This window comes from Kitasatospora sp. CB01950 (assembly GCF_001905465.1).
Taxonomy (GTDB): Bacteria; Actinomycetota; Actinomycetes; order Streptomycetales; family Streptomycetaceae; genus Kitasatospora.
Genome location: NZ_LISX01000014.1, coordinates 54,095 through 111,765, shown reverse-complemented (window position 1 = coordinate 111,765; position 57,671 = coordinate 54,095). Strand labels below are relative to the sequence as shown.

Here is a 57,671-nt window from a genome sequence, read left to right as displayed (position 1 = left end):
TCTCCACCAGGTGCGCGGCCGCCTGCTCGCGGCGGTGCACCAGGTAGATGCCCAGCGCGGCGATGACGACGATCACCGCGGTCGTGCCGATCGCGGCGCCGACCCGGCCCGGTTCGTCCGGCACGAAGGCCCAGCGGGTGCCGATCGCGAGAGCCGCCGAGGCCACGATCATCGGCGGCGGGAAGGCCATCGACACCAGGGCCGGCACCGCGACCACCACCGACGGCGTCTGCCAGCCGTCCGGCGCGAACTGGAGGCCGACCATCACGCAGTACATCAGGGCGGCGGCGCCCAAGGACACCGCCCGCCCCGCCCTGCCGACCCCGTAGCCCGCGCCGTCCTCACTGCGGTCGGTCCGCACCCCGCTCTCCTCCCGCCCGCCCGCACACCGCTGCGCGCACGACCCCCAAGCTTCCCGTGCGGGAAGGCCACCCGGCGGGTCGCCACACCGTGCGGCGGCCGCCGGTCGGGCGTGACACGCAACAGCGCCGCGTGTCACGTCGTACCGCTGTCCGCCGGTGCTGTGGTCACCGTCACACCGCCGGTTGTCATGTTTCTGCTCGCCCGGCGGTACATCGTCGAGGACATCGCCTCCAGCCGCCTCAGGGACTGACTCGGTGTCACCACCCGCACCACGTACCGCGCAAGGACAGACGCACCTCTCCCCCCTCGTCAGGAGCGTTCCGTGAAACCTCGCACCACCGTGCTCCGGTGTGCGTCCGCCGCCCTCGTGGCGGCGTGCGCCCTGCTGCTCGGCACCCTCGCCCCCACCGCGGCCGCCGCGACCGTTCCCACTGCGGCCGGCCCGACCGCGGCGCCCGTCCTCACCGGCCCGCAGCTCGCCGCCTCCTGGGCCGGACCGCTGTCCACCCGGGGTCGGTACGTCGTCGATGCGAACGGCGACCGGTTCAAGCTCAAGTCCGGCAACTGGGCCGGGGCCCAAGGCACTTGGCAGGGCAGCGGCGACGTCCGCGACCCGGCGAACCACCAGGCCCGGCAGCTGTCGAACAACATTCCGCTGGGCCTGGACCGGACCCCGATCGCCCGGATCCTGGCCGACTTCCACACCATGGGCCTGAACAGCGTCCGCCTGCCGTTCGCCAACGCGCTCGTCCACGACACCACCGCCGTCCCGGACGCGGCCGTCGCGGCCAACCCGCAGCTCAGGGGGAAGACCCCGCTGCAGGTGATGGACGCCGTCGTCGCGGCGCTGACCGCGGACGGCTTCGCGGTGATCCTCAACAACCACACCACCAGCTACCGGTTCTGCTGCGGCCTGGACGGCAACGAACGCTGGAACAGCGGACAGTCCACCCAGCAGTGGATCGACGACTGGGTGTCCCTGGCCAAGCGGTACCAGGACAACAAGCGGGTGGTCGGCGCCGACCTGCGCAACGAGGTCCGCCGCGACACCTGGAACGACGCCAACTGGGGCTGGGGCGACGACCACGACCTCAACCAGGCGCTGGAGGACGCCGGCAACCGGATCCTGCAGGCCGACCCCGACCTGCTGATCGTCATGGAAGGCATCAACTGGCAGGGCATCCCGACCGACCTGACCTCGCACTGGCGCCCGATGCTCACCCCCGTCGCCACCCTGTCCAACACCCTGATCCGCTCCGACAAACTCGTCTACTCCGCACACTTCTACGGCTACACCGGCCCCAGGCACACCGGCGCCACCGGCACCGGCGAGACCCACGACCCGCGCTACGAGGAACTCACCCCCGACCAGCTCGCCCAGGCCGTCGACGAGGAAGCGCTGTTCGTCACCCGCACCGGCCAGCACTTCACCGCACCGGTGTGGATCAGCGAGTTCGGCGCCGCCGGCCGCGGCCCCGTCGACGCCCGCGAACGCGCCTGGTTCGACGCCTTCACCGACATCCTGGTGCGCAACGACACCGACTTCGCGATCTGGCCGCTGGTCGGCTGGAGCGACTCCACCGGCACGCCGCAGGACAACTGGGCGATGGTCAGCTACACGGCGGACGGCGCCCGGCTCGGCGTCATGGACACCGGCGACTGGCGCGCCGCCGACTGGAACAAGCTGATCGCCGGGCCCGCCCGCAGCGGACCGGTCGCCGACGGCCCGCGCTGGAACATGCTCAACCTCGACCACTACGACGCCAACCTGTCCGCTTCCATGCCGGCCGGGCCCGACTGGTCCTACGGCAACCGCAAGGGCAACTGCCCCGACACCCAGCGCCTGGCCGGCCTCGGCCGCGGCGACAGCCGCGGCCTGTGCACCGACGCCGGCCGGCCCGCCAAGGGCGCCGGCGCCTGGACCACCGTCACCGACGAGCGCTACGTCACCCACGGGGACTGGGCGAGCGGCTACAACAAGCTCCAGTGCCCGGACAACACCTTCGCCGTCGGCTACAGCGTCAACCGCAACGCGATGTCCGCCCTGCTGTGCGCGCCCGCCGCCACCGCGCTGCCCCTGACCGGACGCAACGTGTGGTTCGACAGCGGCGACAACCGGCCCGCCGGCGGAGGTTCGACCGGCAGCGACTGGGCGCCCGGCTTCTACAAGGGCCAGTGCGCCGACAACGAGTACCTGGCGGGCGTCGCCTACACCTGGAAGTGGAACCACGGCGGCGTGCCGGACGCGCTGCTGTGCCGCCCGCTGAACTGAACCGCCCGACCTGACCCGCCCGCCGAATTGATCCGTCCCCTGAACCGACCCGCCCGACCTGACCCGTCCGTACCCGCGCCCCGCCACCGACGGAGCCGCCCGCACTGCCCGGCGGCCGGTCAGGCGGGGCGCGGCGCGGGCAGGCGCATGCGGAGCAGGGAACCGCCGTGCGGGGCGGGGGAGATGGTGAGCTCGCCGGCGTGGGCGTCGAGGACGGCGCGGACGATGGCCAGGCCCAGGCCGGTGCCGGCCAGGCCGGTGGCGGGGGAGTGGGCGAAGCCGACGCCGGTGTCCTCGACGTCGAGTTCGGCACCGTGCCGGGCGGTGCGGCAGCGCAGCGTGATGGCGTCGCCGGGGGCGGTGTACTTGACGGCGTTCTCCACCAGGGCGTCGAGGGCGGCCTCCAGGCGGGATTCGTCGCCCTCGATGCGGACGGCGGGCGCGTCCAGGTGCCAGTGGCGGTCGGTCGCGGGCCGCCAGCGCTGGACGGTGCGGTGCACCAGCGCGTCGAGGTCGACGGGGCCGTGCTCGGGTTCGGCGGGGTGGTAGGCGTCGGCGAGGACCAGCAGCCGGCCGGACAGCCGGGCGAGCCGGTCGAGTTCGTCGAGGACCACGTCGAGGTCCTCCCGCCCGGCCCCGGCGGGCAGTTCGCCCTGGACGAGTTCGGCGTAGCAGCGGGCGACGGTGAGGGGGGTGCGCATCTCGTGCGAGCAGGTGCGGACGAACAGTTCCTTGTCCTGCTGGGCGCGGCGTTCGCGTTCGGCGGCGGTGCGGACTTCGGCGAGGGCGGCGGCGCGGCGGCGCACGTGCCAGGCCATGGCGAGGAACACCAGGGCCATCAGCGGGACTTCGGCGAGTTCGTCCCAGCCGAGGTGGCCGTGCCAGGCGTAGGCGGCCATGGTGCCGCCGGTGACCAGGGTGACGGTGGTGAGCACCGCGGCCGTCCGGCGGGCGGACCAGGACTGGAAGCCGTAGACGATGGACATGCTGATCCACACCAGGTGGAACGCCACCGTCTCCAGGTGGGGTTCGACGAGCAGCACCAGCTGGGTGCAGGCCACGAACAGCACCCAGCCCGCGAAGAGCGCGCGGTCGCGTCCACGGCGGTCAGCAGGCACTGAAGGCGTACCCGACGTTGCGGACCGTCTCGATGATCGGCCGCGGCGTCTTGCCGCGGATCCGGCGGACCGTCACGTCGACGACGTTGCTGGCCAGGTCGTCGCTGTAGCCCCAGACGCCGGCCAGCAGTTCGTGCCGGCTGCAGACCTGTCCGGCCTGTCGCATCAGGTGGCCGAGCAGCATGAACTCCCGGTGGGAGAGCGGGATCTGCTGCCCGTCGATGCCGAGCGCCTGCCGTTCGAGGTCGAGGGCGACGTTCCCGACCCGCAGCCAGCGCTGGGGCGCGCCGACGGGGGCGGTGCGCAGCCGGGAGCGGACCCGTTCGATCAACTCGGCGGTGGCGAACGGCTTGCCGAGGAAGTCCACGGCGCCGGTGCGCAGGCAGCGCACCCGGGTGGCGACGTCCACCACGGCGGAGAGGACCAGGATGCGCTGTTCGGGGCGGAGTTCGAAGGCCTGGCGCATCACTTCGAAGCCGTCGAAGCCGGGCAGCATCAGGTCGAGCACGATCAGGTCGTAGGCGTCCTCGCGCAGGCGCCGGACGGCTTCGGGGCCGGTGCCGGCGCCGTCGACGAGGTGGCCGTCGGTGCTCAGCGTGCGGGTCAGGTAGGCCCGCAGGCGTGCCTCGTCCTCGACGACCAGCAGTCGCGCCATGCTCGGTGCTGCCTTTCCGCGTCCCGGACTCCGCCCGGAGCCGCCGCCTCAAGGCCCGGAGCCGCCGCCTCAAGTTGCGCACGATTATCGCACTTTGTGTGCGGTCTGCGGAGCTGATGGGCCGTCATGACGGCCTCATGACAAGACTGTCATCTTCCCCGGCCCGCCCGGCGGCCGTCCGCACACTGGGCCCGCAACCGCCGCAGCTCGTGACCGGCCGGCGGCACGGCCGTCCACACCCCCGTGAAGACCGCCGCTCCCGCCGCACCGGAAGGGACCGACCCGCGCGACGCGGTCGGGTGCCGAGAGGGAGGAGGGACGGCGTGTTCACGCGCCACACCAGGAGGGGGCGACGGCACCTCGTCGCGATGGCCGGCGTCTGGGCCATGGTGGCGGCGGCCCTGCTCGGACTGCCGCCGACGCAGCCCCAGCAGGCGGCCGCCGCCCCGGCCGGGCCGACCGACCAGGCCAAGGTCCCGCACTACTTCGGCCCCTGGCCGAACTGGGCGAACAGCCCGCTGACGGTGTCCCGGGCCAAGGTCGCCATCCACAGCAGCACCACCACCGTGGCCGTGGGCAACCCGCTGACCGCCCGGGCCTACGCCACCGACTACGCCACCCCGAAGGGCCAACTCGGGCCGGTGCTCGTCATCCTGACGAGCACTCCGCTGCCCGCCGGCACCCTCAAGGGCTTCCGCACCTGGAACCAGACCACCCCGGGCGGCAGCCCCAGCACCTCCGAGGGCGGCCTGTTCCACGGCTACGTGCTGCACCCGACCGGCACCGCCGACCAGTACACGGTCATCGCCGACAGCGGGCTGCGCACGGTGCCCGCGCCGGGCAGCACCGGCGGCGAGGTCACCTCCTACGACATGCCGGACACGCCCGTCCGGGCCGGCGACCTGATCGCCTTCTACGGCGAGGGCGTCCCCGTCGACACCGGCGTGGAGCACCCGACCGACACCCTGGTGTACCCGGCCGGCGCGGACAACAGCACCAGCCCGCCGACCGGAGCCGCCCCCGCCAAGGACGCCACCCTCACCGTCGGCGCCCCCGGCTGGGAGCGCCACGCCACGCAGGACCGGACGTACTCCTTCGGCGCGCAGGTCGCGCCGGCCGCCGGCGGCAGCGGCGCGGAGGCCACCGCCACCGTCGACCCGCGCACCGGCGGCATCGCGAGCATCGAGGTGACCGCGCCCGGCCACGGCTACGCCGAGGGCGCGACCACCGTCACCGTCGAGGGCGGCACCACGGCCGCCACCGCCACCGCCGCCATCCAGCAGACCCGCAGCGTGGTCGACTACCAGGTCCGCGCGGGCGGCAGCGGCTACGGCGGCTTCGCGGTCTCCGTCACCGGCGGCGGCGGGAACGGCGCCGCGGCCACCGCCTCCGGCGGGGTGGCGAACGTGACCGTCACCGACGCCGGAGCCGGCTACACCATGCCGACCGTCGACTTCGACCTGCCCGCCCAGCCGGACGGCACCGTCGCCAAGGGCCACGTCGACCCCGCCGACCTCACTCCCGGCGGCGGCATCGCCAAGGTGACCGTCGACGACCCCGGCAGCGGCTACACCGCCGCGCCCGGCGTCACCGTCCGCAACGGCACCCTGGCCGACCCGATCCCCGGCGCCACCCCGGCCGCCGCCGCCAGCGGCCTGAAGCTGCTGGCGCTCACCGTCGACACCCCCGGCTCCGGCTACGCCTCCACCCCGGACGTCGCCGTCAACGACCCCACCGGCAACGGAGGTTCGGGCGCCGAGGCGACCGCCGTGACCAACCTCGGCGCGATCAGCTCGATCACCGTCACCAGCCCCGGCGCCGGATACCTGACGCCCGGCCTGAAGAAGTTCCAGGACAAGCTGCCGACCACCTGCAACCCGGGCGCGAACGGCGCCGGCTGCCCGGACGTCCAGCAAGTCGCCGACCCGAGCACCGATCCGGCCGCGAAGTTCATCCCCGAGGCGGTGCCCGAGACCGTCACCACCGACGGCAAGCAGGCCGACCAGTACGTCATCGGCCTGGTGCAGTACCGCACCCGGTTCTCCTCCGACCTGCCGCCCACCCTGGTGCGCGGCTACGTCCAGCTCTCCACCGACGCGGTGCCCGGCCGCCGAGTCCCGCTGTACAACGAGCTGATGGACGGCACCCGGCAGCAACTGCCGTACACCGGCGTCGCCGCCCCGCAGTGGATGGGCCCGCTGATCGCCGCCACCAAGGACCGGCCGGTGCGGATCGTGTTCCGCAACCTGCTGCCCACCGGCGCCGCCGGCGACCTGTTCCTGCCGGTCGACAGCACCGGCATGGGCGCCGGCATGGGCCCGATGACGATGCCCGCGCCCGGCAACAGCTCCACCGTCACCGACGAGGTCCGCAACCCGTCCTGCACCGACGCCAAGTCCGGCTGCTACACGGACAACCGCGCCAACCTGCACCTGCACGGCGGCATCACCCCGTGGATCAGCGACGGCACCCCGCACCAGTGGATCACCCCCGCCGGCGAGCACACCGACTGGCCGCAGGGCGTCGGCGTGCAGAACGTGCCCGACATGGTCGACCCCGCCGGGGCGACGCTGTGCGCCGCCGCCGACGACGGCTGCTCGACGTTCTACTACACCAACCAGCAGAGCGCGCGGCTGATGTTCTACCACGACCACTCCTACGGCATCACCCGCCTGAACGTGTACGCCGGCGAGGCCGCCGGCTACACCATCACCGACGACACCGAGAAGGCCCTGATCAGCAGCGGCACCATCCCCGACGCCTCGTCGACCCTCCCGCTGCTCGTCCAGGACCGCACCTTCGTGCCCGACGACACCCAGCTCAAGGACCAGTTCGACGCGGGCGGCGACCGGGTCTCCTACGGCCAGGACCCGACCTGGGACGCCCAACGCTGGGGCGGAAAGGGCAGCTTCTGGTACCACCACGTCTACATGCCGGCGCAGAACCCCGGTGACCCCACCGGCATGAGCTCGTACGGGCGTTGGATGTACGGGCCGTGGTTCTGGCCGCCGGCCGGCGACACCACCTACGGGCCGATTCCCAACCCCTACCACGACCCGCACTGCAAACTGGACGACCCGACCACCTGGCAGTACCGGGCCGCGCCCTACTGCGAGCCCGAACAGATCCCCGGCACCCCCAACATCTCCATGGGCATGGAGCAGTTCAACGACACCCCGATCGTCAACGGCGTCGCCTACCCGAAGACCACCGTCCAGCCCAAGACCTACCGGCTGCGGCTGCTCAACGCCGCCAACGACCGCTTCTTCAACTTCCAGTGGTACACCGCCGATTCGAAGCAGGGTGACGGCACCACCGAAGTCGCCCTGAAACCGGACGAGTTGAAGGCCGCACAGACCGACCCCAACGTTTCACCCACCCCCGTGGACGCCAACAACCCGTCCGCCGGGCCGAGTTGGATCCAGATCGCCAACGAGGGCGGCTTCCTGCCCGCCCCCGCCGTCATCGACGGACAGCAGCCGACCACCTGGATCACCGACCCGACCCGCTTCGACGTCGGCAACGTCGACAAGCACTCGCTGACCCTCGCCCCCGCCGAACGGGCCGACGTGCTGGTCGACTTCTCGAAGTTCGCCGGCAAGACACTGATCCTCTACAACGACGCGCCCGCCGCCTACCCCGCCCGGATCGCCTCCTACGACTACTACACCGGCGCCCCCGACCTCGCCCCCGCCGGAGCGCCCAAGATCCTGCCCGGCTACGGCCCCAACACCCGCACCGTCATGCAGGTCACCGTCGCCGACACCAAGCCGGCCCCCGCGTTCAACCTGGCCAGACTCCAGGCCGCGTTCCGCCACCACGCGGACGGCTCCGGCGTCTTCGAATCCGGCCAGAACCCGATCATCGTCGGACAGGCCGCGTACAACTCGGCCTACGGCACCAGCTTCGCGAACGGCAGCAACTGCAACACCGCCAACACCGCCGTCAACACCTGCGACGGACTGGTCCGGGTCAACGACACCACCGCGTTCAACTTCAACACCCTCAAGGCCCCGACCGCGAAGAGCACGCTGACGCTGCAACCCAAGGCCATCCACGACGAGATGAACGCCACCAGCTTCGACGCCTACGGCCGCATGCAGGCCACCCTCGGCGTCGAAGCCCAACCACCCACACCCGGAGCCCAGAACGTCACCCTCTACCCGTACATCAACCCGCAGACCGAACTGATCGACGGCACCGCCCTGCCGAGAGCGGACACCAAGGTCACGCCGATCGGCTCGACCGCCGACGGCACCCAGATCTGGCGGTTCACCCACAACGGCGTGGACACCCACCCGATGCACTTCCACCTCTACGACGTCCAAGTGCTCAACCGGGTCACCTGGGACAACATCATCCTGCGGCCGGACGCCAACGAACTCGGCTGGAAGGACACCGTACGGATGAGCCCACTGGAGGACACCATCGTCGCGCTGCGCCCGGTGGTGCCGACCGCGCCCTTCGAAGTGCCCAACTCGGTACGGCTGTTGGACCCGGCGATGCCGGCCGGTGACACCTCGATGTTCAACAACGTCGACCCGCAGGGCAACGGGACCGCGCCGATCACCAACCAACTGGTCAACTTCGGCTGGGAGTACGTCATCCACTGCCACATCCTGAGCCACGAGGAGATGGACATGATGCGGCCCGAGTCGCTGGTCCTGCCCCCGGCCAAGGCCGACGGGCTGAGCGCCTCCGTGGTCGGCCAGGGCGGCAACGCGCGCGTCCAACTCCGGTGGCGGGACAACTCGATCACCGAGACCTCGTTCACCGTGCAACGCTCCACGGACGGCACGACCTGGACCGACGTCGGAACGATCGCCTCGCCGCTGGACCGGCCCAACGTCCACCAGGACCGCACCTTCGTCGACATGACCTCCTCGCCGACGAACGCGTACACCTACCGGGTGGTCGCCCTCAACACCGCCGGCTACGGCGGGCAGTTCCCGAGCATGACCGCGAAGTCCGTCTCCGACCCGCTCCAGGTTCCGGCGGCGGGCGGCGCGCTCCGGCGGATCCCCGCCTGATCCACGTCCGACCGAGCGGCCCGGGAGGGTGGGAAGTCGACGCCCTCCCGGGCCGGCGGAGCTCGCTCTCCGGGTGCTCCAGGTCGTAGGCGTGCCGGGCCTGCGCGATCACCGCGCGATGGGCCGACGACCAGTCGGCGAGCGCCTTCACCAGATGGGTCAGACCCGCGCCGGTCTCCGTCAGCCGATGACCGCGCCGGCCGACATCGCGATCATCCTGCTGATCGGACTGCTCCTGTCGCCGCTGCGCACCCGGCTGCGCCAGCCGGTCGTGGTCGGTGAGATCGCGGTCGGGGTGGTCCTCGGTCCGAGCGTCCTCGGGCTGCTTCCGGGCGACCTTCCGCACCTGCTGTTCCCGCCGGAGGCCCGGACGCACCTCGCCGGCTGCACCGCGGCGATGGCGCTCCTGGTCCGCCCGCTGCTGCGCCGACTGCTCGACCGCCCGGCCGCCGGCGGACACCCGCTGCTCGCCCTGCTCGCCCTCGGCAGCGGAGTCCTGCTGTCCGCCTGGACCGCGTCCCGCCTCGGCGTGCACCCCGCGGTCGGGGCGTTCGTCTTCGGGCTGGTGATGCCGCGCGACGTGGCGCAGGAGCTGCGGCACGCCGTCGAGGCGCCGCTGCGCAACGCCGGGGCGCTGTTCGTGCCGGTGTTCTTCGCGCTCACCGGCCTGTCCGTGGACCTCGGCGGACCCGGCTTCGCGGGTCTGGCCGCAGCGTCGGCGTTCCTCGCCGTCGCCTGGGGCAGCAGGATCGCCGGCGTGCGGGTCGCCGCCCGGCTGGTCGGCGTGCCGCGCCACGAGGCGGTGGCCGTGGCCGTGCTGCTTGACACCAAGGGCCTCGGAGAGGTCGTCATCCTGACGATCGGCCGGGACGTCGGCATCATCGGCGACCGGCTCTTCACGATCCTCCTGGTGGCCGCCGTGGCCGCGACCCTGCCCGTCAATCCGCTGGTGCGGCGACTCGCCCGCTCGCACCGCGCACCCGCGGGGGACGCCGCCGCCCTGGCCCACCAGCAGCCGAACCCGGCGGGGACAACCGTCGAGGGCCCGGGAGGGAAGCTCCCGCACTGATCGCCGCCGGGGACCGCGGCCCGGTCGTGGCACGACCCGGAACACGGCGCCGCCTGCCGCGACAGCGCGATCCGCCGCGGCAGTCCCGCTCCCGGCGGGACTGCCGGCACCGGACGTGCGGCGTCGGAATTCCGGCCGTTCCCGACCCGCTCCGGCGGTCCGGCGGGAATCCCGGGGCCGCGGAATGCGCGCGGTGGGCGGGCGCTCGCCCGGGCGTGGATATCGGGGGTCGGCCCGCCCGTTCCGGGCTTTCCGGAATATGGAAACAATGGGGGCGTTCGCATGGGGCGGGCGTGGCGGGCGGGGTTGGTGTGACGGGTGTGGCGTGGGGTGGCGGGAGAGGGGCGGTTTGTTTTCGGGGCCGGGTGTTTGTGGTGTTCCGGGCCAATTCTCAATTAACCGGGCGGGGGGAGTAATCGGTCTACTCTATCGGCGGGTGGGGTGCCGATCCATGCTGGCGGGGTGGAACGCGTGGGGGCGGTGGTTCGCCGGCGGCCGTGGTTCCCGGGGGTCCGTGCGCGGCCGGTCTTTGCTGGTCGCGGGGCTGTCGGGGGATCGGGGCGGTGTCGGGCGGGCTGCTGTTTTCATGTGGTGCCCGCGTCGTGCTCGTCGCCCGTCCGTCGTGCCGGTGGCCGGTGTCTGTCGGTCCGTTCCGCCGGTTCGGCATGCGGGTGGGTGTTGGCGTTGTTGCGTTGTTCGCATACCCGGAGGAACCCGTGGACGATTCCCCCCAGTCCTACACCGTCGTGTTCAACGACGAGGAGCAGTACTCGATCTGGCCCGCCGGCCGGGATCTGCCCACCGGCTGGCACGCCGCCGGTGTCACCGGCACGAAAGACGACTGCCTGACCCATATCGGCACCGTGTGGACGGACATGCGCCCTCTGAGCCTGCGGCGAATCTCGGAGTAATCCCCGTTCCAGCCACCCACTTTCCCGGCAGTGAAGGATGACGCGCGACATGGTCCTCAACGAATTCCACGCCCGAGTGATCGAAGCACCCGACACCATCGCCGTACAGGACGGTGAGCTGGAACTGACCTACCGCGCGCTGGCCGCGAACGCCTACGCCCTGGCGGCCGAACTCACCGACCGGGGCGTGGGCCCCGACAGCGTGGTGGCCGTGTACGCCGACCGGTCGGCGCACCTGGTGGTCGCGGAGGTGGCGGTGCTGCTCGCGGGCGGCGCCTACCTGCCGCTGGACCCGGCCCACCCGGGCGCGCGGGTGCGTCAACTCCTGGACGCCTCGGGCGCGGTGGCGGTGCTGACCACCGCCGCTCCGGCCGCCACCGACGTGCAGCTGGGCGAGGACGTCCTCCTGGTGGACCTGGACCGCGAGGTCCCGGCCGACTTCACGCCCCCGCCGCTGCCCGCGATCGAAGGCGACTCGCTGGCCTACGTGATCTACACCTCCGGTTCCACCGGCCGGCCCAAGGGCGTGGCCGTCAGCCACGCGAGCCTGGCGAACCTGATGCACTGGCACCACGCGACGTACGGCACGCGCTCCGACGACCGCAGCACGCTGCTGGCCAGCCCCGGCTTCGACGTGTCCGTCCAGGACATCTGGTTCACCCTGACCGCCGGCGCGACGCTGGTCGTGCCGCCCGCGCGGGTGCGGACCTCCCCGCCGGAGCTGACCGAGTGGCTGGCCCAGGAGCGCATCACCGTCACGTTCCTGCCCACCCCGCTGGCCGAGGCGGTGCTGGAGGAGTCCTGGCCCGCGCACACCGTGCTGCGGACCCTGCACACCGGCGGCTCGGCGATGCAGCGCGGCGTTCCCGAGGGCCTGCCCTTCCAGGTGGTGAACCTGTACGGCCCCACCGAGGCGACCGTGAAGGTGACGGCCTGCGAGGTGCTGCCCGGCGGACCGGTTCCCCCGCCGATCGGCGTGCCGGTGGACGGGGTGCGCGCCTACGTCCTGGACGGCCTGGACCCGGTGCCCGACGGCGAGGCCGGCGAGCTGTGCCTGGCGGGCGCGTGCGTGGCCCGCGGCTACCTGCACGAGCCGGCGGCCACCGCCGCGGCGTTCGTCCCGGACATCCTGGTACCCGGCGAGCGCATGTACCGCACCGGTGACAAGGTGCGCCGCCGCGCGGACGGCGTCTTCGAGTACATCGGCCGCTACGACGACCAGGCCAAGATCCGCGGGTTCCGCATCGAGCCGGGCGAGGTGGCCACCGTCCTCAAGCAGCACCCCGGGGTCCGCGACGCCTTCGTGGCGGTCGAGAACTCGGGCCGGCCCAACGCCCGCCTGGTGGGCTACGTCGTCGGCGCCATTCCCACCGCCGAGCTGGTCGAGTTCCTCGGCTCCCGGCTGCCGGCCTACATGGTGCCGGGCGCCGTGGTCACGCTGCCCGCGCTGCCGCTGACGCCCAACGGGAAGGTCGACCGGGCCGCGCTGCCCGCGCCCGACCGCTCGGCCTCCGGGCTGGCCGCCGACGTGGTCGCGCCGAGCACCCCGACCGAGGTGGCGCTGGCGCGCATCGTCTCCGGGCTGCTGGGCGGCGCCGAGGTCGGCGTGCACGACGACTTCTTCGCCCTGGGCGGCAACTCGTTGCTGGTGGCCGGCCTGGTGGCCAAGGTCGCCTCCGAGCTGCACGCGGTGGTGACCGTGCCGGAGCTGTTCGGCGCCCCGACCATCGCCACCCTCGGCCGGATCATCGACAGCCGCGCCGACGGCGCCGACGCGGACACCGCCCTGGCCCCCACGCCCCCGCCGCTGCGCCGCGCCGCGCGCAACCGTCCCATCCCGCTGTCGCTGCCGCAGGAGCGGGTCTGGTTCTTCGAGCAGCTGTCCCCGGGCAACCTCGCCTACAACTTCCAGGCCACCGTGTCCCTGCAGGGCGAGGTCGACGTGGAGGCGCTGCAAGCCTCGCTCGACGAGATCGTCCGCCGCCACGAGGTCCTGCGCACCACGTTCGTCTCCATCGGCGGCGTGGGCTACCAGCGCCCGCTGGCCGAGGCCAAGGCCTCGCTGCTGGTGCTGGACGTCCCCGCCGAAGAGGCCGACGAGGCGGTGGCCGCGCGGCTGCGCGAGCCCTTCGACCTGAGCAAGCCCCCGCTGGCCCGCTGGGTGCTGCTGCGCCACGGCGACGGCAACAACACCTTCCTGCACGTGGAGCACCACTTCGTCCACGACGGCTGGTCGCTGTCGGTGTTCCTGAACGAGCTGCGCGCGCTCTACCCGGCGTTCAAGGCCCACCAGCCCTCGCCGCTGGCCGAACTGCCCGTCCAGTACGCCGACTACGCCATCTGGCAGCGCGACTGGATGAGCGGCGACGTGCTGCGCGCGCACGTCGAGCACTGGACCGCCCGGCTGGCCGGCGCGCCCGACACCCTGGAACTGCCCGCCGACCGGCCCCGCCCCCCGGTGATGACCTTCCGCGGCCGCGCGCCGCGCATCCTCGTCCCCGCCCCCCTGGCCCGGCGCCTGCGCGCCTTCAGCCGCGAGAACCGCATCTCGCTGTTCACCACCATGTACGCGGGCTTCGCCGCGCTGCTGTACCGCTACACCGGGCAGCAGGACATGCTGGTGGGCACCGGCGCCGCCAACCGCAACCTGCCCGAGCTGGAACCGCTGCTGGGCATGCTCGTCAACACGCTGGTCCTGCGGACGAAGGTCACCGGCGACCAGGCCTTCAGCGACCTGCTCGCGCAGGTGCGCCAGAGCGTGGCCGAGACGCTGGCCTGGTCGGACACCCCGGTGGACGCCGTCATCGACGCGATCGACCCGGCCCGCGACCCCTCGCGCACCCCGCTGTTCCAAGTCATGTTCAGCTTCCACGACTCCGGGGTGCCCGACATCGACTTCGGCGGGCTGACCGGCAAGGTCACCGAGCGCTCGAACAAGACCGCCAAGTCCGACCTCAACATCATCGTGATCCCGCGCGCCGAGCAGCGCATGGGCCGGGCCCCGCGCCCCGAGGACGACGACCTGTGGATGATCTGGGAGCACTCCTCGGAGCTGTTCGACGCGGAGACCGTCGAGCGGATGATCGCGCACTACCTGACCCTGCTCTCCGACGCCATGGAGCGCCCCGAGAGCAAGGTCGGCAGCCTGCGCCTGCTCTCGGAGACCGAGGCCGACCAGCTGCAGGGCTGGACCCACGGCTCCGCCGAGGGCGCGCCGGCCACCGCGCCGGTCACCGAGCTGATCGCCCGCCAGGTCGAGCAGCACCCCGACGCCGCCGCCGTGCGCTGGAACGGCGGACAGCTCAGCTACGCGCAGCTGTGGCAGCGCGCCGGCGCCCTGGCCGCCGAGCTGCGCGCCGCCGACCTGGCCGCCGAGGAGCCGGTGGCGGTGTACGCCGAGCGCTCCGCGGAGCTGGTGGTCGGCGAGCTCGCCGTCCTGATGGCCGGCGGCTGCTACCTGCCCGTCGACCCGAGCTACCCCGCCGAGCGGGTGGCCTACATCCTGCAGGACGCCGCCGCGCGCACCGTGCTCGCCACCGCCCGCACCCGCCCGCAGCTGCCGCAGACCGAGCAGGACCTGCGCGTGCTGATCGTCGACGCCGGCGGGAGCGGCGCCGCGGACCAGGAGGCGGTGCGCGCCGACGCGCTCGCCCCCGGCCGGCTGGCCTACCTCATCTACACCTCCGGCTCCACCGGCCGCCCCAAGGGCGTCGCCCTCGAACACCGCGGCCTGAGCAACCTGGTCGCCTGGCACACCGCCCAGTACGGGCTCGACGCCACCCATCGCACCACGCTGTTCGCCAGCCCCGGCTTCGACGCCTCCACCTGGGAGATCTGGCCGACCCTGGCCGCCGGCGCCACCCTGACCGTCGTCCCCGACGACCTGCGCGCCGCCCCGGCGCCGCTGGTCGACTGGCTCGCCCAGGAGAAGATCACCACCGCGTTCCTGCCCACCCCGATCGCCGCGGCCGCCCTGAACGAGTCCTGGCCCGCCGACACCGCCCTGCGCTCGCTGCTCACCGGCGGCGACGTCCTGCCCGCCGCGCCGCCGCAGGGCCTGCCGTTCGCCCTGTACAACCACTACGGGCCGACCGAGAGCACCGTCGTCGCCACCGCCGCCGTCGTGCCGGACACCCACGCGCAGCGCCCCGCGATCGGCCGCCCGATCGCCGGCACCACCGCCCACGTCCTGGACGCCCAGCGCCGACCCGTGCCCACCGGCGTGTGCGGCGAGCTGTACGTCGGCGGCGCCGGCGTGGCCCGCGGCTACGTCAACCGCCCCGACCTGACCGAGCAGAGCTTCCTGCCCGACCCGTTCTCCGACACCCCCGGCGCCCGGCTCTACCGCACCGGCGACCTGGTGCGCTGGCTGCCCGACGGGCAGTTGGAGTTCCTGGGCCGCGCGGACGAGCAGGTCAAGATCCGCGGCTTCCGCATCGAGCCCGGCGAGGTGGCCGCCACCCTGCGCGAGCACCCCGACGTCAAGGACGCCGCCGTGCTGGCCCGCACCCCCGCCCCCGGCGCCGACACCACCCTGGTGGCCTACGTCTGCACCCACGGCCACGGCGAGCAGACCTCCGAGGACAAGCTCACCGCCTTCCTCCAGGACCGCCTGCCGATCTACATGGTCCCCCAGCGCGTGCTGCTGCTGGAGACGCTGCCGCTGACCGGGCACGGCAAGGTCGACCACGACGCGCTGGCCGCGCTCGCCCCGACCGCGCCCGCCCGTGCCCAGAAGCAGCAGGCCCCGGAGGGCCCGACCGAGGAGCGCATCGCGCAGATCGCCTCCGAGCTGCTGCGCGGGCAGTCGCTGGGACGCAGCGACGACTTCTTCCGCGCCGGCGGCCACTCCCTGCTCGCGGCCCGCCTCGTCGCGCAGGTCAACGAGGCCTTCGCCACCGCCGTCCCGATCTCCGCGTTCCTGCAGCGGCCCACCGTCGCCGGCCTCGCCGAAGCCGTCGACGCCGCCGCCACCGGGGCCGGCGGCGCCGGTCCGATCCTCCCGCGCGCCCGCCGCGCCGCCGCCCTGCAGGAAGACGGGGAACAGCTGTGAACACCCACCTGGAAGCCGACACCGGCGACGACGACCGCGCCCCGCTGTCCTACGCCCAGCAGCGCCTGTGGTTCCTCGACCAGCTCCAGCCCGGCAGCGCGGTCTACAACGTCCCGCTGGGCTACGACATCACCGGCCCGCTGGACGCCGACGCCCTCCAGCAGGCGCTGACCGAGACGGCGCGCCGCCACGAGATCCTGCGCACCGCGTTCCGCTCCGTCGCCGGCGCCCCCCACCAGATGGTGCTGGCGCCCGCCCCGGTGACCGTCCCGGTCACCGACCTCACCGACCGGGGCGACAGCCCGCAGCAGATCGCGGCCCGGGCCGCGGCCCTGGCCGACGAGGAGGCCGGCACCCCCTTCGACCTGCTCGCCGGACGCGTCCTGCGGGCCCGCCTGCTGCGCCTGGGCCCCGAGCACCACCGCCTGCTGCTGACCGTCCACCATCTCGCCTGCGACGCCCCCTCGGTGGGCACCCTCGGCAAGGAGATCGGGACCCACTACCGCGCCGCCCTCACCGAGGGCGGCCGGCCGCCGGGCGAACTGCCCATGCAGTACGCCGACTTCGCGCACTGGCAGCAGGAGACCCTGGCCGGCCCCGAGCTCACCCGCCTGCTGGGGTACTGGAAGCAGCACCTGGAGGGCATGCCCGCCCAGAACCTGCCCACCGACCACCCCCGTCCGCCGGTGCAGAGCTACCGCGGCGCCGCGCTCACCTTCGCCCTGCCCGCCGACGCCGTCCGGCGCCTCGACGAGCTGGGCCGCGGCGAGGGCGCCACCCTCTACAGCGTGCTGCTCGCCGCCTTCGCGGTCCTGCTGCGCGCCCACGTCGGCCAGGACGAAGTCGTCGTCGGCACCCCCGTCTCGGGACGCGAGCGCCCCGAACTGGCCCCGCTGATCGGCTTCTTCACCAACACCCTGGTGCTGCGCTGCGACCTCGCCGCCCGCCCCACCTTCCGCGAGCTCGTCCAGCGGGTGTGGGACGAGGTCAAGGGCGCCCTCGCCCACCAGGACCTGCCCTTCGAGAAGCTGGTCGAAGAGCTCCACCCCGACCGCGACCTCGCCCAGAACCCGCTGTTCCAGGTGCTGTTCAGCTACCGCCTGGAGGACGAGGGCAGCGGACCGAACCTCCAGGGCTGCCGGGTGAGCCCGGTGCTGGGCGACACCGGCGCCGCCCGCTTCGACCTCACCCTGAGCCTCACCCGTACCCCCGACGGCGTCAACGGCCGCCTCGAGTACAGCACCGACCTGTTCGAGGCCGACACCGCCCAGCGCCTCGCCGACCGCTACGCCCAGGTGGTGGCCGCCGCCGCGCAGGACCCCGACCGGCCGGTGGACGAACTGGCCGTCCTGCCGTCCGCCGAGCTGGAGACCCTCGCCCAGTGGCACGCCGGCCCCCGGGCGCACACCTCCCGGGCGCCGGTGCACGAGCTGCTGGCCCAGCGGGTGGCCGCCACCCCCGACGCCACCGCGCTGATCGCCTCCGACGCCACCTTGACCTACCGCGAACTCGACGCCCGCGCCGAGCAGTTCGCCGCCCGGCTGCGCCGCCTCGGGGTGGCCGCCGACGAACCGGTGGGCGTCCACCTGCACCGCACCTCGCTGCTGATGGTGGCCCTGCTGGGCATCCTCAAGGCCGGTGCGGCCTACCTCCCGCTGGACCCCGACTACCCCGCCGGGCGGCTGGCCTTCATGGTCGCCGACGCGGGCGTGCGCCTGGTCGTCGCCGACCCGGCCAACGCCGCCTCGGCCGGCCGCCTGGGCGCCGCCCGCGTGGTGGTCCCCGGCGAGCACCCGGCCGACGAACACACCGACGGCGAGCACCAGGACGGCGCCGCCGGGACGGAGGCGACCCCCGACAACCTGGCCTACGTGATCTACACCTCCGGGTCCACCGGACAGCCCAAGGGCGTCATGGTCACCCACCGCAACGTCGCCAACCTGTTCGCGGGCCTGAGCGAGGCCTTCGGCGACGACGAACCCAGCACCTGGCTCGCCGTCACCAGCGTCTCCTTCGACATCTCCGTCGTCGAACTGCTGTGGGCCCTCACCCACGGCCACCGCATCGTGCTGCGCCGCGAACCGCCGCTGCGCACCGGCAGCCAGAGCGCCGACGCGGCGGCCCGCTCCCGTCCCATCGACTTCAGCCTGCTCTACTTCGGCAGCGACAGCGACGCCAGCCCCGAGGACCGCTACCGCCTGCTGCTGGAAGGCGCGAAGTTCGCGGACCGCAACGAGTTCACCGCCGTGTGGACCCCCGAACGCCACTTCCACCAGTTCGGCGGGCTCTACCCGAACCCGTCCGTGATGGCCGCCGCCGTCGCCGCCGTCACCGAACGCGTCCAGGTCCGCGCCGGCAGCGTCGTCATGCCGCTGCACGACCCGCTGCGGGTGGCCGAGGAGTGGTCGGCCGTCGACAACCTGTCGGCCGGCCGGGTCGGCATCTCGCTGGCGTCCGGCTGGCACGCCAACGACTTCGTCCTCGCACCCGACAACTTCGCCACCCGCAAGCAGCTGATGATGGACGGCCTCGCCGAGGTCCGCAGCCTGTGGGGCGGGAACCGGACCACCCGCCGCAACGGCGTCGGCGCCGAGGTCGAGGTCGGCATCTACCCGAAGCCGGTGCAGAGCCGGCTGCCGGTGTGGCTCACCAGCGCCAAGCACCCCGAGACCTTCCGGATGGCCGGCGAGGCCGGCACCGGCGTGCTGACCCACCTGCTGGGGCACAGCCTCGACGAGCTCGCCGAGAAGATCGCGCTCTACCGCAGGACCTGGCGCGAGCACGGCCACCCCGGCGAGGGCCACGTCGCGGTCATGGTCCACACCTTCGTCGGCACCGACCTCGAAGAAGTCCGCGAACTGGTGCGCGAGCCGATGAGCCGCTACCTGGAGACCTCCTTCGACCTGATCGCCTCCCTGGGCGCCACCACCGGAAGCGCCGAGGACTTCAAGTCCCTGCCGCCCGAGGAGCTGCGCGCACTCGTCGACCGGGCCTTCGAACGGTTCTTCGCCACCGCCAGCCTCCTGGGCACCCCCCAGGTCTGCGCCGACATGATCGACCGGATGAAGGCCGCCGGCGCGGACGAAGTCGCCTGCCTGATCGACTTCGGCGTCGAGGACAAGGCCGCGCTCGACGCCCTGACCCACCTTGTCACCGTCCGCGACATCAGCGAGGAACGCCGGACCGCCGCGCTGGCCGAGACCGAGGAACCCCTCGCCGAACAGCTGCGCACCCACCGGGTCACCCACCTGCAGTGCACCCCGTCGCTGGCCCGGGCGCTGCTCGCCGACCAGGACACCCGGGCCGAACTGCCCGGCCTGGAGCGCCTGTTGGTCGGCGGCGAAGCGCTGCCCACCGACCTCGCGGACACCCTCGCCGAGACCGTCGCGGGCACCGTCCACAACATGTACGGGCCCACCGAGGCCGCCGTGTGGGCGACCACCGCGCAGGGCTCCGCCACCATCGGACGCCCGCTGGCCAACGTCCGCGCCTACATCGCGGACCAGGACCTGCGGCTGTGCCCCGTCGGCGTCCCCGGCGAACTCCTGCTCGGCGGCGACGGCATCGTCCGCGGCTACCTCGACCGCAACCGCACCACCGCCGAACGCTTCCAGCCCGATCCGTTCACCGGCACACCGGGCGCGCGCCTCTACCGCACCGGCGACCTGGCCCGCTGGACCCCCGAGGGCACCCTCGAGTTCCTCGGCCGCCTCGACGACCAGGTCAAGCTCCACGGGCACCGGATCGAACTCGGCGAGGTCGAGGCCGCCCTGGCCCAGCACCCGGCCGTGCGCTCCGCCGTCGCCGTCATCCGCGGCACCGGCGCCGAGGGACGCCTGCTCGCCTACTACGTCCCCGACCCCGAGCACACCGCCACCGCCGCCGAACTGCTCGCCCACCTCGCCACCCGGCTGCCCGGCTACATGCTGCCCGGCGCCGTGCACGCCATCGACGCCGTCCCGCTGACGCCCAACAAGAAGGTCGACCGCAACGCGCTGCCCGACCTGAGCGAGAGCCGCCCCGAGGACGCCACCGCCTACACCCCGCCCACCAACGACACCGAACGCCTGGTCACCGAGGTGTGGCGGGACGTCCTGGGCGTCGAACGGGTCGGGCTGGACGACAGCTTCTTCGCCCTCGGCGGCAACTCCCTGCTGGTCGTCGTCGCCCGCGCCCGGCTGCTCGAACAGCGCGACAGCGCCCTGTCCCTGGTCGACATGTTCCGCTACCCGTCCGCCCGCGCCCTGGCCCTGGCCATGGACCGCGCACCCGACGCCGACGCGGACGACAACCCGGCCGCCGGCGCCGCCGCCCGCGCCGCCGCCCGCCGCGGCGCCAGGAACTCCGCCGCCCGCCGCGCAGGCAGGACAGGAGCGTGAGCGTGCCCACCACCACACCGACCCGGCAACGAGCAGAAGGGGGCCTCGGGTGAGTACCGAGCCAGAAGACACCATGGAACCGATCGCGGTCGTCGGCCTCGGCGGACGACTGCCCGGCGCCCCCACCATCGACGCGTTCTGGCAGAACACCCGCGACGGCGTCGAATCCATCTCCCACTTCACCAGCGAGCAGCTGACCGAGGTCGGCTGGCCCAAGGAGATGATCACCCACCCCGACTACGTCCCCGCCGCCGGCGTCATCGAGAACGCCGACCACTTCGACGCCGACTTCTTCGGCTACACCCGCGAACAGGCCGAGATCAGCGACCCGCAGCAGCGGATCTTCGCCGAAACAGTCTGGCACACGCTGGAGGACACCGGCCACGACCCGGCCCGCTTCAACGGCGCGATCGGCGTCTACGCCGGCCAGTTCGCCAACAAGTACCTCCCGCTCAACCTGCTGGCCAACGCCCGCTTCCGCGGCTCGATGTCGGCCTTCTCCGCCCGGCCCTACAACGACAAGGACTTCCTCGCCACCAGGGCCGCCTACCTGTGCGACCTGCGCGGCCCGGCGATGACCGTCCAGTCCGCCTGCTCCACCTCCCTGGTCGCCATCCACCTCGCCTGCCAGGCCCTGCTGGGCCACGAGTGCGACATGGCGCTGGCCGGGGGAGTGGCCCTGCCGATCCCGCTGATCGGCGGCTACCCCGTCGTCGCCGGCGGCATCTTCGCCCGCGACGGCCACTGCCGCCCCTTCGACGCCTCCTCCAGCGGGACCGTCCCCGGGTACGGCGTCGCCGTGGTGGCCCTGCGCCGCCTCAGCGACGCCCTCGCCGACAACGACAACATCCGCGCCCTGATCCTCGGCAGCGCCCTCAACAACGACGGCTCCGCGAAGTTCGGCTTCAACGCGCCCAGCATGCAGGCCCAGTCCGAGGTCATCGCCACCGCCCAGGCCGTCGCCGGCGTCAGCGCCGAGAGCATCGGCTACGTCGAGGCCCACGGCACCGGCACCCCGCTCGGCGACCCCATCGAACTCGCCGGCCTCACCAAGGCGTTCAACACCCAGGAGCGCGGCTACTGCGCGATCGGCTCCACCAAGGCCAACATCGGCCACCTGGACGCCGCCGCCGGAGCCGCCGGATTCGCCCGCGCCGTGCTGGCCCTCCAGCACGCCGAGATCCCGCCCAGCATCAACTACGAGGCGCCCAACCCCGCCCTCCTGCTGGAACGCACCCCCTTCTACGTCCCCACCACCGCCCGCCCCTGGCCCAGCGGCGCCACCCCGCGCCGGGCCGGCGTCAGCGCCTTCGCCGTGGGCGGCACCAACGCCCACATCGTCCTGGAGGAAGCGCCCGCGCCCGAGCCCGCCGCGGAAAGCGCCCGCGAGCACCACCTGCTCGTGCTGTCCGCCCGCACCCCGCAGGCCCTGGCCGACGCCGCCGCCAACCTCGCCCGGCGCCTGGAGAGCGACGACGACCCGGACCTCGCCGACGTCGCCCACACCCTCCAGGTCGGCCGCCGCGCCTTCGCGCACCGCCGCCACCTGGTGTGCCGCGACCGGGCCGAAGCCGTCGCCGCCCTGCGCGCCCCGGCCCCGCCCACCGCCGCCGCCGGGACCCGCCGCAGCGTCTTCGTCTTCCCGGGCGCCGACGCGCTGCGCCCCGACGCGGCCGCGCAGATCTACCGCAGCGAGGCCGTCTTCGCCCGCGAGGTCGACCACTGCGCCGAACTGGCCCGCCCCCTGCTCGGCCAGGACCTGCGCGCCGTGCTGTTCCCCGGCACCTGGAACGACGCCGACGGCGCGGACCGGACGGACCCGCGCGCCACCGCGCCGGCCGCCTTCGCCCTCCAGTGGGCGCTCGGCCACCTGTGGCAGTCCTGGGGCGTCCAGCCCGCCGCCATGATCGGCGACGGCGGCGGCGAACACGTCGCGGCCTGCCTGGCCGGCGACCTCGACCTGCCCACCGCCCTCGCCCGGGTCGCCGCCGACCCCGGCGCCACCGACGCCACCGCCTTCGCGGCGGCGCTGCGCGAAGCGGCCGCGGCGCCCGGCACCGCCCTGCTGGCCATGGGACCCGCCGACGGCATCGTCCGGGCCCTCGCCGGCCAGGACGGCGCCGAACGGTTCACGGTCCTGCCCTCGCTCGGCTCCGCCGACACCGACCGGGACGGCCTCGCCACCCTGCTCGACACCCTCGGCGCCCTGTGGCAGGCCGCCACCGACATCGACTGGGACGCCGTCCGCGGCACCGCACGACCGCGGCGCGTGTCCCTCCCGGGCTACCCGTTCCAGCGCAGCCGCTACTGGATCGGCCCCGACACCGGAAGCTACGAACCCCTGGGTCTGGAGGAGCCGTCATGGACGAGCCACTGATTGCGATCGTCGGCGCGGGCGTCATGGGCACCGGCATCTCGACGCTCGTCGTCGGGAACGGACTGCCCGTCGTCCTGGTGGACATCGAACAAGGCGCCCTCGACCGCGCCACCACCGCGATCAACCTCGGCCTTCGCCACGCCCAACTCACCGGCGCCAGGCCGCCCGGCACCACCCCGGGCACCCTGCGCACCACCCTGCAGCTGTCGGACATCGCCGACGCCGCCGTGGTCATCGAGGCCGTCACCGAGGCACCCGACCGCAAGGCCGAGGTCCTCGCCGCCGTCTCCGCGCTGGTCGGCCCGGCGACCCCGATCATCTCCAACACCTCCGGGATCCCGATCGACGAGATGGCCGCCTGGGTCAAGGACCCCGGTGCCCTGATCGGCACCCACTTCATGAACCCCGCCTACCTGATCCCCATGGTCGAGGTCATCCGCGGTCCCCGGACCACCGACCGCACCGTCCAGCAGGTCCTGTCCACCCTCACCCGCATCGGCCGCCGCCCCGTCGTCGTGCGCGACGCGCCCGGCTTCGTCACCAGCCGGCTCCTGCACCCGATGATCAACGACGCGGCCCGCATCGTCGGCGAAGGCACCGCCACCGTCGAGGACGTCGACACCCTCATGCAGGGCTGCCTCGGCCACCCCACGGGCCCGCTGCGCACCGCGGACCTGATCGGCATCGACAACCTCGTCGACGCCCTGGAAGAACTCCACGCCCGGACCGGTGACGAGCGGTGCCGCCCCAGCGAACTGCTCCTCGAGAAGGTCCGGCGAGGCGAGCTCGGCCGAAAGAGCGGCCGCGGCTTCTACCGCTACTACAGTGAGGCACAGTCATGACCGCCGAGCACACCTCCGCGTCCTTCGACACCGACGCCGTCATCGACCGGATCACCCGCTTCGTGGCCGAGCAGACCAGCACCACCCCCGACACCGACCAGGACCTGTTCGCCACCGGCCTGGCCAACTCCATGTTCGCCATGCAGCTGGTCGTCTTCCTCGAGCAGACCTACGCCGTCACGGTCGCCGGCCCCGACCTGCAGCTGTCCAACTTCCGCACCGTCAAGAGCATGGCCGCCCTCGTCGGCCGGCTCCAGGCGCAGCCCGCCGCCGGCAGCGATGTCTGACGCGGCCGCCTCCGGACACCAGGACACCTGGGACCTCGTCCGGAGGGACGCCGGCGCCTGGGACACCGCGGGCGAGATCCCCCGCACCCTGCTGACCGAGCTGGGCGCCGCCGGCCTGCTGTGCGCGGAGGTCCACAAGCAGTACGGCGGCCTCGGCCTCACCGGCCGCGACAGCGGTGAACTCACCGCCCACGTCGGGAGCCTGTGCAGCTCGCTGCGCAGCGTCATGACCTCCCAGGGCATGGCGGCCTGGACGATCCAGCGCCTGGGCACCGCCGAGCAGCGCGCCGCCTTCCTGCCCCGGTTGACCGGCGGCCGCCTCGCGGCCGTCGCGTTCAGCGAACCCGAGGCCGGCAGCGACCTGGGCGCGATGAGCGCCCGGGTGCAGCACGACGGCGACAGCGTGGTCCTCGACGGCAGCAAGATGTGGATCACCGCCGCCGCCTACGCCGACCTGATCGTCGTCATCGCCAGGAGCGGCGACGGCGCCGTCGCGGTCGTCGTGCCCGTCGACACCCCGGGCGTGCGGATCGAGAAGATCCCCCACCCGATGGGCTGCCGCGCGGCGGGCCACGCCCAGGTCCACCTGGAGGGCGTGCGGCTGCCCGCCGCCAACGTCCTGGGCGGCGCGGCACTGGCGCTGCCCTTCCTGATCACCACCGCGCTCGCCTACGGTCGGATGTCGGTGGCCTGGGGCTGCGTCGGCATCCTGCGCGGCTGCCTGGCCGCCGTCACCGAACACGCCGCCACCCGGCGCCAGTTCGGCCGGCCGATCGGCGAGCACCAGCTGGTGGCCCGCCGCATCGCCGAGCTCTACGCCGCCGAGCGCATCGCCACCGGCGTGTGCCGGGACGCCGCCGAGCACTGGGAGGCCGGCTCACCGGAGCTGGTCATCTCCACCGTCCTGGCCAAGCACGTCAGCGCCACCCAGGCCGTCCGGGGCAGCGCCTCGGCGGTGCAGGCGATGGCCTCCGCCGGCGCCGTCGACGGGCACGTGGTCGCCCGCGCGTACCGCGACGCCAAGCTGATGGAGATCATCGAAGGCAGCAGCGAGATCTGCCAGCTCGAACTGGCCAGGCACGCCCTGGCCACCGGGAAATCCACCGCGCGAAAGGAGCCGGCGCAGTGAGCGGACCGCAGTCACCAGACCAACCGCTCCCCACCGTCAAGTGCGTCGTCTGGGACCTCGACAACACCCTGTGGAAGGGCACCCTGCTCGAGGGCGACGACGTCGCCGTCGACGCCCGGGTCCGCGAGACCGTCCTCGGCCTCGACGCCCGCGGCATCCTGCAGGCCGTCGCCAGCAAGAACGACCACCAACCCGCCTGGCAGCGCCTGGAGGACCTCGGCCTCGCCGAGTACTTCGTGCACGCCAGGATCGGCTGGGGCCCCAAGTCGACATCCGTCCAGGAGATCGCCGACGACCTGAAGTTCGCCCTCCACACGATCGCCTTCATCGACGACCAGCCCGCCGAACGCGCCGAGGTGGCCTTCCACCACCCGCAGGTGCGCTGCTACCCGGCGGAGGACGCGACCGGGCTGCTGGACCTGCCGGAGTTCACCCCGGCCACGGTCACCGTCGACTCGCGCCGCCGCCGCGAGATGTACCTGGCCAACGCGCGCCGCCAGGCCGAGCAGGACTCCTTCGACGGCCCGTCGCAGGAGTTCCTGCGCTCCCTGGACCTCGTCATGGAGATCCGCCGGGCCACCCCCGAGGACATCTCGCGCATGGAGGAACTCACCCTGCGCACCAGCCAGATGAACGCCACCGGCGTGCACTACTCGGACGCCGACCTGCGCGCGCTCCTGGACGACCCCCGCCACGAGGTCCTCGCCATCACGATGAGCGACCGCTTCGGCTCGCACGGCGCCGTCGGCGTCGGCCTGGTGGAGCGCGGCCCCGCGGCCTGGCACCTCAAGCTGCTCGCCACCTCCTGCCGCGTCGTCTCCTTCGGCGCCGGTGCCACCGTTCTGAACTGGCTGGTCGGCGAGGCGGCCGCGGCCGGTGTCCACCTGATCGCCGACTTCCGCCCCACCGCGCGCAACCGGGTCATGGAGGTCGCCTACCGCTTCGCCGGGTTCACCGACGAACTCTGCGCCTGCGTGGCCGAGTTGGCCCCGCCGGAAAGCGGACAGACGCAGCGGCTGCACATCACGCCGGCCCCCCGGCCGGTGCCCGACACGCTGCGCCTGACCGCCGTCGCCCTGGCCGCCGCACCCTGACCTGCCGCCTCCCCTCCGGCGCGCCTTGCGGGCGCGCACCGGGCAGCGGCACCCGCGCCCGTCGTTCCCCGCCCCCCGGCGGGGGCGGCGGGCGCCGGCATGTGCGGGCGCGGTGCGGCGGCGGAGGCGGAAGCGGGGCACGGAGGCGGCCTCTGCGCGCGGCGGCGGGCGCGGGGCCCTGGTGGCAACTCCGCGCCGCAGCAATGCCGTTGGCACCCGCCGCACACACGAAGGAGTCCCCCCGACCGGCTGTCGGGGGGACTTCTTCGTGCGCCGGGCCCGCGGGGGTCAGCGCTTGCGGGCCAGCGTGATGCCGTCGGCCATGGTGAGCATGGAGACGTCCACGCGGGGATCTTCGTGCAGCGCGGTGTTGAGCTCCCGGACCGCGACGGTGTCCGGGTCGTGGCTGTCGGGATCGACGACCCGCCCGAAGAACAGCGTGTTGTCGATGACGATCAGCCCCTGCGGGCGGGTGAGGCCGAGCGCGGCCTCGTAGTAGGCACCGTAGTTGGCCTTGTCCGCGTCGATGAAGACGAGGTCGAAGCTCTCCTTGCCCCGTTCGTCGAGGAGCGCGGCCAGGGTCTGCGAGGCGTCCCCGAGGCGGACGTCGATGCGGTCGGCGACGCCGGCGCGCCGCCAGTAGTCGGCGCCGATGGCCGGCCACCGCCCGTTGAGGTCCAGGGTGACCAGGGTGCCCTCGGACGGCAGCGCACGGGCCATGCACAGGGTGCTGTAGCCGGTGAAGGTGCCGATCTCCAGGACCGACCGGGCGCCGGTCAGGCCCACCAGGAGCGCCAGCAGCTGGCCCTCCTCGGCCATCACCTGCATGGCCGTGCCGCCGGGCAGTCCGGCGGTCTGCTCGCGCAGTTCGGCCAGCAGGGGGTCCTCGCGCAGCGAGACGGCGCGCACGTACTCGCGGATTTCCGGGGTGGCGACGATCTGCTCTGCCATGGCGCGGCTCACGCCCGCCGGGCGATGCAGGAGAAGGACAGCGGGATCGGGTCGCCCGGGATGCGCCAGTTGTGGTCGCCGTCCGGCACCATCAGCGGGAGCCGCTGGCGGGCGTCGTAGGGGACCTCGCGGATGCGCTCGATGGTCATGCCCGCGTTGATGAGGGCGTTGACGACCTGCTCGATGCTCCAGCGCCAGCCGTAGATGCTGTGGGTCTCCACCTCCACCTCGTCCTCGATCCGGTCGGAGTAGGTGGAGGACATCTCGTGGTGCACGTCCCGGGACTGGAACAGCGAGCGGGCGATCCGCAGTTCGCCGTCCACGTCGCCCATGAGGGTGAGCATCGGGTGGATCTCGACCACGGTCAGGGTGCCGCCCGGCTTGACGTACTGCGTGGCGACCTTGGCCCAGGCGTCGATGTCGGGCAGGAACGACAGGGTGCCGTAGCCGGTGAAGACCATGTCGAACTGGCCGTCGAGGACGCTGGGCAGGTCGTAGAGGTTGGCCTGGACGAACTGCGCGTCGAGGTCGAGCTCGGCGGCGAGGCCGCGGGCGATGTCGATGGCCTCGTCGGAGATGTCGGTGCCGGTGACCTTCGCGCCCATGCGGGCCAGCGAGAGCGAGTTGACGCCGATGTGGCACTGGAGTTCGAGCAGGGTCTTGCCGCTGACGTCGCCGAGCTCCTCCTGCTCCAGCTTGCGGAGCATGTTGTGGCCCTGCTTGAACTGCTCGACGTTGTAGTAGGAGGACTGCATGTGCGCCCGGGCGCGCAGATTGAAGCCTTCCCGGTTGGCCGATATCTTCTCGAGGTCGCTCATGGAGGTCATCGCTGTTTCCCTTCGGCGTGGATGTGCGGCGGGGTGCGGTCGCCGACGACCAGTGGGCCCAGATCGCGGCGACTGGTCACCCCGAGCTTCTGGTAGGCGCGGCCCAGGTAGTTGTCGACGGTGCGGGCGGACAGGGCCAGTCGGTGCCCGATGGCGGGACTGGTCAGGCAGCCCGCGGCCAGGAGGACGACGTCCCGTTCGCGGCTGGTCAGGTCGACCAATGGTGCGGTCAGCTGCAGCAGCGGGGTCGTCGCGGTCGGACAGGCGAGGGAGCTGGGGGAGGTGCGGGTGCGGCGCAGGGCGGCCGCGGCGGTGGCGGTCTCCGCGGCGAGCAGGTCCATGCCCAGTTTGGTGAACTTCGCGCCGGCGAGGTCCAGTGCCGCGGGGTCGGAGCGGGCCAGTGCGGCCGCGGCGGCGGCCATGGCGGGCACGACCGGCCCGGGGACCAGTTCGATGAGCGCGGCCAGGCGGTGCCGGACGGCGTGCGGGTTGCCCAGGCGGGCCACGTCGTAGCTCGCGGTGGCTTCGACGGCGTACTGGCCCAGGGCCATGGCGATGTCGGCGGCGGCCAGGGCCTGGCGGGCGGCGAGGGTGGTGTTCCCGCCGGCCGCGGTGGCCCAGGCCCGGCTGAGGGTCGACCAGGGCAGGAAGAGACGGTTCTCGTGCCGACTGTCCTGGCGGGCGTCGGCCTGGTCGCCGAAGACGGCGAGTGCGGCGGGGCGCGGCGCCAGCACGAGGTGCGGGGTGGGGCGGTCGAGGCGGTGCGGGGCGCCGGTCACGTCGGCGACCCGGCCGCGTATCGCCAGCCAGCCGTCGGCCAGGGCGGTGTTCCCGGCGGCCACCTCGTGGCGGTAGCCGTTCTCGGCGATCCGGCAGGCGTGGCGCACCTGACCGGCCATCAGCAGGGCGAAGCAGTGTGCGTAGCCGATCTCGGCGAACCAGGGCCGGCCGGGGCCGGGCCGGTCGGCCGCCTCCGGGTCGAACCAGTGGGGCGCCCGGGCCGCGACGACCAGGGTGGTGACGGCCGGTCCGATCGCCGTGTCGAGCATGTGCCGCTCGGGCAGGGCCGGTTCGGTGGCGGCGCCTTCGGCGGCGCAGCCCTCCAGGAGCAGCAGGCCGGCCCAGTGGGCCCGGGCCGAGAGCCCGTCGATGTCGTCCGCGAAGCGCGGGCGGGCGGCCGCGTCGGTGCCGGTCGCCGCGTCCCAGGAGGGGATGGTCGCCGCGGTCACCGCCCAGTGGGTGCAGCCGGCCGGGGCGTCCAGGGTGCGGGCGTCCAGAAACCGGTGGGGCGGCGGTCCGACCACCGCGAGGGAGCCTAATCGATATGCGTCCGGGTTGTTCGACTGTGCCGTTTTCACGGTGCCGTCGCCGACGATCACTATGCCGGGCCCATGCACCGGTCTTGTCTCGGCAATTGATTGCACAACAAAGCACCCCCCGGTGTGTTGAAAGGAGACCTTTCGTGCTGTGCCCCCGCCGGAATCGGAACCGCGCGGGGAGGGTAGGGAATTTCGCCCGCACGTTTTTCCGGCAGGGCGTGGGGCACCGCCGTCCGTGTGGCGTTCCGTGTCGTGCCTGCCGGGATCGCGTCCGGCAGGAGCTGTGGCCGGGCTGTGATCGGCCGGCATTCCCGGATTCCCGGCGTCGGGAATCCGTGGCGGGCCCGTGCCGCGCCGCCCCGGGTCCCGGGGCGGCGGGCGTGGTCCGCGCAGTGCGTGTTAGAGGGCGTCGACCGCCTTCTCGATGGGGGTCGGTCCGCCGACCACCACGTAGATGCGGCCGGCGGTCCCGGGCCGGTCGATGAGTGCTTCCAGGACGCCCGCGACGTCCTCCCGGGCGACCTGGTCGAACCTGGCGCCCCGGGGCGCCACCTCGGCGCCGACGGTGAGTTCGACGGTGCCTTCGCCGTTGCCGTCGGTGAGCACGCCGGGCCGCAGGACGGTCCAGTCCAGCTCGGTGCGGGCGAAGATGTGCTGCTCGGCACCGTGCTTGGCCCGCAGGTAGACGGCGTAGCCCTCGCCGATGCCGCGGTCCTCGGCGCACCCGACGTTGATCGAGCTGACGTGCAGGAACCGGCGCACGCCGGCCTTCTCGGCCCCGTCCATGACGAGCGCGACGGCGGCGCGGTCCATCTTGTCCCGGCGGGCGGCGGTGGCGCTGTTGCCCGAGCCGGCGGAGAAGACGACGGCGTCCGCGCCGGCCACGACCGCGGCCACCTCGTCCACCGTCGCGCGCTCGAGGTCGAGCAGCGCGGCGTCGCCGCCGAGCTTCCTGATGTCCTCGATGTGGCGGGGGTTGCGCACGATTCCCACGACGGAGTCGCCGCGTCGGGCGAGGCGTCGGGTTAACCGCATGGCGATCTTCCCGTGGCCGCCGGCAATGACAATTTTCATTCGTGACCCTTTTCCGGATTCAATGCTCCGGGTTTCCCCGGATTCAGTGCCGAGGGCGTGCGGAACCGCCCCGCCAAGATTGCATCGTGCCAATGGTCCGTGCCGGCGGATTGCCCGGCCCGGACACCGGCCCACGCGTTCGAACAGGCAAATCGCGCTGTCGCCCTTCCGGCCGCCGAGGCGGCGGTGGGCGTTTCACTCGAATGGTGCTTGAGTCAAGCACCGGTCACGGCGATCGGTCAATCATTGCTGGCCTGTTGTTCTCGCGGGGGTCGGGGTCGAGTGCCGGGCGGGCGGCCAACGACCACAGGTAGCTCAGCGGCTCGCCGTCGGCCTCGTCGGCGTACTCGGCGATCAGAGCTTCGATCCGGCGGTGCAGCGAGTCCACCGAGGAGGGCCGCAGCCGCAGCACCCCGCGCTTGGCGCCGCGTCCGGAGTCCTTGCCCGCGGCTATCAACTCGGTGCGGTGGGCGCCCAGTACGGCCAGGTCGACCTGCTGGGCCAGGCCGGATTCGTCGGGCGGAATGATCAGTCCTCGGGTGCGTGCGGTGGCCCGGTAGGGCCGCTGCAGCGCGCCGTGCTCGCCGGTGCAGACCGGTTCCGCCACCAGGAAGTCGGTCTTCACCAGTGCGCGGACGTGGCGCAGGGTGGTTGCGGGAGCGAGGTCGAGCTCGACCGACAGCTCCTTGTTGGTGAAGGCGCGGTCCAGGCACAGCCGCAGAATGCGCCAGCGTACCGGGTGTCCGAGCGCTTTGAGGTCTTCGATGGTCGCTTCCACACCGTGGACTGTACCTTGCCAACGCACCGTCAGTTTGCTTGACTGCACATCGATTTCATTCTGTGCAATCGGTTGGAGGGTCTGTGATCAAGCAGCTCCAGGAGTGGGTCGAGGCCCGCGATCTGGACGGCGAGCTGGCGGACTGGATCTCCCGGCCGAGCGTCAGCCGTACCGGCGAAGGCATGGCCGAAGCGGCCGCCCACGGGCTTCGCCTGTTACGGGCCTCCGGCCTGGAGGCCCGCGAGGTCGAAACCGGCGGCTGGCCCGCACTGGTGGGCACCGCCGACGGCCCCGGACCGCACGTCCTGATCTACGGCCACTACGACGTCCAGCCCGCCGGGCCGCTGGAACTGTGGACCACACCCCCCTTCGTCCCCTCCATCCGCGACGGCCGCATGTACGGCCGCGGCACCGGGGACAACAAGGGCCAGCACCTCGCCCAACTCCTCGGACTGCGCGCCCTGCGGGACCTGACCGGCGGGTTCCCCTGCCGGGTCACGGTCCTGCTCGACGGCGAGGAGGAGATCGGCAGCCCCAACCTCGCCGCGGCCGTGCGCCAGGTCGGCCGGCCCGACCTGGTGATCTGGAGCGACGGCCCCGTCGACGACTCCGGCAGATCCTGCGTGGTCCTCGGCGTCCGCGGCATCCTGATGTTCGAACTTCGCGCCCGGGGCGCCAACCGGCCTCTGCACTCGGGCAATTGGGGCGGAGTCGCGCCCAACCCCGCCTGGTCCCTGGTGCAGCTGCTGGCAACCATGCGCACGGCCGAGGGCATCGTCACCGTCCCCGGCTTCGCCGACCAGGTGCCCCCGCTGAGCGGCGGACAGCTCGCCGCCCTGGCCGACCTCCCCGTCGACGTCGACGCGACGCTCCGGACGATCGGCGCGACCGGCATGGAACCGCCCACCGGCATCGGGTTCCACGAACGCTTCGCCCGGCCCACCCTGACCGTCAACTCGCTCAGCTGCGAGGACTCCGGCGACCACCGCGCGGTGATCCCCGACGTCGCCGTCGCCCGCTGCGAGGCCCGCCTGGTCGGCGGCCAGACCCCCGAGCAGGTCGCCGACGCCATCCGGCGCCACATCGCCGAGCACGCCCCCGACGTCGAATTCGTCCCCGGCGCGGCCATGGCCCCCTCCACCACACTGCCGGAGACCCCTTATACCGGCACCATCCTCCAGGCGGTCGAGGACGTCCTCGGCCAGCGGCCCCTGCTGGTGCCGTCCCTCGGCGGAAGCCTGCCGATGGCCGTCCTCAGCGACGAACTCGCCTGCCCCTGCTACGGGGTGCCGCTCGCCAACGCCGACGAAGCCAACCACGCCCCCGACGAGAACCTCGAGCTCGACCGGTTCCGCCGCGGGATCGTCGCCGCCGCCACCATCCAACTCGCCCTGGCGGCGCACTCATGAGTCTCTGGGGAGCCTGGCCCGCCAAGGAGGGCTTCGCGTACGTCGGCGACGAGTCCGGCCGCCCGCAGCCCTGGTTCCAGACCTGGGAAGGCCGGCGGCGCGTCCTGCCGATCGACGGCGCGGTCACCCGCCTGGCCTGGCGGCCCGACGAGACCCGCCTGCTCGCCGTCGTCGACGTCACCGGCGGCCAGGACTACCGCTTGGCCGAGATCGACCCCGCCACCGGCGACGTGGAGTGGCTGGCGCAGGAACCCGGCATCCGCCGCGAGACAGGCGTGCCGTACTCCACCGCGAGCACCCCCTACAGCCCCGACGGCCGGCTGCTCGCCTACGCCACCAGCGCACGCGACGTCACCTGCCTCGACGTCTACGTGCGCGACCTGGAAACCGGCGAGTCCACGATGGTCCTCCAGGGCGACGACCGCTACGTGCCCGTCTGCTTCTCGCCCGACTCCCGCCGGCTCCTGGTCCTGAAGTTCCACCAGAACACCGACCAGGACCTGTACGCCTGCGACCTCGTCACCGGCCGCACCGAGCACCTCACCCCGCACGACGGCCCCGCCAAGTACCAGCCGGGCGGCTGGAACGAGGACGGCATCTACGTGTGCACCACCGAGGGCCGCGACCACCTCGGCGTCGCCCTGCTCGAACCCGGCCGCCCGCTGCGGTGGATCGCCACCCCGGACGCCGACATCGAGAACGTCGTCGTCGGCCCCGACCGGGTCCTGTGGGCGTTACCCGACGACCAGCGCACCGTCCTGTGCAACCACGACACCCGCATCGAACTGCCGGGATTCGCCTCCCAGCCCTTCGGCTACGACGGCTTCGTCCCCCGTTTCAGCGCCGCCGGACACCTCCTCGCCCAGGTTGGCGCCTCCGACCGGGCCACCGAGTTCTTCTCCGTCGACCCGGACACCGGCCGCACCCAGCAGCTCAGCCGCTTCGGCGACGACCTGCCCGACGACCTGGTCGTCCCGCAGACGGTCCGCTTCACCTCGGCCGACGGCCTCGAAATCACCGGCCTGCTCTACCGCCCGGCCCACACGACGGGTCCCGTCCCCGCCGTCCTGACCATCCACGGCGGCCCCGAATGGGCGGCCCTGCCCGTCCACGACCCGCTGATCCAGCGCCTGGTCCGCGCCGGCATCGCCGTCCTGGCACCCAACGTCCGCGGCTCCACCGGGCGGGGACTCGCCTACCAGCGCCTGATCTACCGCGACTGGGGCCGCGGCGACCTCGCCGACTTCGACGCCGCCGCCCACTACCTGCGCAGCCTGCCCTGGGTGGACGGCGACCGCCTCGGCGTCCACGGCATGTCCTACGGCGGCTTCGCCGCACTCAGCTGCCTGTCCCGACTGCCCCACCACTGGCGCGCCGGCATCGCCATCTGCGGACCCGCCGACCTCGAGAGCGACATCCGCGCCCTGCCGCCCACCTGGAGCCGCCGCGTCACCGAATGGATCGGCGACGTCGACGACCCGCAGGACCTCGCCAGACTCAGGGACGCCAGCCCCCTCACGCACGCGGCCGCCATCCAGGCCCCCCTGCTGCTCGCCCACGCCGAGGGCGACACCACCGTCGCCTTCAACGCGACCGAGCAACTCCACCGGACACTCACCGACTTGGGCAAGACCGTGCGCTTCATCCGGCTCTCCCGCGGCCACCTCCCCGACGACCGGGACGAACGCGACCAACTCGACGCGGCCTTCACCCAGTGGTTCCACGACCACCTCAAGCCGTGACGCAGCGGCACGACCAGGCCGGCGAAGACCGCCGCCCACCCGGGGCCACCCGCCCCGCACCACACACGACCGAGGGGGCACGCATCCATGAACACGGCCCACAACGCTGCCCGCGGGCACGTTGCCACCAGACCCGCCCCGCCGTACCGGCAGGGGCACACCAGCGCGGCCCCGCCGACCGGCACCAGCCCGTCGCACCCGCCGCACCACTGACACGCACCCGATAAACCCGGAAGGGACAGGCACACCAATGCCTTCTGCAGTCGCCGGCGCCACTGCGCCACCTCGCCGACGCCTCGGCTTGATCCTGGCACTGCTGGCTTTCGCCCAGTGCATCTACGCTGTTGACTACAGCATTGTCTTCGTCGCACTCCCCGAGATCCGGACCGGCGTCGGATTCTCCGCCCAGACCCTCCAGTGGGTCGTCAGCGCCTACGCCGTCGCCTTCGGCGGCTTCCTGCTGCTCGGCGGCCGCGCCGCCGACCTCTTCGGCCGCCGCCGGATGTTCACCTTCGGCCTGTTCCTCTACGCCGCTTCCTCGCTCGCCGGAGCACTCGCCGGCGACCCCACCACCTTGATCGTCGCCCGCGCGGTCCAGGGCATCGGCGGCGCCTTCCTGGCTCCCTCGACCCTGTCCCTGGTCACCACCACCTTCGCCGAAGGCCCCGAGCGCAACCGCGCCCTGGCCATCTGGGGCGGCGCCGGCGGCAGCGGCATGATCCTCGGCTCCCTGCTGGGCGGCGTCCTCACCGGCGCCTTCGGCTGGGCGTCGATCTTCTTCGCCAACGTCCCGCTGGCCGGCGGCGCCATGCTGCTCGCCTTCCTCATCATCCCCAAGGACACCGACCAGGGCGTCAGCGGACGCAAGTTCGACCTCCCCGGTGCCCTCACCGCCACCGTCGGATCGACCCTGCTGGTCTTCACCCTCGTCCAGGGCCCCGAGTCCGGCTGGACCTCCCCGACGATCCTGGTCACCGCCGCCATCTCCGTGGTGATCCTCGGCATCTTCTTCACCGTCGAAGGCCGCGGCCGCGACCCGCTGCTGCCGCTGCGCCTGTTCCGCAACCGCAACCTGAGCACCGGCACCGTCGTCACCTTCATCTTCATGGGGACGTTCGGCGCACTGCCCTACTTCTTCACCCTGTACTTCCAGAGCGTGCACGGCTACTCCGCCACCAAGAGCGGCATCGCCTTCCTGCTCCCGTGCGTCGGCGTCCTCATCGGCAACCTGTCCGGTGGAAAGCTGGCCACCCGCTTCGGCGTGCGCGCCACGCTGACCGGCGCCCTGCTGCTGGGCCTGATCGGCACCGTCGCGTTCGCGTTCTCCGTCTCGCCCAGCGGCACCTACCTGCAGCTGGTACCGGGCGTGCTCATCCTCAGCCTCGGCCAGGGCACCATCTTCACCGCTATGTACGCGGCGGCGACCACCGGTGTCGCGTCCGAGGACCAGGGCATCGCCTCGGGCGTCGCCTCCACCGGCCAGCAGGTCGGCGCCGCGGTCGGCCTGGCAGTCCTGGTGGCGATCGCCAACTCCGGCCACGAGGGCCTGACCGGCGAGGCGCTGCGCGTGGCCACCTCCGACGGGGTGCGCACCGCCATGTGGGCCACCGTCGCCGGCATCGTGCTGATCCTGCTCGTCGTGACGAACTTCCGGCGCGCCCCCGTGGCTCCCGCCGCGGAGGAGACCGAGCGTCAGGACGGCGTGGCGTCGGCGGTGTGACCGTTCGGCCGCGCAGTCGCGTGACATGAACAGGCAGAAGGTGGTTCCACTCCGTGTTCACCACGCAGGAGTGGAATCACCTTCTGCTGCCGCCCGACAATCCGACTCCCCGTCAGCCCCTACTACCGCACCCCGCGCCGCGAACACCCCGAGATCCCCGAAAGAGAAGGAGGCGCCACCAGTGCACCGGATCGTGAACGTGGTCGGTGTCGGCGGTTCGAGCCGGCCCGGATCCACAGCCGAGAAAGCCCTGCGGATCGTCCTGGACGCGGCGGCGAAGCGCGGCGCATCAGTGCAGCTGATCGCCGGACCGGCACTGTCCATGCCGCTGTACGACCCCCGGCAGGGCAGCACCACCCCGCAGGCCAGACAGCTGCTGTCCGCCATCGCCGGCGCCGACGCCCTCGTCCTGGCCAGTCCCGCCTACCACGGCGGAATATCCGGCCTGGTCAAGAACGCCCTCGACTACGTCGAGGAACTGCGCGAGGACACCCGCCCCTACTTCAGCGAACGGGCCGTCGGATGCGTCGCGGTCGCCAACGGCTGGCAGGGCGCCGTCGCCACGCTGGCCGCCCTGCGCGACGTCACCCACGCCCTGCGCGGCTGGCCCACCCCGCTGGGCGCCGCCATCAACACCTCGACCACCCGCTTCTCGCCCGCCGGGGACTGCAAGGACGACCACGTCCGGGCACAGCTGGAGGAAATCGCCGCCCAGGTCGTCGAGTTCGCCACCCAGCGCGCGCTCGCCGCGACCCCGACCGCAAGCCTCCTCTGAGCAGCGCGAACGGGGACGGGCGCCGCCGGAACGCGCTGTTTCCCGGAGCGTTCGCCCCCGACCGCCGGTGCGGGGCCGCCGCACGCCGGGTCAGTTGATCGGCGCCGCCAGGTACTCCAGCGCGTAGCCGTCGCCGGACGGACTCACCCGCGCGATGCCGGGGGAGTCCAGGTGCGCCCCCGCCACGAAGTGGCCCGGCCGCGACAGCCGCTCCAGCAGCGCCGCCCGCGCCGCCCGGGCCCGGGACTGGTCGCCGTCGAGCTCCCAGGACACCTCCGGCCGGTCGAACTGGAGCGTCGGCACGTGCACGGTGTCGCCCCACACCAGCAGGTGTTCGCCACCGCTGCTGATCTCGTAGACGGTGTGCCCGGGCGTGTGGCCGGGCGCCGGGAGCGCGGTCGCCCAGTCGTTGATCGCGACCTGCTCCGACACCGGCACCACCCGCTCGCGGATCGGCTCCAGCCGTCCCGTGAACACCGAGGCGTCGGCCGCGCCGATCCACACCCGTTCGAGCTTGGCGAACGCCTCCGAACCGTCCGGCGCGATCAGACCGCTCACATGGTCCTCGTGCCGGTGGGTGATGGCCACATCGGTGATGTAGCCCCGCTCGACCCCCGCCTCCTCCAGCGCCTCGTAGATCCGCCCCATGCCCGGAACGTGCCAGACGTTCGACGCACCGGTGTCGACGAGAAGCGACCAGGTGCCGTCGGTGACGAAGAAGGCGTTCACCGACAACCGCAGATTCTCGTCCGCCAGCGGAACCTCGGGCGGCAGCTCGTCGAGCGCCCGCCCGTCCGTGCCGCGCAGCCGGGTCGGCGGCATGTCGATGTACCCGTCCCGCAGCGACACCACCTGCAGATCACCGAGCTCGAACGTGGCGTGGAGCCGGCCACTTGAGACCAAACGCATGGAACCTCCATCGTGCTGAGCATGTTCTTCCCCCCCGCCCGCCGACCCCGAGGGCCCCACCCCGGCGGACACCCCCGATGCTGACCCGCCATCCGCCCCGCCACCGCCCGAACCCCCCAACATCACCCGTTCGTGACCCCCACCCCGTCGGCGTCCGGGCGGTCGGTGGGGCGTCAGGCCCGGTAGGCGGCCCAGGAGGAGGACATCCGGGCGACCTGGCCCGCGGTGAACCGGGTCATGCCACGGGTCCGGACCTGTCGAACCTCCTCGGCCGCCCGCTGACGGACCCGCCGGCCGTTGCCGCCGCAGTCGCCTCGGGTTCGCGGCCGGCCGCGTGAGCGGGTGCGAGCGGGTGCGCACCGGCTCGCGAAAATGGTTTCGCCCGGCGGCCCCGCGGCAGCGATGATCGGGCGAGTGTGCGCATCCCGGGTGGGCCGGGTGGCACGGTTCGAATCAGGAGGAGACTGCGTGCGTTCCGAGCTCGCCAAGGCGTGGGAGTTGCTCGAGGCCGGTGACCCGCAGGGTGTCGCGCGGGAGCTGAGGGCGGTGGCCGACGGGCTGGCGGCTGCCGAAGTCGCGCCAGTGGTGCGGAAGTTGGCCGAGCTCGTCGAGATCGAGGAGCTGGCGGGCGCGGCCGGGGCGCTGGCGGCGCGGCCGACGGACGCGGGCGCGCTGTACGCGTACGGGTACGCCTGCATCGAGCACGGGCTGTCGGAGCCGGCGGTCCCGGCGCTGCGGGAAGCGTTGCGGGCGAGTGCCGTGCCGGTGAAGCGAAAGCTGTTCGGGCGGGGCGGCGGGCAGCAGGTCGCCCCGCGGCAGGTGCTGCTGGAGCTGGTCGTCGCGCTGGAGGACGGCGAGCGGCACGCCGAGGCCGTCGAGGTGCTCCAGGAGTACCGGGCGATCACCGGCGACTGGCCGGACGGCTACCTGCTGGCGCACAACGCGCTGATGGACGGCCGGGTCGAGTCGGCCCGCGAGGTGTTCGACGCCCTGCCGGCGCCGGACGACGACACCTGGGCGCCCGCCGCCGACCGGATCCGTCGCACGCTGGCCCGCGCCGCGGCCGTCCCGCCCGCCGGGCCGACGGACCTGCGCGGCTGGCACTTCACACTGACCGGCGGCCTGCTGGCCACCCGCTCGCCGCACGGCTACGCGGCGGGGATGGCCGGCCGCTGGGCGTACCTGGGCGACACGTACGACAACTGCCGGTACGGCCTGGAGCGGCTGCGCACCGTGCTGGCCGCCACCGGCCGCCGCCCGACCTCGGTGGCGCTGCTGCCGGACCGGGGCAGCGCGGCACTGGGGCTGGCGGCCGCGGCGCTGCTGGGCCTGCCCGCGGCCCCGTACCGCCCGGGCGAGGGGGCGGCGGACGCGCTGGTGGTGGCCTACGACCTGAACGAGTGCGACCAGGACGTGGTGGGGGCGCTGCACGAGCGCGCGCCGGGCGAGGTGCTGTACGAGCACGCGACGTGCTGGACGGACCCGCCGGCCGTCTCGGCGGACGTCACGGGGCTGCTGGTGCAGCACGTGGTCCCGCCGTGGGCGCCGGGCATGCGGGTCGGCGAGGACGGCCCGGTCGGACGGGGGCCGGCCGACGACAGCCCGGCGGCGGAGCTCGCCGAGCGGATCCGCGCCGCCTCCGCCGAGCCGGACGAGGGGGACGGGGAGGCCCCGCCGGACCTGGACGAGGCACTGTCCGCGTTCGCGGCCAGTGCCGCCGCGACCTGGGCGACCGGCAGCCGGGACCGGATCCGCTCCTCCGGCCCGGTGCGCAGCAACCGGTTCTGACCGGACCGGCGGGGGAACCCGCCGCCCGCCGGGCGCGGGGCTCGACGGGCGGCGACCGGTGGGGCCGCGGTGCTTCGGTCAGCTGTCGAAACCCAGACCGAAGCGGTCGAGGGTGCGCAGCCACAGGTTGCGGTGCCCGGCGTTGGCGTCCGCCCGGGTCAGCGCCCACTGGGTGATGCCGATGCCGATCGAGCGGACCGGCTCCGGCGGGAACGGCAGCGGCTTGCGGCGCACCATCTCCAGGCCGGTGCGTTCGGTGCGCCCCCCGGCGAGCAGGTCGAGCATCACCTCGGCGCCGAACCGGGTGGCGCCGACGCCGAGCCCCGTGAAGCCGGCGGCGTAGGCGACCCGCCCGCGGTGCGACAGGTCGAAGAAGGCCGAGAACCGGGTGCAGGTGTCGATCGCGCCGCCCCAGGCGTGGGTGAAGCGCAGGCCCTCCAACTGCGGGAAGGTCCGGGCGAAGTGCCGGGCGAGGGTGGCGAAGGTCTCCGGCCGCTGGTCGCGCTCGGCGCCGATCCGGCCGCGGTGCTGGTGGACGACGTCGTAGCCGCCGAACAGGATCCGGTTGTCGGCCGACAGCCGCACGTAGTGGAAGTGGTTGGCGCTGTCGGACCAGCCCTGCCGGTTCTGCCAGCCGACGGAGGCGAGTTGAGCGTCCGTCAGCGGCTCCGTCATCAGCGCGTAGTCGTAGACCGGGACGGTGTACGGCCGGTGACGGCGCAGCAGGGAGGGGAAGGCGTTGGTGGCCAGGGCGGCGCGGCGGGCGGTGATCCGGCCGTAGGGGGTGCGGACGGCCAGGCCGTGGGGGGTGTCGGCGAGGGCGGTGGCGGGCGTGTGCTCGTGGATGCGGACGCCGAGGTCGAGGCAGACGCGCTTGAGACCCCAGGCGAGGCGGGCCGGGTCGAGCATGGCGACGCCGTCGCGGTCCCAGAGGCCGCCGAGGAAGGACGGGGAGTCGATCTCGGCGCGCACCGCGTCCCGGTCCAGGACGTCGAGGCGGCTGCCGTAGCGGGCCGCGAGCTGGGCGAACTCCTGAAGTTCGGCCACCTGGTGGGGTTCGGTGGCGACGTTGAGGGCGCCGCTGCGCCGCCAGTCGCAGTCGATGCCGTAGCGGCGGACGGTCTCCTGCATGGCGTCGAGGTTGGCCGCGCCGAGGCGTTCCAGGGCGGCGAGTTCGCCGGGCCAGCGCTGGTGGCCGTTGGCCAGGCCGTGGGTGAGGCTGGCCTCGCAGAAGCCGCCGTTGCGTCCGGAGGCGGCCCAGCCGGTCTCGCGGGCCTCGATCAGCAGGACGTCCAGCGACGGGTCGCGTTCCTTGGCGATCAGTGCGGTCCACAGGCCGCTGTAGCCGCCGCCGACCACCAGCAGGTCGCATTCGGCGCTGCCGACCAGGGCGGATTCGGCCTCCGGCCGGTCGGGGGAGTCCAGCCAGAACGGTACGGGCTGGGCGTCCCGGAGGGCGTGGACGGGGTCGGCCATGGTGGGGCTCCTTCGGCGGTGCACGGGCATTCCGGGCCTCGGAGCGGGGCTGCGGGGCCCGGATGCCGTCATCAGACCGTTCCCCGCCGTCCAACGTCAATGGCGTTGACATAAGGACGCCCGGGGCGCCGCGGACCTGCGGCGGCACCGGCCTCCCGTGGACACGCCGCCGCCCGCCGAGCGGAGTGCTCGGCGGGCGGCGGGTGGCGGTGGCGGTAGCGGCCGGGTGGCGGTGACGGCCGGGTGGCGGCGTCATCTGCTCGGGTGGGACTTGCTCCAGGCGGGGGAGACGAAGGCGATCAGGACGATCGCGAAGCCGAGCTGGAGCGCGTGGCGGATCCAGTCGATTCCGGAGGTGTGGCGGACGCCGATCCAGCCGGCCACCGCGTTGCCCAGCCAGGCGCCGGCCGCACCGAGGAGCATGGTCAGCCACCACGGGATGGCCTGGGGGCCGCGGAGGATGAGCTTGGCCAGCACACCCAGTACGAAGCCGATCAGCAGAATCCAGAGGAGTTGGAACATCGAATCCCAGCCTTTCCGGTACCGCAGGAGGGCGGTCCACAACGGCCATGATCGCCCGCCGGGCGCGCCTCGGCATCTCGGCGAAAGCCCCGGTCAGGTGGTTTGCCGGGCCGGCGTCACGGGTAGCGACGGCACTCGATAAGGCCCCGATGATTGCCGCCGCGGGGCCTGTGGTGGGATAAACGACTGAACGGGCGTCAGGTTCGACGGGGGAGCAGACACGACATGGCAGGTTTCGGCGTCACGCTGAGCGAGCTCGCGAAGATCCAGAAGGACTTCCAGGCGATCCAGCAGCGAATGAACGAGATGACCCAGCAGACCGGTCGCATCAAGGGCGTCATGATGAAGGCGGTCGGCACCGACCTGGCCGCCGGTGCGCTCGGCAACATTCTCGGATTCGGTGCGGTGGTGGCCCAGGTCCGCCAGCAGGTCGCCGCGATCAACGAGCAGGTCGCGGCGCTGGAGGCGACCAAGGCGAAGCTCACCAAGGAGCTCGCCGCGGACACCCAGAAGATCGGCACCGTGATCAAGCGGTACCAGGAGGCCGAGAAGAAGGCCCACGAGGGCGTCTCCAAGCCCGGCTCCACGAAGCCCGCTCCGAAGAGCCCGGGCCAGGGCGGCGAGCACACGCCGACGGGCAAGCCCGCGCCCAAGAAGCCCGGTGCGCCGATGCCGAAGAGCCCGAACAAGCCGGGTGACCACGGCAGCGGCGGCGGCGGGGGCGACCACGGCAGCGGCGGCAACGACCCGAAGGTCGAGCTCTCGCACGCCGGCAAGATCCCGGTCGGCGAGGTCACGTACGGCGGCAAGGGCAAGTACAAGAGCGGCGAGGCCGCCATGCGGGAGTACATCGCGCAGGCGCTGGACGCGATGGGCGTGACCGACCCGGCGGCCCGCGAGGCGTGGACCAAGGGCATGCTGACCATCGCCAAGCGCGAGTCGACGTACAACATCCCCACCTCGCAGGTGAACCTGTGGGACACCAACGCCCACGGCGCGAAGCAGGCCGACGGCGCGCCGCTGGGCAGCTCGCGCGGTGCCTGGCAGGTCATTCCGACGACCTTCGCGGAGAACCACGTCAAGGGCACCTCCACCGACATCTACGACCCGGTGGCGAACGTGGCGGCCTCGATGAACTACATCCGCGGCCGGTACCACGTCTCGGCGGACGGCCACGACCTGGCGTCCAAGGTGCAGCAGGCCGACCCGAACCGTCCGGCCAAGGGTTACTGATCCTCCGTCAACTCGCGCGCTGCGACCGCTCGTTCGCCGGGCGGTCGCGGCGCGCGGGTCCGCCCGGTACCACCGCCCACCGACCTTCTCGACCCCCGGGAATCCACGTGCGTCCGCTCCGTCTCGCCGCCGCCGCGGCAGTCTGCCTCTCCGCCATGGCCGTCCTGACGGCCTGCAACCCCGACGGCACGGACGGGGGCGACGCCGGGAAGACGGCCGCCGCGCCGCCCGCCGCCACCGGCGCGCCGTCGTCGTCCGCCGGTGCGTCCTCGTCCGAGAGCCCGAAGCCCGAGCAGACCGGTGCGCCGGCGGGCGGCGGGAAGGCGTCGGCGGTGCCGGCGGCGGCCTGGATCACCCCGCAGCAGGTGCCGTTGAACGCGGCGCTGCACTGGACGGCCGGCGCGTCCTCGGCGAAGAGCCTGGGCGCCAAGGGGCAGTTCCGGATCGAGCAGCTCTGCCACGGCAAGCGCTCCGCCGACTGGGCCGACGCCTTCGACAGCCTGGACACCGCCTCGCTGGGCGGCGCGGCGGGCGACTGGCAGGCCGCCCAGAGCATCGTCAGCTTCGGCGACGCCAACAAGAGCAGCGCGGCCGCACAGTCCGCGTACGGCCTGCTCGGCGCGGTCAAGGACGAGGTGAAGGCCTGCACCGCCACCGTGCCCGGGGCCAAGGTCGACATCACCGGCGACGACAGCGAGTTCCTGGCGGCGACCGTGACACTGCCGCAGGCCGACGGCGGCACTGTGCAGGTCCACGAGTACCTGACCACCTCCGGCGGCGCGCTGGCCGAGCTCACTCTGCACGCGCAGGTCGCCAAGGGCGCCCACCCGAAGACCGCCTGGTCCGCGCCCGCCGACAGCGCCGTGCTGAAGGCGCTCGCCACGCCGGTCTGCACCGCCTACAAGGACTGCTGACCGGCACCACAGCACACGCAGTCGCGGGCCGGCCACCCCTCGGGGAGGCCGGCCCGCGGCCGTCTTGCCCGCGGCCGTTCTTGGCCGGGGTTTTGCCCGCCGCACCCTCCCGAATACCTCTTACTCAGAGCTAACCTCGAAAGTGTGGACGACCTCGAGGAGTTCTCCGCCCTGCTGGTCGGCATCCAACGGCTGATCCGCCGCCGGCTGCGCTCCGGCCTGGCCCACCCGCCGCTGCGCGGCGCCCAGGTCGAGCTGCTGCGGTTGGTCGTGGACAGCCCGGGCCTGCGGGTCTCGGACGCCGCCGAGGAGCTGTTCCTGGCCGGGAACTCGGTCTCCACCCTGGTCAACCAGCTGGTCGGGCAGGGCCTGCTGCGCCGGGAGACCGACCCGACCGACCGGCGGGCGGCGCTGCTGTACGCCACCGGGGAGGCCGCCCGGCGGCTGGCCGACTGGCGGGCCCGGCGCACCGCGCTGGTCGCCGAGGTACTGGCCGACCTGCCCGCCGACCAGCGGGCCGCACTGGCGCAGGCGATGCCCGCGCTGCGGGCGGTCGCCACCGGCCTGCGCGGTCGAGCGGACCTCGGAGCGGACGGCGAAGCGGACGGCGGAGCGGACGTGGGAGCGGACGTGGGAGCGGGCGACGGGAGTGCGATCGTATGAACGACCGGGTCGCGGTCGAGTGCCGCGCGTTGACGTACACCTTCGAGCACGGCCGGAAGAAGGCCGGTACCCGGGCGGTGGACGGCATCGACCTGACGGTGCGGGCCGGCGAGGTGTTCGGGCTGCTCGGGCCGAACGGCGCGGGCAAGACCACCACCATCCGCGCCATCACCACCCTGCTGCCGACCGCGCGCGGCATGGTCGCGGTGTTCGGCCACGACTGCAACACCGACCGCAGCGCGGTGCGCCGCCTGCTCGGCTACGTTCCGCAGCAGCTGTCCGCCGACGCGGGGCTGACCGGCCGGGAGAACGTCGAACTGTTCGCCCGGGTCTACGACGTCGCCCGCGCCGAACGGTCCGAACGGGTCGCCCAGGCGCTGGCCGCCGTCGACCTGACCGAGGCCGCCGACCGGATGGTCGGCACCTACTCCGGCGGCATGGTGCGCCGCCTCGAACTCGCCCAGGCCCTGGTCAGCGCCCCGCGTCTGCTGGTGCTGGACGAGCCGACCATCGGGCTGGACCCGATCGCCCGGGCCGGCGTCTGGGACCGGGTGGACGCGGTGCGCCGCGCCACCGGCATGACCGTCCTGGTCACCACCCACTACATGGACGAGGCGGACCGGCACTGCGACCGCGTCGCGCTGATGGACCGCGGCCGGATCCGCGCCCTCGGCACGCCCGCCGAGCTGAAGGCCCGGGTGACGGCCGAGGACCCGGCGCTGGCCGCGCCCACCCTCGACGACGTGTTCCGGCACTTCTCGGGCCGCACGCTGACCGATGCCAAGGAAGGAGACTTCGGAGATGTCCGCCGTACCCGCCGCACCGCGAGCCGCGTCGGCTGAGGCCGCGGCCGGCCCCGAATTCGGCCTGCTGCTGGTGCCGCCGCGAGCCCGTACCGGGTGGCGCGTGGTGCCCGCCCGGGTGGTCGCGATGTGCGCCGTCGAGCTGCAGAAGCTCCGGCACGACCGCACCGAGCTGTACACCCGGGCCGTCCAGCCCGCGCTCTGGCTGCTGATCTTCGGCGAGACCTTCACCCGGCTGAAGGCCATTCCGACCGGCGGCATCCCGTACCTGGACTTTCTGGCGCCCGGGATCATCGCCCAGTCCGCGATGTTCATCGCGATCTTCTACGGCATCATGATCATCTGGGAGCGGGACGCCGGCGTCCTCACCAAGCTGCTGGTCACCCCCACCCCGCGGGCCGCGCTGGTCACCGGGAAGGCCTTCGCCGCCGGGGTCAAGGCCGTCGTCCAGGCCGCCGTGGTGGTGGTGCTGGCCGCGCTGCTCGGCGTCGGCATGACGGCGAATCCGCTGCGGCTGGCGGGAGTTGCGGTCGCGGTGATCCTCGGCTCGGCGTTCTTCTCCTGCCTGTCGATGACCATCGCCGGGATCGTGCTCACCCGGGACCGGCTCATGGGCATCGGCCAGGCCATCACCATGCCGCTGTTCTTCGGCTCCAACGCGCTCTACCCCGTCGACCTGATGCCCGGCTGGCTCCAGGCGGTCAGCCGGGCCAACCCGCTCAGCTACCAGGTGGACGCGCTGCGCGGCCTGCTGATCGGCACCCCGTCGCACCTGGCGCTGGACTTCGGGGTGCTGGCCCTCGCCACCGTCGTCGGGATCACCGCCGCGTCCGGCCTGCTCGGCCGGCTGGCCCGCTGAGCCACTGGGGCCCGGGCCCGCCGAGCCGGGGCCCGTCACGCCTCCGGGGCGCCGTTCGCCGCGAACAGGGCGTCCAGCGCGCCTTCCACCCGGTCCCGTTCGGCCGCGCCGCCGGGCGGGACGAGTCGCAGCGTCTGCCGCACCCAGCAGGCCAGCCGTGCCGCCGGGGCCTGCAGGAAGGCGTCCCCGTCGGGCGAGCAGAGCATCAGGGTGACGGTGCGGCGGCCGTCCACCACGGTCGGCCAGATCCGTACGTCGCCCAGGCCGGTCGGCCGCAGCAGGCCGTGCAGCAGCAGGTCCCGGGCGAAGTACCAGCCGATCGGCTGCGCCGAGTCGACGTGGAACGCGACGTGCACCGCGTACGGGTCGTCGGCGGCGTACCGCAGCCGCGCCGGGACGGGGAACGCCTCCTCCGGCGACAGCAGCAGATCCAGCACCAGATCGAGGCACAGCTCGGCGGGGCTCTCCATCGCGGTGTCTTTCCACTCGGGCCGCCCCGGCGGCTCCGGGCGGGACTGCCCCGAGAGTAGGGCCGCCCCGCGCGCGCCCGGGGCCGTGGACGCCAACGCTGTCGCGGCCGACAGCCGGGGCCGCCGCCGCCTGTGGGCCGGGACAAAGACCGAGCGCCGAAGAGCTGACGAAGCGTCAAGGTCCGTGCCCCGAGTCACCGTTCGAACGACCGTTCCGTCAATGCCCCGAGAGGCACCTGAGGGCGTGCCCGGCGACCGGCGCGCCCCCGTGCCGAGCACACGCGCCACCGTGCGCCGCCTAGGCTCACCGCATGGTCACCCGACTCACCGAGGCGCCGGTGGATTCCGCCGCGCGACTGGCCGGCCACCTGCTGGAGCGACTGCCGTGGCTGACCGAGGAAACGGTCCGGCGGATCCGCGACAGCATCAGCGTGTACCGCACCGCCGGGCCGCTGCCCGCCGGCGACCTCGGCGAATCCGTCCGCAGCAACATCGAGTTCACCCTGCGCCGGCTCGCCCACGAGGACGGCCTCAGCCTGGAGGCCCCGCGCCGCACCGGCCGCCGGCGCGCCGAACAGGGCGTCCCGCTGGCCACCGTGCAGTCCGCGTTCCGGATCGGCTTCGCCCACCTGTGGGAGACCATGGCCGCCGAGTCGCTCCGCCACGGCCTCGCCAGCAGCGCCGAACTCGTGCAGATGGCCACCGACGTCTGGCGGTTCAACGAGGAATCCACCACCGCCATGACCAACGCCTTCAACCGGGCCGCCGCCCTGCTGATGCTCCGCCGCGACCAGGAGCGCTCGGCCCTGGTCGACGTCGTACTGCGCGGCGGCATGGGCAACCCCGGCTCCGTGCTGGAGGCCGCCGACATGCTCACCCTCCCGTACGACGGCACCTTCGCCGTGGTCGTCGCGCACGCCCCCGGCCTCGCCCGGCACGCCCTGCCCGACATCGAACCCGCGCTGCGCGCCCACGACATGGGCTCCGCCTGGCGGCTCACCCCCGACGCGCACATCGGCATCGTCTCGATGCGCGCCGCCGCCGCGATCGACCAACTCGTCGACGCGCTGCGCAGCCAGGCCGTCCGCCGGGCCGGCGTCAGCCCCTGCTACACCCGCCTCGACCGGACCCCGCAGGCGCTGCACCTCGCCCAGGTCGCGGTGGCCAGCGCGGCCCGCCCCGACGAGACCGTCACGCTGTTCGACGCCAACCCGCTGCCGATGCTGGTCGCCTCCGCCCCCTCCACCGCATCCCGGATCGGCAACCAGGTGCTCGGCCGCCTGCTCGACCTCCCCGACGGCCAGCGCGACCAACTGCTCACCACGATGTCCACCTGGTTCACCGTCGACGGCTCCGCCGACCGGGCCGCCAAACTCCTGCACTGCCACCCCAACACCATCCGCTACCGACTCCGCCGAATCGAACAGCTCTCCGGCCGCGACTTCGAACGACGCCTGGACTCCGCCGAGTTGTACGTCGCCCTGCAAGCCGTCCTGCACCTCCCGGGCGTGGTGCGCGACCCCTTGCAGTGACCTCCGGCCCGCGTCGGTGGCAGGCAGGCAGGCAGGCGGGCGCGGTCAACTCGGTTGCCAGTGCCAGACGGTGATGCCCGCGCCGCGGGCGACGGGGTGGTAGCCGGCGGTGGCGAGGGAGTTCTGGGCGGTGAGATCGGCGGGGGTGGGGGTGGGGAAGCCGTCGGGGGCGTCGAGAGTGGCGGCCCATTCGGCGACGGGGCGGAAGAGGGGGTGGCGGTCGTCGGGGGAGAGGCGGGTGGAGCCGGCGTCGGAGGGGAAGGTGAGGTACGGGAAGAGCGACACGGTGCAGCGTGAAGTCAGCTGCGGTGCAAGGCGGTTGGCGGCGGCGACCCGCGCGCCGTCCGGCACGGTGGCGAGCACCTGGCGGGCCGTCAGTACGTCGGCGGAGGGCCGTGAGAGGTCGGGCGTCGGGGCGGCGCAGAGCGCCACGAGGAGCATCGCGGCGGGCGCGAACCGCAGCGCGGGCCGGGCGGGCAGGCGGCGCAGGCCGTCCAGCGCGGCGACGAAGACGATCGGCATCAGCACCGCGTTGTAGTGCCAACCGGTGCTCCAGTAAGCGGGGTTGGACGACCAGTAGCGGGCCGCCAACGGCAGCGCCGCCAGCAGCACCAGCGGCGAACGCAACGCCAGCAGCAGCGTCGGCGCGAGCAGCGCGGCGAGCGTCCACCACTTGTCGGAGGGCCACAGCAGCCGGGTCAGCGGATCGCCGCCGCCGGGCGCCGCCGTCGCACCGTACGACCAGGCGTCCAGCGGGTTCGCGGCCGGGATCAGCACCAGCACGGTGAGCAGCGTGCCGAGGACGGCCGCCGCGAGCGTCGCCACGCCCAGCCCGCGCCGGCGGCCCACCAGCAGGACGTAGCCGCCGACGCCGGCCAGCAGCAGCCCCTGGTCCTCCTTCACCAGCAGCAGTGGCAGCGCCCAGCACACCGCCGCCCGCCACCGCCCGCGCGCCAGCGCGACCGTGGTGCACGCCAGCAGCGGGACGGCCAGCGCGATCTCGTGCATGTCGAACAGCGACGCCTGCCACAACCCCCACGACAACCCGTACGCCAGCCCGGCCAGGACGCCCCGGGAACGCCCCAGCCACTGCACCGCCAAGTCCGTGACCGGCACCACCGACAGCGCGAACAGCACCGCCTGCGCCACCAGCAGCGTCTCCGGTGCCGGCCACAGCCGGTAGAACGGCGCCAGCACGGCCAGCGCCGGGCTGAAATGGTCGCCCAGCTGAACATAACCGGCGCCCTTCAACGTGACCACCGGCGGCCCGAGATACGCGTAACCGCGCACCGCCTCCTCGAAGATGCCGAGGTCGAAACCGTTGGTCTGCATCCGCCAATGCCGGGGCAACGACAACGCCAACTGGAACAGGAGCACCGGCAGCACCGGCAGCCAGCACGGACGGACCCGGGAGAGTATTCGCACCCGGACGACGCTAGGAAAGTCCCGCTGAGCCGATTCTGAAAGAAGCTGAGGATTTCTTCAGCCAGGAGAAAACCGGCACATCGGTCAACGACCTTTTCGGACGCCAGAATTGAATTACGCTGGCCCGATGCGCCTACTCATGGTCGAGGACGAGGAAAGGCTGGCCCGGTCGCTCAGCCAGGGCCTGCGCGCCGAGGGCTACGCCGTCGACGTGGCCACCGACGGCCCGAGCGGCCTGGAACTGGCCCGCTCCGGAACGTACGACCTGGTGGTGCTCGACGTGATGCTGCCCGGCCTGAACGGCTTCCGGATCTGCCGACGCCTTCGTGCCGAGGAGAATTCCGTGCCGATACTGATGCTCACCGCGAAGAACGGCGAATACGACGAGGCCGAGGCCCTCGACTGCGGCGCCGACGACTTCCTCGGCAAACCGTTCTCCTTCGTGGTGCTCACCGCCCGCCTCCGCGCCCTGCTGCGCCGCGGCGCGGCCGGCCGGCCCGCGGTGCTCGCCGCCGCCGACCTGCGGATCGACCCGGCGGCCCGCCGCTGCACCGTCGCCGACGCCGAACTGCGCCTCACCGCCAAGGAGTTCGGCGTCCTGGAGTGCCTGCTGCGGCGCCCCGACCAGGCCGTCCCCAAGACCGACATCCTGGACGCCGTCTGGGACTCCGCCTTCCGCGGCGACCTCAACATCGTCGAGGTGTACATCGCCGCGCTGCGCCGCAAACTCGACCGGGCCGGCGCGCACGCCCGGATCGACACCGTCCGCGGCATCGGCTACCGGCTCACCCCGTCGCCCGCCGATGTCGACTGATCGCCGGCGCTGGTGGCGCTGGTGGCCCGCCCTCGGCATCCGGGCCCGGGCCGCCGTGGCCGCGCTGGGCGCCTCCGCGCTCGCGTTCGCGGTCGCCGCACCGCTGGTCGGCGACGGCGTCCACGCCCTCCTCTACCACGAGGCCGAGATCAGTGCGATGGACGCCCTGCGCAACCTCCAGGCGAGAATCCGGGACGGCGCCGACGGCGAACTCCTGGGCGGCCAGGCGTACGTGGTGCTCACCGAGGAAGGGGAGTGGCTGGTCGGAGACTTCCTCACGGACCACCGCAACGACGACCCCGCGCTGGCCCTGGCACCCCTGCGACGGGCGAAGCCCGCGAGCGGCGCCGACCTGCCACCCGAGCCCGCGCACTCCGTCGAGACCGTTGCCATCCGCTACCCGGCCGGCATCTCCCCCTACTACCGGCTGGCCTCGCCCGAACCCCGCACCTACCACTTCCTGCGCACGCTCACCGAGCCGGTGAGCAGCGACCGACTCGCCCTGCTCGTCCCGGACGGGCACCGACCCGCTCCGGAGATGCCCGAACAGCAGCTCACCCTCTACGTCCTGATCGACCCGACCGTCGCGGACGAGACCGCCGACGTCGTCACCGGCCGACTGCTCGCCGTGGTCGCCCCGTTCGCTTCGCTGTTCGTCGCGCTGATCGCCTGGCTCGCCACCGGAATCGCGCTGCGCCCGGTGGAGTCGATCCGCCGCCAGATGGCCGCCGTGCGCGGCGGCGCGTTCCACGAACGCGTGCCGGTGCCGCGCGCCAGGGACGGCATCCATCGGCTGGCCCACACCACCAACGACACCCTCGACCGGCTCCAGCAGGCCCTGGACGAACAGCGCCGACTGGTCGCCGACGCCTCGCACGAACTGCGCAGTCCGCTTGCCGTGCTGCGCAGTTCACTCGAAGTGCCGCTGGCCCGCCCGGACACCGCCGACTGGCCGGCCGTGGTGCGCGGGGCGCTCACCGACACCGAACGGCTCCAGGACCTCGCCGACGACCTGCTGCTGCTGGCCCGCGCCGAACGTGCCGCCGAACGCGCCGCCGGCCATGCCGACGGCACCGTCGACCTGCACGACGTGATCGCCGAACAGCTCGCCGAACGGCAGTACGGCGAAGGAGAGTTGACGTACGAGAGCGAGCTCGCCGAGGCGGTGCTCGCGGGCGGCGAGATGCTGCCGGGCCGCCTGGTGCGCAACCTGCTGGACAACGCGGCCCGGCACGCGGACGGCCGGGTCGCGGTCACGCTCACCGTCGCCGACGGATGGGCGCAACTCGCCGTGGAGGACGACGGGCCGGGCATCCCGGCCGCCGACCGGGAGCGGGTCTTCGAGCGCTTCGTCCGCCTGGACGACGCCCGTGACCGGGGCCGCGGCGGCGCGGGCCTGGGCCTCGCCCTGGTGCGCACCATCGCCCACGGCCTCGGCGGCACGGCCGTCGCCGCAGCGCCCGGCCGGCTGCCCGGCGCACGGCTGGTGGTGCGACTGCCGGTGGCGGGCGGCTCGCGGTAGACGCCGCAGGGCCGCCGGCCGTGCCCGAAGGGGCATGGCCGGCGGCCCGGTTCACCGCTCCGGTGCTTACGACAGGTCGAAGGCGCCGCCGGCGACCGCCACGCCGGCCGGGCAGGTCAGGCGGACGCGGAACAGGCCGGAGAAGTCGACGGTGGACACGTAGCGGTTGCCGTCCGAGCAGTCCACGAAGGGCTGCCAGAGCGAGCCGTTACAGGTCTCGGTGAAGCTCGGCCCGTTGAAGGAGAAGTTCCCGCACACCAGATCGAGCGGGGCGATGCCCTGAGCCGTCCCGTCGGAGTGCACGGACGGGAGGTTGCTCGGCTGCGCCAGCGTGACCGAGGGGGTCTGGACCTCGTTGGCGGCCGCGGCGTTGTTCGCGGCGGAGATCACAGGAAGGGCCGGGGTCATCGGGTTGGCCTGGGCCGCGGGCTGAACCGCGGGCTTGACCGCGGGCTGAGCCGCGGTGTCCGCCGCGAAGGCGGCGGAGCCGACCGTGCCGACCGTCGTCAGGGCCAGAGCCGAGGCGACACCGATGGCGCTGAGCATCTTTCCGAATGCCATGTCGTTCCACTTTCACTGAGGGTGTGACTGAGAGTGATTGATTGACAGGGGGGCGCCCACCTGTGGATCCCCGCAACCGACCGGGGCGAGACTCACGCTAGGCCAGCCGTCGAGGAGGCGCGCGGCGAGAACGGCCAAAAAATCCGTGTACGTCTGATTGGCTCTGGGGCGGTCGCCGGACGACGCCGTCCCGTCCCGGCCGGGTGACCCTCGGACGGCGGCGGGTAGAGTGGTGTTCATGCGTGTGACAAGGGAGTTGACGGACGACGAGGGGACCGCGGTCCGGCTCGGAGAGGTCCGCCGGATCGTCTCGCTGGTCCCCTCGCTCACCGAGGCGGTGGCCGCCACCGCCCCCGGCCTGCTGGTCGGCGCCACCGACTGGTGCACCCACCCCGCCGGCCTGGACGTGCCCCGGATCGGCGGTACCAAGAACCCCGACGTCGCCCGGATCGTCACGCTCCGTGGCGATCTGGTGGTCGCCAACGAGGAGGAGAACCGCGCCCCCGACCTCGCCGCGCTGCGGGCCGCCGGGGCGGCGGTGTGGACCACCCGTATTCGCGACCTCGACCAGGCGCTCGACTCGCTGCGTCGGCTCCTCGTCGACGCCTGCCGACTGCCGGAGCCCGCCTGGCTGTTGTCGGCGCGGCAGGCCTGGGCGGAGGTGCCGGCGCCGGTGGCGGCGGTGCGGGCGGTGGTGCCGATCTGGCGGCGGCCGTGGATGGTTCTCGGCGCGGACACCTTCGCCGCCGACCTGCTCCGCCGTCTCGGCGTCACCGTCGTCACGGCCGGCCGGCCGGGCCGCTACCCGCGCGTCCCGCTCGCCGAACTCCTCGGTGCGGGAGCCGAGTTGCTGGCCCTGCCGGACGAGCCGTACCGGTTCACCGCCACCGACGGCCCCGACGCGTTCCCGGGCCTCCCGTACGCCCTGCTCGACGGCCGCCGCCTCACCTGGTACGGGCCCTCGCTGGCCGACGCCCCTGCCGTCCTCGCCGCCCAAATTGCCGCCGGGACGGTGTAGAGATCCCTTCGGCGGGTCCGACTGTCGGGTGAACGGTGCCCGTGAGCACCGCAGTCGAGAACCGAGAGGGCCACCCCGTCATGCAGCAGCTCGTGCAACGGACCATCGACCTGCTCGTCGCCTCGGGCGAGGAGTTGGGCATCCAGGTCGCCGTGTACCGGCACGGCCGGCCGGTGGTGGACGCGGTGGCCGGCGTCGCCGACCCGGCCACCGGCCGGCCGGTCACCCCCGACACCCCGTTCTTCGCCGCCTCCACAGGCAAGGGGGTGACGGCGACCGTCGTGCACGTCCTCGCGGAACGCGGCGTCCTCGCGTACGACACCCCGATCGTCGACCTCTGGCCGGAGTTCGGCGCGCACGGCAAGCAGAAGGCGACCCTGCGGCACGCCCTGACCCACTCGATCGGCGTGCCCGCCGTCCCCGCCCGCCTCACCGTCCCCGACCTGGCCGACCGGGACGCCATGTGCGCGCTGATCGCCGACGCCGAACCCTGGTGGGAACCTGGCACCGCGACCGGCTACCACGCCGTGACCTGGGGATACGTACTGGGCGAAGTCGTCCGCCGGGCCACCGGCCGGCCGATCTCGCAGGTGCTCCGGGAGGAGGTGGCCGCGCCGCTGGGCATCGCCGACGAGCTGTACTTCGGCGTCCCCGCGTCCCAACTCGGCCGGATCGCCCGGCTCGTGGACGCGCCCGGCAGCGCCGAGGCGATCGCGGCCATGCCCGCCGACCTGCCGCTCTTCAAGGCCACCCCGCCCGCCCTCACCCCCGGCGCGGACTACGGCAACAACCCGCTCGTGCTCGGCTCCGACATCCCCTCCGGCGGCACGATGTCCGCCCGCGCCGTCGCCCGGATGTACGCCGCCCTCCTCGACGAGGTGGACGGCGTCCGCCTCGTCCCGGACGCCCGCCTGCGGGAGATCACCGCCCTCGCCACCGCCGACACCGACCGCATGATCGGATTCCCGGCGCCCCGCGCCCTCGGCTACAACCTCGGCCGCCCCGGCGCCGACCCCCACCGGACCCTCACCGTCTTCGGCATGCCCGGCATGGGCGGCAGCACCGCCTGGGCCGACCCCGCCACCGGCCTCGCCTTCGCCCTCACCCGCAACCGGTTCTTCCCCGGCCCCGCCACCACCGCCGACCGGCTCAGCACCCTGATCGCCGAGACCGCCACCGCCTGAGGGCCCGGGCCCCCGCCCTCGACCTCCCAGCCGACACGTCACCGATCAGGGACGGGCCTTCGGGGCCCGCGTGAACACGCAGTCGCCGCAGAGGCCGCCCGAGGGGGCACGGTAGTAGAGGCAGCAGGAGGCGCGGCGGAAGGCGAGCGGGCCGCCGGGCGGGGTGACCGCGCCGGCGGGGGCGAGGTCGGGGAAGGCGAGCAGCTCGCGGGCCAGCGTCGCGGCGGGGACCCGCAGCGGCGGGACGGCGGCGAGCTGACGCGCGGCGCCGACCAGCGCCGACGCGGCGTTGCCCGCCAGCAGGCCGGCGGCCAGCGGGGTGAGGGCGCGGACGGCGGCGGCGAGCGGGTGCAGGTGGCCGTCCATCACCAGCGCGTGCAGCCCACCCGGCGAGGCGTCGGGCCCGTCGCCGGAGGGCAGCCACAGGTCGAACGGGCCCTGCGGCGGCAGCGCGAACCGGGCGCCGTCCAGGTCGGGCAGCCGCCCGGTGGCGACGGCGGCCCCGAGGGCCACCGACCACAGGCGCGCCGCCAGCCCGAGGTGCGCCGTGGACGCGGCGACCCGCGCCTCGTCCGTGCCCAGCACCCGCGCCACCTCGGCGACCCGCCCGGCCAACGGCCCGTCCGGCGCGGACAGTTCGCGCAGCGGCCGGAACCCGGCGGGCGCGGGTCCGGACAGCGTGGCGAAGTACGGGCCGAGAGCGGCCAACGGCGGGACGGCGGTCATGCCGCGGAGTGTAGTCGGGCCCCGCCGGCGCCAGGATTTCGCTGGCCACCGGCCGCCCCCGCCGCCTATCGTCGCGAGCTGACGGACAACCGGCACGCGAGGGAGGAACAACGCATGCGGAAGCGGCAGTTGGGGCGCAGCGGCATCGAGGTGTCGGAGGTCGGCTTCGGCGCGTGGGGGATCGGCGCGTCCGGCTGGATCGGCGCGCAGGAGGACGAGTCGCTGGCGGCGCTGCGCCGCGCGATCGACCTCGGCGTGGACTTCGTCGACACCGCCCGCGGCTACGGCGAGAGCGAGCGGCTGGTGGGCAAGGTGGTGCGGGAGTGCGCCGCGGCCGGCCGGCAGGTGCGGGTGGCGACCAAGGTCCCGCCGCTGAACCGGCAGTGGCCGGCCCGCCCGGGCGTGGACCCGGCGCAGGCGTTCCCGGGCGCGCACATCCGGGAGAGCGTGCAGACCTCGCTGCGGGCCGCCGGGCTGGAGCGGTTCGACCTGCTGCAGTTCCACGTCTGGCACGACGAGTGGCTCGGCCGCGGCGACTGGCTGGAGACCGTCGGCGCGCTCAAGGACGAGGGCCTGATCGGCCTGTTCGGCGTCTCGGTCAACGACCACGAGCCGCACACCGCCGTCGAGTTGGTGCGCAGCGGCGTGGTCGACGCGGTGCAGGTGATCTACAACATCTTCGACCAGTCGCCGCTGGACGAACTGTTCCCGGCCTGCCGCGAGCACGGCGTCGGGGTGATCGTCCGGGTCGCCCTGGACGAGGGCGGGCTGACCGGCCGGCTGACCGCCGACACGGTCTTCCCGGAGGGCGACTTCCGGCGGCGCTACTTCCGCGGCGACCGGCTGGCCGAGGTCGAGCGCCGGGCCGCCGCGATCGCCGCCGACCTGGGCATCGAGGCGGACGGGCTGGCGGAGGCGGCGCTGCGGTTCGTGCTGAGCGAGCCCGCCGTGTCCACCGTGATCCCGGGCATGCGCTCGGTGCGCAACGTCGAGCGCAACGCCGCTGTCGGCGACGGAGTGCCGCTCGGCGAAAGGGAGTTGAAGGTGCTGGCCGGACACCGCTGGGACCGGAACTTCTACTCCTGAGGGTGGCGTCGCTGCGTGCGGTTGTCGGGGTTCGGTGGCAGAGTTGGGGCCCATGTGCGGTCGCTTCGTCTCCACCACCGAGCCCGGTGACCTTGTCGCCCTGCTCGACGTCGCGCGCTGGAACCCCACCGAGGCGCTCGCGCCGAGCTGGAACGTCGCGCCGACCGACCCGATCCAGGCGGTACTGGAACGGGTGGACCACGACACCGGCGAGGTGGTGCGCCAGCTGCGGACGCTGCGCTGGGGCCTGGTGCCGTCCTGGGCGAAGGACCGTTCCGGCGCGGCCCGGCTGATCAACGCCCGCTCGGAGACCGTCGACCAGAAGCCCTCGTTCCGCAAGGCGTTCGCCGCCCGGCGCTGCGTGATCCCCGCCGACGGCTACTACGAGTGGCGGCCCGTCCCGGCGGGCGACGGCCGCAAGGCGTACAAGCAGCCGTACTACCTGAGCACCGGCGAACTGATGCTGATGGCCGGCCTGTACGAATTCTGGCGGGACGCGAGCGTGCCCGAGGACGACCCGGCGGCGTGGCTGGCGACGGCGACCATCCTGACCACCGACGCCGCCGACAGCGCGGGGCGGGTGCACGACCGGATGCCGCTCACCATTCCCCGCGAGGAGCTGGGCAGTTGGCTCGACCCGGCGAACAGCGACCGGGCCGACCTGCACCACCTGCTGCACCGCCCCGCCGACGGCGACATCCGCGTCCGCGCGGTGCCCACCGCCGTCAACCGGGTCGCCGAGAACGGCCCCCGGCTGCTCACCGAGGCCCCCGACCCGCTGGGCATCACGGACTGACGGCCCGTCAGTCCGAGTCGCCCGAGGCGGTGTTGCTGATCCGGCGGCGGTCCTCGGCCCGGCGGCGGCGCGCGTCCCGCCGGACCATCTCACCCACGGCGAGCGTCGCCCGGGACACCCCCCGGACCCAGGCGGGCCCACTGCGCTCCGCCCACACCACACAGCCGCAGCCGCCCACCGCGAGCAGCAGAACGAT

At 73.3% G+C, this 57,671-nt stretch carries 44 protein-coding genes and 3 pseudogenes (2 of these 47 running past the window's edge); 30 read left to right on the top strand and 17 right to left on the bottom strand.

Annotated elements, in window-relative coordinates:
• Nucleotides 1–361, bottom strand: partial view of a PP2C family protein-serine/threonine phosphatase gene (locus AMK19_RS28080; RefSeq protein WP_073816547.1) — the beginning only. 794 nt of this gene lie to the left of the window's left edge; the window shows 361 of its 1,155 coding nt (coding positions 1–361); it begins with the start codon at nt 359–361; its stop codon lies off the left edge, out of view.
• Between the two features lie 324 nt (nt 362–685).
• Between AMK19_RS28080 and AMK19_RS28075 the strand changes: the two genes are divergently transcribed.
• The gene (locus AMK19_RS28075; RefSeq protein ID WP_241844625.1) at nt 686–2,635 is read left to right on the top strand and encodes a glycoside hydrolase family 5 protein; all 1,950 of its coding nucleotides are present in this window, start codon (nt 686–688) and stop codon (nt 2,633–2,635) included.
• A gap of 119 nt (nt 2,636–2,754) precedes the next feature.
• Here AMK19_RS28075 and AMK19_RS28070 read toward each other — a convergent pair whose 3' ends face one another.
• Both AMK19_RS28070 and AMK19_RS28065 read right to left on the bottom strand, forming a co-directional pair.
• Entirely contained in the window at nt 2,755–3,753 is a 999-nt protein-coding gene (locus tag AMK19_RS28070) for a sensor histidine kinase (protein WP_073816545.1), read from the bottom strand.
• Entirely contained in the window at nt 3,743–4,408 is a 666-nt protein-coding gene (locus tag AMK19_RS28065) for a response regulator transcription factor (RefSeq protein ID WP_073816544.1), read from the bottom strand. Before AMK19_RS28065 ends, AMK19_RS28070 begins: the two co-directional genes overlap by 11 nt.
• A 323-nt stretch (nt 4,409–4,731) precedes the next feature.
• On the opposite strand from AMK19_RS28065, the gene AMK19_RS28060 reads away from it, so the two are divergent.
• On the top strand, nt 4,732–9,438 hold the full coding sequence (locus tag AMK19_RS28060) for a multicopper oxidase domain-containing protein (RefSeq protein WP_198953481.1): 4,707 nt from the start codon (nt 4,732–4,734) through the stop codon (nt 9,436–9,438).
• Nucleotides 9,439–9,493: 55 nt separating this feature from the next.
• Here the strand turns inward: AMK19_RS28060 and AMK19_RS37645 are convergent.
• Nucleotides 9,494–9,628: pseudogene (locus AMK19_RS37645) on the bottom strand (winged helix-turn-helix transcriptional regulator); the annotation flags it as partial.
• Here AMK19_RS37645 and AMK19_RS28050 point away from each other — a divergent pair.
• From AMK19_RS28050 to AMK19_RS28010, 11 genes and pseudogenes are all read left to right on the top strand, one after another.
• Nucleotides 9,593–10,507 (top strand): cation:proton antiporter domain-containing protein, encoded by a 915-nt coding sequence (locus tag AMK19_RS28050; protein ID WP_206745155.1) that lies wholly within the window; start codon nt 9,593–9,595, stop codon nt 10,505–10,507. The pseudogene AMK19_RS37645 and the gene AMK19_RS28050 sit on opposite strands and share 36 nt — an antisense overlap.
• 665 nt (nt 10,508–11,172) lie before the next feature.
• Entirely contained in the window at nt 11,173–11,418 is a 246-nt protein-coding gene (locus AMK19_RS28045) for an MbtH family NRPS accessory protein (RefSeq protein WP_083647457.1), read from the top strand.
• Nucleotides 11,419–11,467: 49 nt separating this feature from the next.
• Entirely contained in the window at nt 11,468–16,471 is a 5,004-nt protein-coding gene (locus tag AMK19_RS28040; RefSeq protein ID WP_073816535.1) for a non-ribosomal peptide synthetase, read from the top strand.
• Nucleotides 16,468–17,835: pseudogene (locus AMK19_RS38725) on the top strand (condensation domain-containing protein); the annotation flags it as partial. The gene AMK19_RS28040 and the pseudogene AMK19_RS38725, both read left to right, overlap by 4 nt.
• 57 nt (nt 17,836–17,892) lie before the next feature.
• Nucleotides 17,893–18,507: pseudogene (locus AMK19_RS38720) on the top strand (AMP-binding protein); the annotation flags it as partial.
• 30 nt (nt 18,508–18,537) lie between these two features.
• On the top strand, nt 18,538–20,850 hold the full coding sequence (locus AMK19_RS38715; RefSeq protein WP_443135050.1) for a MupA/Atu3671 family FMN-dependent luciferase-like monooxygenase: 2,313 nt from the start codon (nt 18,538–18,540) through the stop codon (nt 20,848–20,850).
• A gap of 73 nt (nt 20,851–20,923) precedes the next feature.
• Nucleotides 20,924–23,227, top strand: coding sequence for a type I polyketide synthase (locus AMK19_RS28030; protein WP_073816529.1), 2,304 nt, complete (start codon nt 20,924–20,926; stop codon nt 23,225–23,227).
• Nucleotides 23,212–24,069, top strand: coding sequence for a 3-hydroxyacyl-CoA dehydrogenase family protein (locus AMK19_RS28025; RefSeq protein WP_073816527.1), 858 nt, complete (start codon nt 23,212–23,214; stop codon nt 24,067–24,069). The genes AMK19_RS28030 and AMK19_RS28025 overlap by 16 nt, the downstream gene beginning before the upstream one ends.
• Entirely contained in the window at nt 24,066–24,356 is a 291-nt protein-coding gene (locus tag AMK19_RS28020) for an acyl carrier protein (protein WP_083647432.1), read from the top strand. Before AMK19_RS28025 ends, AMK19_RS28020 begins: the two co-directional genes overlap by 4 nt.
• Nucleotides 24,349–25,485, top strand: a complete 1,137-nt coding sequence (locus AMK19_RS28015) for an acyl-CoA dehydrogenase family protein (RefSeq protein ID WP_073816525.1) — start codon at nt 24,349–24,351, stop codon at nt 25,483–25,485. Before AMK19_RS28020 ends, AMK19_RS28015 begins: the two co-directional genes overlap by 8 nt.
• Nucleotides 25,482–26,579, top strand: a complete 1,098-nt coding sequence (locus tag AMK19_RS28010; RefSeq protein ID WP_073816521.1) for an HAD-IIIC family phosphatase — start codon at nt 25,482–25,484, stop codon at nt 26,577–26,579. Before AMK19_RS28015 ends, AMK19_RS28010 begins: the two co-directional genes overlap by 4 nt.
• Nucleotides 26,580–26,867: 288 nt before the next feature.
• Here the strand turns inward: AMK19_RS28010 and AMK19_RS28005 are convergent, their stop codons facing one another.
• The 5 genes from AMK19_RS28005 to AMK19_RS27985 form a co-directional block, all read right to left on the bottom strand.
• Nucleotides 26,868–27,530: an O-methyltransferase gene (locus tag AMK19_RS28005; RefSeq protein WP_073816518.1), complete on the bottom strand. Its 663-nt coding sequence runs from the start codon at nt 27,528–27,530 to the stop codon at nt 26,868–26,870.
• An 8-nt stretch (nt 27,531–27,538) separates the two neighbouring features.
• The gene (locus AMK19_RS28000; protein WP_083647431.1) at nt 27,539–28,357 is read right to left on the bottom strand and encodes a class I SAM-dependent methyltransferase; all 819 of its coding nucleotides are present in this window, start codon (nt 28,355–28,357) and stop codon (nt 27,539–27,541) included.
• Complete coding sequence (locus AMK19_RS27995) at nt 28,354–29,661, bottom strand: helix-turn-helix domain-containing protein (RefSeq protein ID WP_073816515.1); 1,308 nt, start codon at nt 29,659–29,661, stop codon at nt 28,354–28,356. The genes AMK19_RS28000 and AMK19_RS27995 overlap by 4 nt, the downstream gene beginning before the upstream one ends.
• A gap of 414 nt (nt 29,662–30,075) precedes the next feature.
• Nucleotides 30,076–30,750, bottom strand: coding sequence for an NAD(P)H-binding protein (locus tag AMK19_RS27990; protein WP_073816513.1), 675 nt, complete (start codon nt 30,748–30,750; stop codon nt 30,076–30,078).
• 226 nt (nt 30,751–30,976) lie between these two features.
• Nucleotides 30,977–31,528 (bottom strand): helix-turn-helix domain-containing protein, encoded by a 552-nt coding sequence (locus AMK19_RS27985; RefSeq protein ID WP_073816511.1) that lies wholly within the window; start codon nt 31,526–31,528, stop codon nt 30,977–30,979.
• 83 nt (nt 31,529–31,611) lie between these two features.
• Between AMK19_RS27985 and AMK19_RS27980 the strand changes: the two genes are divergently transcribed.
• The 4 genes from AMK19_RS27980 to AMK19_RS27965 all read left to right on the top strand — a co-directional run bounded on the left by AMK19_RS27980 (nt 31,612) and on the right by AMK19_RS27965 (nt 37,174).
• Complete coding sequence (locus AMK19_RS27980; protein WP_206745154.1) at nt 31,612–32,937, top strand: M20/M25/M40 family metallo-hydrolase; 1,326 nt, start codon at nt 31,612–31,614, stop codon at nt 32,935–32,937.
• Complete coding sequence (locus AMK19_RS27975) at nt 32,934–34,679, top strand: S9 family peptidase (protein ID WP_073816508.1); 1,746 nt, start codon at nt 32,934–32,936, stop codon at nt 34,677–34,679. Before AMK19_RS27980 ends, AMK19_RS27975 begins: the two co-directional genes overlap by 4 nt.
• Before the next feature lie 250 nt (nt 34,680–34,929).
• Nucleotides 34,930–36,399, top strand: coding sequence for an MFS transporter (locus AMK19_RS27970; RefSeq protein WP_073816506.1), 1,470 nt, complete (start codon nt 34,930–34,932; stop codon nt 36,397–36,399).
• A 181-nt stretch (nt 36,400–36,580) separates the two neighbouring features.
• Nucleotides 36,581–37,174, top strand: a complete 594-nt coding sequence (locus tag AMK19_RS27965) for an NADPH-dependent FMN reductase (protein WP_073816503.1) — start codon at nt 36,581–36,583, stop codon at nt 37,172–37,174.
• Nucleotides 37,175–37,264: 90 nt separating this feature from the next.
• Here AMK19_RS27965 and AMK19_RS27960 read toward each other — a convergent pair whose 3' ends face one another.
• Nucleotides 37,265–38,083: an MBL fold metallo-hydrolase gene (locus AMK19_RS27960; protein ID WP_073816502.1), complete on the bottom strand. Its 819-nt coding sequence runs from the start codon at nt 38,081–38,083 to the stop codon at nt 37,265–37,267.
• Between the two features lie 468 nt (nt 38,084–38,551).
• On the opposite strand from AMK19_RS27960, the gene AMK19_RS27955 reads away from it, so the two are divergent.
• Nucleotides 38,552–39,871 carry a hypothetical protein gene (locus tag AMK19_RS27955; RefSeq protein WP_073816500.1) on the top strand — a complete coding sequence of 440 codons (1,320 nt, stop codon included), beginning with the start codon at nt 38,552–38,554 and terminating at the stop codon, nt 39,869–39,871.
• A gap of 78 nt (nt 39,872–39,949) precedes the next feature.
• On the opposite strand, the gene AMK19_RS27950 is transcribed toward AMK19_RS27955, so the two are convergent.
• Both AMK19_RS27950 and AMK19_RS27945 read right to left on the bottom strand, forming a co-directional pair.
• Nucleotides 39,950–41,347: an NAD(P)/FAD-dependent oxidoreductase gene (locus AMK19_RS27950; protein ID WP_073816498.1), complete on the bottom strand. Its 1,398-nt coding sequence runs from the start codon at nt 41,345–41,347 to the stop codon at nt 39,950–39,952.
• Between the two features lie 252 nt (nt 41,348–41,599).
• Entirely contained in the window at nt 41,600–41,869 is a 270-nt protein-coding gene (locus AMK19_RS27945; RefSeq protein WP_073816496.1) for a GlsB/YeaQ/YmgE family stress response membrane protein, read from the bottom strand.
• A 225-nt stretch (nt 41,870–42,094) separates the two neighbouring features.
• Between AMK19_RS27945 and AMK19_RS37640 the strand changes: the two genes are divergently transcribed.
• The 5 genes from AMK19_RS37640 (at nt 42,095) to AMK19_RS27920 (ending at nt 46,341) form a co-directional block, all read left to right on the top strand.
• Nucleotides 42,095–43,102 (top strand): transglycosylase SLT domain-containing protein, encoded by a 1,008-nt coding sequence (locus AMK19_RS37640; RefSeq protein WP_083647427.1) that lies wholly within the window; start codon nt 42,095–42,097, stop codon nt 43,100–43,102.
• Nucleotides 43,103–43,209: 107 nt separating this feature from the next.
• Nucleotides 43,210–44,016, top strand: coding sequence for a hypothetical protein (locus tag AMK19_RS27935; protein ID WP_073816493.1), 807 nt, complete (start codon nt 43,210–43,212; stop codon nt 44,014–44,016).
• Nucleotides 44,017–44,160: 144 nt separating this feature from the next.
• Entirely contained in the window at nt 44,161–44,679 is a 519-nt protein-coding gene (locus AMK19_RS27930) for a MarR family winged helix-turn-helix transcriptional regulator (protein ID WP_083647426.1), read from the top strand.
• A complete protein-coding gene (locus tag AMK19_RS27925; RefSeq protein ID WP_073816492.1) occupies nt 44,676–45,521 on the top strand; it encodes an ABC transporter ATP-binding protein in 846 nt (281 codons plus the stop codon). Before AMK19_RS27930 ends, AMK19_RS27925 begins: the two co-directional genes overlap by 4 nt.
• Nucleotides 45,481–46,341 carry an ABC transporter permease gene (locus tag AMK19_RS27920; protein ID WP_073816489.1) on the top strand — a complete coding sequence of 287 codons (861 nt, stop codon included), beginning with the start codon at nt 45,481–45,483 and terminating at the stop codon, nt 46,339–46,341. The genes AMK19_RS27925 and AMK19_RS27920 overlap by 41 nt, the downstream gene beginning before the upstream one ends.
• 35 nt (nt 46,342–46,376) lie before the next feature.
• Here AMK19_RS27920 and AMK19_RS27915 read toward each other — a convergent pair whose 3' ends face one another.
• Entirely contained in the window at nt 46,377–46,811 is a 435-nt protein-coding gene (locus AMK19_RS27915) for an SsgA family sporulation/cell division regulator (protein WP_073816487.1), read from the bottom strand.
• Nucleotides 46,812–47,122: 311 nt separating this feature from the next.
• Here AMK19_RS27915 and AMK19_RS27910 point away from each other — a divergent pair, with 311 nt between their 5' ends.
• Nucleotides 47,123–48,343: a PucR family transcriptional regulator gene (locus AMK19_RS27910; RefSeq protein WP_083647425.1), complete on the top strand. Its 1,221-nt coding sequence runs from the start codon at nt 47,123–47,125 to the stop codon at nt 48,341–48,343.
• Nucleotides 48,344–48,388: 45 nt separating this feature from the next.
• On the opposite strand, the gene AMK19_RS27905 is transcribed toward AMK19_RS27910, so the two are convergent.
• Nucleotides 48,389–49,768: a DUF2079 domain-containing protein gene (locus AMK19_RS27905; protein ID WP_143200431.1), complete on the bottom strand. Its 1,380-nt coding sequence runs from the start codon at nt 49,766–49,768 to the stop codon at nt 48,389–48,391.
• Between the two features lie 127 nt (nt 49,769–49,895).
• Here AMK19_RS27905 and AMK19_RS27900 point away from each other — a divergent pair, with 127 nt between their 5' ends.
• Both AMK19_RS27900 and AMK19_RS27895 read left to right on the top strand, forming a co-directional pair.
• Complete coding sequence (locus tag AMK19_RS27900; protein ID WP_073816484.1) at nt 49,896–50,582, top strand: response regulator transcription factor; 687 nt, start codon at nt 49,896–49,898, stop codon at nt 50,580–50,582.
• Nucleotides 50,572–52,104 (top strand): ATP-binding protein, encoded by a 1,533-nt coding sequence (locus AMK19_RS27895; RefSeq protein WP_073816481.1) that lies wholly within the window; start codon nt 50,572–50,574, stop codon nt 52,102–52,104. Before AMK19_RS27900 ends, AMK19_RS27895 begins: the two co-directional genes overlap by 11 nt.
• A gap of 66 nt (nt 52,105–52,170) precedes the next feature.
• Here AMK19_RS27895 and AMK19_RS27890 read toward each other — a convergent pair whose 3' ends face one another.
• Nucleotides 52,171–52,665, bottom strand: a complete 495-nt coding sequence (locus AMK19_RS27890; protein ID WP_073816479.1) for a hypothetical protein — start codon at nt 52,663–52,665, stop codon at nt 52,171–52,173.
• A gap of 238 nt (nt 52,666–52,903) precedes the next feature.
• Between AMK19_RS27890 and AMK19_RS27885 the strand changes: the two genes are divergently transcribed.
• The gene (locus AMK19_RS27885; protein ID WP_241844624.1) at nt 52,904–53,683 is read left to right on the top strand and encodes a helical backbone metal receptor; all 780 of its coding nucleotides are present in this window, start codon (nt 52,904–52,906) and stop codon (nt 53,681–53,683) included.
• A 41-nt stretch (nt 53,684–53,724) separates the two neighbouring features.
• Nucleotides 53,725–54,867 carry a serine hydrolase domain-containing protein gene (locus AMK19_RS27880; RefSeq protein ID WP_241844623.1) on the top strand — a complete coding sequence of 381 codons (1,143 nt, stop codon included), beginning with the start codon at nt 53,725–53,727 and terminating at the stop codon, nt 54,865–54,867.
• A 45-nt stretch (nt 54,868–54,912) separates the two neighbouring features.
• Here the strand turns inward: AMK19_RS27880 and AMK19_RS27875 are convergent, their stop codons facing one another.
• Nucleotides 54,913–55,593: a (2Fe-2S)-binding protein gene (locus AMK19_RS27875; RefSeq protein WP_073816471.1), complete on the bottom strand. Its 681-nt coding sequence runs from the start codon at nt 55,591–55,593 to the stop codon at nt 54,913–54,915.
• A 114-nt stretch (nt 55,594–55,707) separates the two neighbouring features.
• Between AMK19_RS27875 and AMK19_RS27870 the strand changes: the two genes are divergently transcribed.
• Nucleotides 55,708–56,679: an aldo/keto reductase gene (locus tag AMK19_RS27870; protein ID WP_073816469.1), complete on the top strand. Its 972-nt coding sequence runs from the start codon at nt 55,708–55,710 to the stop codon at nt 56,677–56,679.
• Nucleotides 56,680–56,731: 52 nt separating this feature from the next.
• The gene (locus tag AMK19_RS27865) at nt 56,732–57,475 is read left to right on the top strand and encodes an SOS response-associated peptidase (protein WP_073816467.1); all 744 of its coding nucleotides are present in this window, start codon (nt 56,732–56,734) and stop codon (nt 57,473–57,475) included.
• 7 nt (nt 57,476–57,482) lie between these two features.
• Here AMK19_RS27865 and AMK19_RS27860 read toward each other — a convergent pair whose 3' ends face one another.
• Nucleotides 57,483–57,671: the 3' portion of a hypothetical protein gene (locus tag AMK19_RS27860; RefSeq protein WP_073816466.1), read on the bottom strand. The gene runs 18 nt beyond the window's last position; only the last 189 of its 207 coding nucleotides appear in the window; its start codon lies off the right edge, out of view; it ends in the stop codon at nt 57,483–57,485.

What these genes read in the sequence shown, in the direction of transcription:
- AMK19_RS28015 (WP_073816525.1), top strand. Translation starts at nt 24,349, where the DNA reads ATGTCTGACGCGGCCGCCTCCGGACACCAGGACACCTGGGACCTCGTC.
- AMK19_RS27900 (WP_073816484.1), top strand. Translation starts at nt 49,896, where the DNA reads ATGCGCCTACTCATGGTCGAGGACGAGGAAAGGCTGGCCCGGTCGCTC.
- AMK19_RS28045 (WP_083647457.1), top strand. Translation starts at nt 11,173, where the DNA reads ATGCGGGTGGGTGTTGGCGTTGTTGCGTTGTTCGCATACCCGGAGGAA.
- AMK19_RS27915 (WP_073816487.1), bottom strand. Translation starts at nt 46,811, where the DNA reads ATGGAGAGCCCCGCCGAGCTGTGCCTCGATCTGGTGCTGGATCTGCTG.
- AMK19_RS27910 (WP_083647425.1), top strand. Translation starts at nt 47,123, where the DNA reads ATGGTCACCCGACTCACCGAGGCGCCGGTGGATTCCGCCGCGCGACTG.
- AMK19_RS27865 (WP_073816467.1), top strand. Translation starts at nt 56,732, where the DNA reads ATGTGCGGTCGCTTCGTCTCCACCACCGAGCCCGGTGACCTTGTCGCC.
- AMK19_RS27895 (WP_073816481.1), top strand. Translation starts at nt 50,572, where the DNA reads ATGTCGACTGATCGCCGGCGCTGGTGGCGCTGGTGGCCCGCCCTCGGC.
- AMK19_RS27920 (WP_073816489.1), top strand. Translation starts at nt 45,481, where the DNA reads ATGTCCGCCGTACCCGCCGCACCGCGAGCCGCGTCGGCTGAGGCCGCG.
- AMK19_RS27945 (WP_073816496.1), bottom strand. Translation starts at nt 41,869, where the DNA reads ATGTTCCAACTCCTCTGGATTCTGCTGATCGGCTTCGTACTGGGTGTG.
- AMK19_RS28005 (WP_073816518.1), bottom strand. Translation starts at nt 27,530, where the DNA reads ATGGCAGAGCAGATCGTCGCCACCCCGGAAATCCGCGAGTACGTGCGC.
- AMK19_RS28065 (WP_073816544.1), bottom strand. Translation starts at nt 4,408, where the DNA reads ATGGCGCGACTGCTGGTCGTCGAGGACGAGGCACGCCTGCGGGCCTAC.
- AMK19_RS28040 (WP_073816535.1), top strand. Translation starts at nt 11,468, where the DNA reads ATGGTCCTCAACGAATTCCACGCCCGAGTGATCGAAGCACCCGACACC.
- AMK19_RS37640 (WP_083647427.1), top strand. Translation starts at nt 42,095, where the DNA reads ATGGCAGGTTTCGGCGTCACGCTGAGCGAGCTCGCGAAGATCCAGAAG.
- AMK19_RS27885 (WP_241844624.1), top strand. Translation starts at nt 52,904, where the DNA reads ATGCGTGTGACAAGGGAGTTGACGGACGACGAGGGGACCGCGGTCCGG.
- AMK19_RS28050 (WP_206745155.1), top strand. Translation starts at nt 9,593, where the DNA reads ATGGGTCAGACCCGCGCCGGTCTCCGTCAGCCGATGACCGCGCCGGCC.
- AMK19_RS28020 (WP_083647432.1), top strand. Translation starts at nt 24,066, where the DNA reads ATGACCGCCGAGCACACCTCCGCGTCCTTCGACACCGACGCCGTCATC.
- AMK19_RS27890 (WP_073816479.1), bottom strand. Translation starts at nt 52,665, where the DNA reads ATGGCATTCGGAAAGATGCTCAGCGCCATCGGTGTCGCCTCGGCTCTG.
- AMK19_RS27870 (WP_073816469.1), top strand. Translation starts at nt 55,708, where the DNA reads ATGCGGAAGCGGCAGTTGGGGCGCAGCGGCATCGAGGTGTCGGAGGTC.
- AMK19_RS28030 (WP_073816529.1), top strand. Translation starts at nt 20,924, where the DNA reads ATGGAACCGATCGCGGTCGTCGGCCTCGGCGGACGACTGCCCGGCGCC.
- AMK19_RS27875 (WP_073816471.1), bottom strand. Translation starts at nt 55,593, where the DNA reads ATGACCGCCGTCCCGCCGTTGGCCGCTCTCGGCCCGTACTTCGCCACG.
- AMK19_RS27970 (WP_073816506.1), top strand. Translation starts at nt 34,930, where the DNA reads ATGCCTTCTGCAGTCGCCGGCGCCACTGCGCCACCTCGCCGACGCCTC.
- AMK19_RS28000 (WP_083647431.1), bottom strand. Translation starts at nt 28,357, where the DNA reads ATGACCTCCATGAGCGACCTCGAGAAGATATCGGCCAACCGGGAAGGC.
- AMK19_RS27950 (WP_073816498.1), bottom strand. Translation starts at nt 41,347, where the DNA reads ATGGCCGACCCCGTCCACGCCCTCCGGGACGCCCAGCCCGTACCGTTC.
- AMK19_RS27960 (WP_073816502.1), bottom strand. Translation starts at nt 38,083, where the DNA reads ATGCGTTTGGTCTCAAGTGGCCGGCTCCACGCCACGTTCGAGCTCGGT.
- AMK19_RS28025 (WP_073816527.1), top strand. Translation starts at nt 23,212, where the DNA reads ATGGACGAGCCACTGATTGCGATCGTCGGCGCGGGCGTCATGGGCACC.
- AMK19_RS27975 (WP_073816508.1), top strand. Translation starts at nt 32,934, where the DNA reads ATGAGTCTCTGGGGAGCCTGGCCCGCCAAGGAGGGCTTCGCGTACGTC.
- AMK19_RS27925 (WP_073816492.1), top strand. Translation starts at nt 44,676, where the DNA reads ATGAACGACCGGGTCGCGGTCGAGTGCCGCGCGTTGACGTACACCTTC.
- AMK19_RS27990 (WP_073816513.1), bottom strand. Translation starts at nt 30,750, where the DNA reads ATGAAAATTGTCATTGCCGGCGGCCACGGGAAGATCGCCATGCGGTTA.